General features: G+C 67.3%; 52 protein-coding genes (1 of these 52 cut by a window edge). 26 read left to right on the top strand and 26 right to left on the bottom strand.

What is annotated here, in order from left to right; all coding sequences use genetic code 11:
* Positions 1–350 carry the 3' portion of a 30S ribosomal protein S9 gene (gene rpsI / locus K2Y03_RS08205; protein ID WP_294089879.1) on the top strand. The gene continues 187 nt to the left of window position 1, outside the view, so only the last 350 of its 537 coding nucleotides appear in the window; the start codon falls outside the window, past its left edge; it ends in the stop codon at positions 348–350.
* A 70-nt stretch (positions 351–420) separates the two neighbouring features.
* On the opposite strand, the gene K2Y03_RS08200 is transcribed toward rpsI, so the two are convergent.
* Genes K2Y03_RS08200 through K2Y03_RS08175 form a run of 6 tightly spaced genes read right to left on the bottom strand, consistent with a single transcriptional unit; the run spans position 421 to position 6,609 of the window.
* Entirely contained in the window at positions 421–924 is a 504-nt protein-coding gene (locus K2Y03_RS08200; protein WP_294089878.1) for a TspO/MBR family protein, read from the bottom strand.
* Positions 908–2,083: a geranylgeranyl diphosphate reductase gene (locus K2Y03_RS08195; protein WP_294089877.1), complete on the bottom strand. Its 1,176-nt coding sequence runs from the start codon at positions 2,081–2,083 to the stop codon at positions 908–910. Before K2Y03_RS08195 ends, K2Y03_RS08200 begins: the two co-directional genes overlap by 17 nt.
* On the bottom strand, positions 2,080–3,384 hold the full coding sequence (locus K2Y03_RS08190) for a BCD family MFS transporter (RefSeq protein ID WP_294089875.1): 1,305 nt from the start codon (positions 3,382–3,384) through the stop codon (positions 2,080–2,082). Before K2Y03_RS08190 ends, K2Y03_RS08195 begins: the two co-directional genes overlap by 4 nt.
* Positions 3,381–4,289, bottom strand: coding sequence for a chlorophyll synthase ChlG (chlG, locus tag K2Y03_RS08185; RefSeq protein ID WP_294089872.1), 909 nt, complete (start codon positions 4,287–4,289; stop codon positions 3,381–3,383). The genes K2Y03_RS08190 and chlG overlap by 4 nt, the downstream gene beginning before the upstream one ends.
* A 49-nt stretch (positions 4,290–4,338) precedes the next feature.
* Positions 4,339–5,769 carry a transcriptional regulator PpsR gene (gene ppsR, locus K2Y03_RS08180; protein WP_294089869.1) on the bottom strand — a complete coding sequence of 477 codons (1,431 nt, stop codon included), beginning with the start codon at positions 5,767–5,769 and terminating at the stop codon, positions 4,339–4,341.
* Positions 5,770–5,793: 24 nt separating this feature from the next.
* A complete protein-coding gene (locus K2Y03_RS08175) occupies positions 5,794–6,609 on the bottom strand; it encodes a B12-binding domain-containing protein (protein ID WP_294089867.1) in 816 nt (271 codons plus the stop codon).
* A gap of 301 nt (positions 6,610–6,910) precedes the next feature.
* Between K2Y03_RS08175 and bchF the strand changes: the two genes are divergently transcribed.
* The 14 genes from bchF to hemA are packed head-to-tail and all read left to right on the top strand — an operon-like array spanning position 6,911 to position 22,103.
* Positions 6,911–7,435, top strand: a complete 525-nt coding sequence (gene bchF, locus K2Y03_RS08170; protein ID WP_294089865.1) for a 2-vinyl bacteriochlorophyllide hydratase — start codon at positions 6,911–6,913, stop codon at positions 7,433–7,435.
* On the top strand, positions 7,432–8,721 hold the full coding sequence (locus K2Y03_RS08165; protein WP_294089864.1) for a ferredoxin:protochlorophyllide reductase (ATP-dependent) subunit N: 1,290 nt from the start codon (positions 7,432–7,434) through the stop codon (positions 8,719–8,721). Before bchF ends, K2Y03_RS08165 begins: the two co-directional genes overlap by 4 nt.
* Positions 8,712–10,241: a ferredoxin:protochlorophyllide reductase (ATP-dependent) subunit B gene (bchB, locus tag K2Y03_RS08160; RefSeq protein WP_294089862.1), complete on the top strand. Its 1,530-nt coding sequence runs from the start codon at positions 8,712–8,714 to the stop codon at positions 10,239–10,241. The genes K2Y03_RS08165 and bchB overlap by 10 nt, the downstream gene beginning before the upstream one ends.
* The gene (locus K2Y03_RS08155; RefSeq protein ID WP_294089859.1) at positions 10,231–13,815 is read left to right on the top strand and encodes a magnesium chelatase subunit H; all 3,585 of its coding nucleotides are present in this window, start codon (positions 10,231–10,233) and stop codon (positions 13,813–13,815) included. Before bchB ends, K2Y03_RS08155 begins: the two co-directional genes overlap by 11 nt.
* A gap of 9 nt (positions 13,816–13,824) precedes the next feature.
* Complete coding sequence (bchL, locus tag K2Y03_RS08150; RefSeq protein ID WP_294089856.1) at positions 13,825–14,715, top strand: ferredoxin:protochlorophyllide reductase (ATP-dependent) iron-sulfur ATP-binding protein; 891 nt, start codon at positions 13,825–13,827, stop codon at positions 14,713–14,715.
* Complete coding sequence (gene bchM, locus K2Y03_RS08145; RefSeq protein WP_294089853.1) at positions 14,715–15,398, top strand: magnesium protoporphyrin IX methyltransferase; 684 nt, start codon at positions 14,715–14,717, stop codon at positions 15,396–15,398. The genes bchL and bchM overlap by 1 nt, the downstream gene beginning before the upstream one ends.
* The gene (locus K2Y03_RS08140; protein ID WP_294089851.1) at positions 15,395–16,813 is read left to right on the top strand and encodes a BCD family MFS transporter; all 1,419 of its coding nucleotides are present in this window, start codon (positions 15,395–15,397) and stop codon (positions 16,811–16,813) included. The genes bchM and K2Y03_RS08140 overlap by 4 nt, the downstream gene beginning before the upstream one ends.
* 25 nt (positions 16,814–16,838) lie before the next feature.
* Entirely contained in the window at positions 16,839–17,609 is a 771-nt protein-coding gene (gene puhA / locus K2Y03_RS08135) for a photosynthetic reaction center subunit H (RefSeq protein ID WP_294089849.1), read from the top strand.
* A complete protein-coding gene (puhB, locus tag K2Y03_RS08130) occupies positions 17,606–18,229 on the top strand; it encodes a photosynthetic complex putative assembly protein PuhB (protein ID WP_294089847.1) in 624 nt (207 codons plus the stop codon). Before puhA ends, puhB begins: the two co-directional genes overlap by 4 nt.
* Positions 18,226–18,702: a photosynthetic complex assembly protein PuhC gene (puhC, locus tag K2Y03_RS08125; protein ID WP_294089845.1), complete on the top strand. Its 477-nt coding sequence runs from the start codon at positions 18,226–18,228 to the stop codon at positions 18,700–18,702. Before puhB ends, puhC begins: the two co-directional genes overlap by 4 nt.
* Complete coding sequence (locus tag K2Y03_RS08120; protein WP_294089843.1) at positions 18,699–18,995, top strand: hypothetical protein; 297 nt, start codon at positions 18,699–18,701, stop codon at positions 18,993–18,995. The genes puhC and K2Y03_RS08120 overlap by 4 nt, the downstream gene beginning before the upstream one ends.
* Positions 18,992–20,059, top strand: coding sequence for a magnesium-protoporphyrin IX monomethyl ester (oxidative) cyclase (acsF, locus tag K2Y03_RS08115; RefSeq protein ID WP_294089842.1), 1,068 nt, complete (start codon positions 18,992–18,994; stop codon positions 20,057–20,059). Before K2Y03_RS08120 ends, acsF begins: the two co-directional genes overlap by 4 nt.
* Complete coding sequence (gene puhE / locus K2Y03_RS08110; protein WP_294089839.1) at positions 20,056–20,877, top strand: putative photosynthetic complex assembly protein PuhE; 822 nt, start codon at positions 20,056–20,058, stop codon at positions 20,875–20,877. The genes acsF and puhE overlap by 4 nt, the downstream gene beginning before the upstream one ends.
* Positions 20,878–20,882: 5 nt before the next feature.
* Positions 20,883–22,103 (top strand): 5-aminolevulinate synthase, encoded by a 1,221-nt coding sequence (gene hemA / locus K2Y03_RS08105; RefSeq protein ID WP_294089837.1) that lies wholly within the window; start codon positions 20,883–20,885, stop codon positions 22,101–22,103.
* Positions 22,104–22,122: 19 nt separating this feature from the next.
* Here the strand turns inward: hemA and alaS are convergent, their stop codons facing one another.
* The 3 genes from alaS to K2Y03_RS08090 all read right to left on the bottom strand — a co-directional run bounded on the left by alaS (position 22,123) and on the right by K2Y03_RS08090 (position 26,643).
* Positions 22,123–24,783: an alanine--tRNA ligase gene (gene alaS / locus K2Y03_RS08100; RefSeq protein ID WP_294089836.1), complete on the bottom strand. Its 2,661-nt coding sequence runs from the start codon at positions 24,781–24,783 to the stop codon at positions 22,123–22,125.
* Between the two features lie 46 nt (positions 24,784–24,829).
* Entirely contained in the window at positions 24,830–25,243 is a 414-nt protein-coding gene (locus K2Y03_RS08095; RefSeq protein ID WP_294089834.1) for a hypothetical protein, read from the bottom strand.
* 155 nt (positions 25,244–25,398) lie between these two features.
* The gene (locus K2Y03_RS08090) at positions 25,399–26,643 is read right to left on the bottom strand and encodes a Xaa-Pro peptidase family protein (protein WP_294089831.1); all 1,245 of its coding nucleotides are present in this window, start codon (positions 26,641–26,643) and stop codon (positions 25,399–25,401) included.
* 108 nt (positions 26,644–26,751) lie between these two features.
* Here K2Y03_RS08090 and K2Y03_RS08085 point away from each other — a divergent pair, with 108 nt between their 5' ends.
* The 3 genes from K2Y03_RS08085 to K2Y03_RS08075 all read left to right on the top strand — a co-directional run bounded on the left by K2Y03_RS08085 (position 26,752) and on the right by K2Y03_RS08075 (position 28,988).
* A complete protein-coding gene (locus K2Y03_RS08085; RefSeq protein ID WP_294089829.1) occupies positions 26,752–28,020 on the top strand; it encodes a dicarboxylate/amino acid:cation symporter in 1,269 nt (422 codons plus the stop codon).
* 82 nt (positions 28,021–28,102) lie between these two features.
* Complete coding sequence (locus K2Y03_RS08080; RefSeq protein ID WP_294089827.1) at positions 28,103–28,654, top strand: hypothetical protein; 552 nt, start codon at positions 28,103–28,105, stop codon at positions 28,652–28,654.
* A gap of 10 nt (positions 28,655–28,664) precedes the next feature.
* Positions 28,665–28,988: a hypothetical protein gene (locus K2Y03_RS08075; RefSeq protein WP_294089825.1), complete on the top strand. Its 324-nt coding sequence runs from the start codon at positions 28,665–28,667 to the stop codon at positions 28,986–28,988.
* A gap of 102 nt (positions 28,989–29,090) precedes the next feature.
* Here K2Y03_RS08075 and K2Y03_RS08070 read toward each other — a convergent pair whose 3' ends face one another.
* The 8 genes from K2Y03_RS08070 to dapA form a co-directional block, all read right to left on the bottom strand.
* Entirely contained in the window at positions 29,091–29,717 is a 627-nt protein-coding gene (locus tag K2Y03_RS08070) for a glutathione S-transferase (protein ID WP_294089824.1), read from the bottom strand.
* Between the two features lie 131 nt (positions 29,718–29,848).
* The gene (gene recA, locus K2Y03_RS08065) at positions 29,849–30,946 is read right to left on the bottom strand and encodes a recombinase RecA (protein ID WP_294089823.1); all 1,098 of its coding nucleotides are present in this window, start codon (positions 30,944–30,946) and stop codon (positions 29,849–29,851) included.
* 100 nt (positions 30,947–31,046) lie between these two features.
* Positions 31,047–31,400, bottom strand: a complete 354-nt coding sequence (locus K2Y03_RS08060; protein ID WP_294089822.1) for a response regulator — start codon at positions 31,398–31,400, stop codon at positions 31,047–31,049.
* Complete coding sequence (locus K2Y03_RS08055) at positions 31,397–33,793, bottom strand: PAS domain-containing sensor histidine kinase (RefSeq protein WP_294089821.1); 2,397 nt, start codon at positions 33,791–33,793, stop codon at positions 31,397–31,399. The genes K2Y03_RS08060 and K2Y03_RS08055 overlap by 4 nt, the downstream gene beginning before the upstream one ends.
* A 56-nt stretch (positions 33,794–33,849) precedes the next feature.
* Positions 33,850–35,889: a M13 family metallopeptidase gene (locus tag K2Y03_RS08050; protein WP_294089820.1), complete on the bottom strand. Its 2,040-nt coding sequence runs from the start codon at positions 35,887–35,889 to the stop codon at positions 33,850–33,852.
* Positions 35,890–35,939: 50 nt separating this feature from the next.
* Positions 35,940–37,985, bottom strand: coding sequence for a M13 family metallopeptidase (locus K2Y03_RS08045; RefSeq protein WP_294089819.1), 2,046 nt, complete (start codon positions 37,983–37,985; stop codon positions 35,940–35,942).
* 74 nt (positions 37,986–38,059) lie between these two features.
* A complete protein-coding gene (gene smpB / locus K2Y03_RS08040; RefSeq protein WP_294089818.1) occupies positions 38,060–38,542 on the bottom strand; it encodes an SsrA-binding protein SmpB in 483 nt (160 codons plus the stop codon).
* Between the two features lie 42 nt (positions 38,543–38,584).
* Positions 38,585–39,475, bottom strand: a complete 891-nt coding sequence (gene dapA / locus K2Y03_RS08035; protein WP_294089924.1) for a 4-hydroxy-tetrahydrodipicolinate synthase — start codon at positions 39,473–39,475, stop codon at positions 38,585–38,587.
* A gap of 98 nt (positions 39,476–39,573) precedes the next feature.
* On the opposite strand from dapA, the gene K2Y03_RS08030 reads away from it, so the two are divergent.
* Both K2Y03_RS08030 and greB read left to right on the top strand, forming a co-directional pair.
* The gene (locus tag K2Y03_RS08030; protein WP_294089817.1) at positions 39,574–41,565 is read left to right on the top strand and encodes a lytic transglycosylase domain-containing protein; all 1,992 of its coding nucleotides are present in this window, start codon (positions 39,574–39,576) and stop codon (positions 41,563–41,565) included.
* 32 nt (positions 41,566–41,597) lie between these two features.
* On the top strand, positions 41,598–42,077 hold the full coding sequence (gene greB / locus K2Y03_RS08025) for a transcription elongation factor GreB (protein ID WP_294089816.1): 480 nt from the start codon (positions 41,598–41,600) through the stop codon (positions 42,075–42,077).
* Positions 42,078–42,262: 185 nt separating this feature from the next.
* On the opposite strand, the gene K2Y03_RS08020 is transcribed toward greB, so the two are convergent.
* On the bottom strand, positions 42,263–43,777 hold the full coding sequence (locus K2Y03_RS08020; RefSeq protein ID WP_294089815.1) for a peptidase S10: 1,515 nt from the start codon (positions 43,775–43,777) through the stop codon (positions 42,263–42,265).
* A gap of 109 nt (positions 43,778–43,886) precedes the next feature.
* On the opposite strand from K2Y03_RS08020, the gene K2Y03_RS08015 reads away from it, so the two are divergent.
* The gene (locus K2Y03_RS08015) at positions 43,887–44,141 is read left to right on the top strand and encodes an acylphosphatase (protein WP_294089814.1); all 255 of its coding nucleotides are present in this window, start codon (positions 43,887–43,889) and stop codon (positions 44,139–44,141) included.
* Here K2Y03_RS08015 and K2Y03_RS08010 read toward each other — a convergent pair.
* Positions 44,131–45,096, bottom strand: coding sequence for a hypothetical protein (locus K2Y03_RS08010; protein WP_294089813.1), 966 nt, complete (start codon positions 45,094–45,096; stop codon positions 44,131–44,133). The genes K2Y03_RS08015 and K2Y03_RS08010 overlap by 11 nt on opposite strands.
* 177 nt (positions 45,097–45,273) lie before the next feature.
* Here K2Y03_RS08010 and K2Y03_RS08005 point away from each other — a divergent pair, with 177 nt between their 5' ends.
* The gene (locus tag K2Y03_RS08005) at positions 45,274–46,767 is read left to right on the top strand and encodes a M48 family metalloprotease (protein ID WP_294089812.1); all 1,494 of its coding nucleotides are present in this window, start codon (positions 45,274–45,276) and stop codon (positions 46,765–46,767) included.
* Between the two features lie 29 nt (positions 46,768–46,796).
* Here K2Y03_RS08005 and ettA read toward each other — a convergent pair whose 3' ends face one another.
* Both ettA and K2Y03_RS07995 read right to left on the bottom strand, forming a co-directional pair.
* Complete coding sequence (gene ettA / locus K2Y03_RS08000; protein ID WP_294089811.1) at positions 46,797–48,476, bottom strand: energy-dependent translational throttle protein EttA; 1,680 nt, start codon at positions 48,474–48,476, stop codon at positions 46,797–46,799.
* A 78-nt stretch (positions 48,477–48,554) separates the two neighbouring features.
* Positions 48,555–49,604, bottom strand: coding sequence for a 50S ribosomal protein L11 methyltransferase (locus tag K2Y03_RS07995; protein ID WP_294089809.1), 1,050 nt, complete (start codon positions 49,602–49,604; stop codon positions 48,555–48,557).
* 87 nt (positions 49,605–49,691) lie between these two features.
* Between K2Y03_RS07995 and K2Y03_RS07990 the strand changes: the two genes are divergently transcribed.
* On the top strand, positions 49,692–51,077 hold the full coding sequence (locus tag K2Y03_RS07990) for a M20/M25/M40 family metallo-hydrolase (RefSeq protein WP_294089808.1): 1,386 nt from the start codon (positions 49,692–49,694) through the stop codon (positions 51,075–51,077).
* The gene (locus K2Y03_RS07985; protein ID WP_294089807.1) at positions 51,074–51,313 is read left to right on the top strand and encodes a hypothetical protein; all 240 of its coding nucleotides are present in this window, start codon (positions 51,074–51,076) and stop codon (positions 51,311–51,313) included. The genes K2Y03_RS07990 and K2Y03_RS07985 overlap by 4 nt, the downstream gene beginning before the upstream one ends.
* Positions 51,314–51,325: 12 nt before the next feature.
* Here the strand turns inward: K2Y03_RS07985 and K2Y03_RS07980 are convergent, their stop codons facing one another.
* The 4 genes from K2Y03_RS07980 to K2Y03_RS07965 form a co-directional block, all read right to left on the bottom strand.
* Positions 51,326–51,724, bottom strand: a complete 399-nt coding sequence (locus K2Y03_RS07980; protein ID WP_294089805.1) for a thioesterase family protein — start codon at positions 51,722–51,724, stop codon at positions 51,326–51,328.
* A gap of 49 nt (positions 51,725–51,773) precedes the next feature.
* Entirely contained in the window at positions 51,774–53,135 is a 1,362-nt protein-coding gene (locus K2Y03_RS07975) for a HAMP domain-containing sensor histidine kinase (protein WP_294089803.1), read from the bottom strand.
* Complete coding sequence (locus tag K2Y03_RS07970; protein WP_294089801.1) at positions 53,128–53,805, bottom strand: response regulator transcription factor; 678 nt, start codon at positions 53,803–53,805, stop codon at positions 53,128–53,130. The genes K2Y03_RS07975 and K2Y03_RS07970 overlap by 8 nt, the downstream gene beginning before the upstream one ends.
* Before the next feature lie 76 nt (positions 53,806–53,881).
* Positions 53,882–54,829 (bottom strand): tartrate-resistant acid phosphatase type 5 family protein, encoded by a 948-nt coding sequence (locus tag K2Y03_RS07965; RefSeq protein ID WP_294089799.1) that lies wholly within the window; start codon positions 54,827–54,829, stop codon positions 53,882–53,884.
* A gap of 173 nt (positions 54,830–55,002) precedes the next feature.
* On the opposite strand from K2Y03_RS07965, the gene K2Y03_RS07960 reads away from it, so the two are divergent.
* Both K2Y03_RS07960 and K2Y03_RS07955 read left to right on the top strand, forming a co-directional pair.
* Complete coding sequence (locus K2Y03_RS07960; RefSeq protein ID WP_294089798.1) at positions 55,003–55,401, top strand: thioredoxin family protein; 399 nt, start codon at positions 55,003–55,005, stop codon at positions 55,399–55,401.
* A 5-nt stretch (positions 55,402–55,406) separates the two neighbouring features.
* Complete coding sequence (locus K2Y03_RS07955; protein WP_294089797.1) at positions 55,407–56,135, top strand: cytochrome c biogenesis CcdA family protein; 729 nt, start codon at positions 55,407–55,409, stop codon at positions 56,133–56,135.
* 12 nt (positions 56,136–56,147) lie between these two features.
* On the opposite strand, the gene K2Y03_RS07950 is transcribed toward K2Y03_RS07955, so the two are convergent.
* A complete protein-coding gene (locus tag K2Y03_RS07950) occupies positions 56,148–56,603 on the bottom strand; it encodes a GNAT family N-acetyltransferase (protein WP_294089796.1) in 456 nt (151 codons plus the stop codon).
* Positions 56,604–56,731: the final 128 nt, after the last annotated feature.

Genomic DNA, 56,731 nt, shown 5'->3' with positions numbered 1-56,731 from the left:
CCGTTGCCCGCGTGTGGCTGAAGCCCGGCACCGGCAAGATCACCATCAACGGCCGCGATCAGGAAACCTATTTCGCGCGCCCCACGCTGCGCCTGGTGATCAACCAGCCGTTCGGCGTGGCCGAGCGTGAAGGCCAGTATGACGTGGTCTGCACCGTGAAGGGTGGCGGCCTGTCGGGCCAGGCGGGTGCCGTGAAGCACGGCATCGCGCAGGCGCTGACCCGCTATGAGCCGGTGCTGCGCAGCCCGGTGAAGCAGGCCGGCTTCCTGACCCGCGACAGCCGCACCGTGGAGCGCAAGAAGTATGGCCGCGCCAAGGCGCGTCGCAGCTTCCAGTTCTCGAAGCGCTGATCCCGCGTCACGCGGTTACGGAAAACGGGCGGCCTGCACCTGCAGCGCCGCCCTTTTTCTTGGGCCGGCTTCAGCCGAAGGCGGGGTTCAGCTGAACGACCGCCATGTTGAACAGCGCAAGGAAGCTCAGCCAGCCCAGATAGGGCACCAGCATCACTACCGCGACCAGCGATCGCCGCGCGCAATAAGCGATCAGCAGCACCGCCATCAGGCACAGCGCGCCGATCGCATAGAGCGCCCAGTCGGGCCGGTGATAATAAAAGAACAGATGGCTCCACCCGATGGTTAGGAGCCCGGCGCCGGCGAACAGGCCCAGCAGCCCCTCCCCCTCGCCCGCCGGCATCGCCCGCCAGGCAGTCAGCAGCGCCATCGCGCCCAGGCCATAGGCCAGCGTCCAGCCCATCGCATAAAGCTGGTCCCCCGGTGCCCAGGCGGGCAATGCCAGCCGGTCATACCAACCGCCGGTGACGCTGGTGGTCGCGCCCATCGCCACCACGAGCGCGGAAAACAGCGCCGCCGCCGTGATCGGGAACAGCCACGCGCGCGGGCGGGCGAGATCAGGCCGCGAGACCAAGGAGATGCCCCATATCCTTGAAGAAGATCCGAACATGCGCGAACGGTTTGGCACGAACCAGCTCCTTGTTCATATAGGCTTGCCAGGTCAGCCGCTGGACATCCTTGTCCTCGCAGATCTTCACGAACCGCTCGCGCCGCTTGTCGCTGCGGTACCAGAAATGCTGCATCATCCCCAGCACCCAGAACACGCGGCCATGCGCGCGCATGAAGCGACGACGCGCGGTGGCAAGCTGGCGCGCGTCGCCGGTTTTCAGGAAGGCCGCCACCGCATCTGCGGCGAACCGGCCGCAGGTCATTGCGTAATAAATGCCCTCGCCCGATGCCGGGGCGACGACCCCGGCGGCATCCCCCGCCACCACCACGTCGCGGCCATTGTCCCACCGCTTCAGCGGCTTGAGCGGAATCGGTGCGCCTTCGCGGCGAACCGTCTCGCAGTCGCTCAGCCCTGAATCGTCGCGCAGGCGCCCGACCGAGTCGCGCAGGGCAAAGCCCTTGTTGGCGCTGCCCACGCCCACGCTGGTGTGCGGCCCGTGCGGGAAGACCCAGCCATAGAAATCGGGCGAGATGCGCCCCTGATAGACCACGTCGCACCGTTCCGGCCGGAAATTGGCGCCGGCGGGCGGCGACTTGATCACCTCATGATAGGCAAAGACGCAGGGCACACGCTCCGCCCCTTTCAGCGCCTGGCGCGCGACGCCCGACCGTGCGCCATCCGCGCCGATGATGGCGCGCGTCGCCACGCGCTGCTCGGCGCCGCCGCGTTCCTCGGTATAGACGACCACCGCGCCGCCATCGGCATTGCGTTCGATCCGTTCGAACGTGCCGGTGCGGCGTTCAGCGCCCGCCAGCACCGCGCGCCCACGCAGCCATTCGTCAAACACCTCGCGGTCAACCATGCCGACAAAGCCATCGCCCACCGGCATGTCCACCGAACGCTGCGACGGCGCGATCATCCGCGCGGCGGTGGCGCGGGCGACGATCAGATGGTCGGGAATGTCGAAATCCTTGATCAGCCGGGGCGGAATGGCGCCGCCGCACGGCTTGATCCGCCCGGCCCGGTCGAGCAGCAGCACGCGGAACCCCGCGCGCGCCAGATCGGTCGCCGCCGTCGCGCCCGACGGGCCGCCGCCCACCACCACTGCGTCATAGCTGGTCATGCGGGAACCTCCCTGCTTCGGGGGCTGCGGCCCATGCCCGCCGCCAGCCAGGCAGCGGCCAGGAACAGCCCCCCTTCAAAGACGAAAACGATGCTGAATGCGCCAGCGGCGAGCCCGGTCAGGCCGCGCAGCAGATCAACCGCCACCGCGCCGGACAGGCCGCCAAGGCCGAACGCAACCGCCTGTGCCGCGCCCCACACGCCCATGCGCATCCCCTCGCGCTGCGGCCCGGCGGCGCCCGCCAGCCCCATCATCGCGCCGATTGCCGCCACCGCGAACACGCCATTGGCAAAGCCCAGCAGCCAGACATTGAGCGCGAGCGGCCAGCCGCTGCCGATCCGCGCGGCGAGACTCAGCCCCAGCAGCGCCAGTGCCGAGCCCAGGCAGCCGCCAACGATCCAGCGCCGCATCGCCTGCGGCGTACCACCACCAAAGGCCGACCCGCCGACGCCGGCCAGGATCATGCCCAGCAGCACACCACCATGCTGCACGCTGGAGAGCGAGGTGGACTGGCCCGCCGTATAGCCGAAATAGAGCCCGGCAAACGGCTCCAGGATCAGGTCCTGCATCGAATAGGCAAGCATCGACAGGAACACGAAGATGGTGAACTGGCGCGCGACCGGCTCGGCCAGCATCGCCGCCAGCGCCTCGGCAAAGCCGGGTGCCCCAATGCCATTTGCTTGCGCCGCAACGGGGGCGTCGGCCGGCGCCTGCTCCACCCGCCATACGCCGATGAGCGCGGCAAGGAAGGCCGCAGCGCCCACGCCCGCCACCACCTGCGCCAGCCGCAACGGCGTGAAGGGATCGAGCAGCCGCCCGGCTACGCCAGCCGCCACCACAATGCCCAGGATCATCATCACCCAGGTGATCGCCGCTGCTGATGCACGCCGCGCGGGCGCCACCCGGGTCGCCAGCAGCGCGAGCAGCGATGTGCCCGCCGCGCCGACGCCGGCGCCGATCAGCGTGAAGCCCGCTATGGCCAGGCCCATGCCCTCGACGCCGCGCATGCCGAACCAGGCGAGCGCCGCCACCGCGCACATCAGCCCGGCATAGAGCACTGCCATGCCGCCCACGATCCAGGGCGTGCGCCGCGCGCCGCGGTCGGAGCCATGCCCCCAGGCCGGGCGCGACAGCTGCACCGCATAATGCCAGGCGACCAGCCCGGCGGGGAGCGCGGCGGGCAGCGCATATTCCACCACCATCACGCGGTTGAGCAGCGAGGTTGCCATCGCCACCATTGCGCCGATGGCGCTCTGCACCAGCGCAAGGCGGGCGATGCCGGGCCAGCCGAGCGTGCTCATATCGGCAGCGCCCCGCCGAGACCCAGCGCCGCCACCAGCATGCCCAGCACCGACAACGTGGTGCCGGTGCCGTTATACCAGGGCGCGCGCGCCACCGGATTGGCGATCAGCCGGGGCATCAGCGCCAGCTGCACCGCCAGCAGCGCGGCAATGATCAGCGCCGCCCAGCCATGCTGCCCCGCCGCCAGGATCGCGATGACGGCCAGTTGCGGCACCGCCATCACCACACAGGCAATGATCGCCGCGCGCCGCACGCCCAGCACCGCCGGCAGCGAGCGGATGCCCATCGCGCGGTCGCCCTCGATCGCCTTGAAATCATTGAGTGTCATGATCCCGTGCGCGCCCAGGCTGTAGAGCAGCAGCACTGCCAGCACCGGCGCCGGCGGCAGGCCGCCCGCCATCACGCTCGCGCCGGTGAACCAGGTCAGCCCCTCATAGCTGAGCGCGACGATGCCCGGCCCCCACAGGCCGCTGATCTTCAGCCGGAAGGGCGGCGCGCTATACGCCCAGGCACAGGCCAGCGCGAGGCAGGTCGCACCGAACACCCAGGCCCCGGCCAGGGTCGCCACCGCCAGCGACAGCGCCGAGCCGATGATGGCGATCCACAGCCCCCAATGGCCGGCGATCCGGCCCGAGGGGATCGGCCGGCCGGGCTCGTTGATCGCATCGACATGCCGGTCGAACCAGTCATTCACGGCCTGGCTGGTGCCGCACACCAGCGGGCCGGTCAGCAGCAGGCCGATCACCACCAGCCCCCAGCGCGGCCCCAGCGGCTGGCCGGCGGAGACGACACCGCACATGAACGCCCAGATCGGCGGAAACCAGGTAATGGGTTTCAACAGTTCGAGCACGTCGCGCGGCCGGGGCCACGGCTGCCGGGCGATCAGAGGAGTCGGTCGCGCCATGCCAAGCAGGCTATGCTTGACACTAAAAATCGTCAATCAGGATTGTCAGCTATTGATCGTCGCCATCGACCAGATTGCCCAGCCCGTGCCGATGCAGCTTCGAATACAGGCTCTGGCGGCTGACTCCCAATATTTCAGCGGCCGAGCCGCGATTGTCGGAGGTGTAGGTCAGCGCCGCCTCGATGCACAGCCGCTCGATCAGATCGGTCGATTCGCGCACGATTTCCTTCAGCGACATGCGGCCAACCAGCTCGGTAAGCTGTTCCACCGAGCGCGGCAGCTGGTTTTCGCCCGGCGGCAGGTCGCGCAGCCGCCGCCCGACCGAGCGGATGGTGAAGCCATAGCATTCGCCCTCGCCATGCGGCGCGGCGACGCCCGAAATCTCGATCTCTTCCTGCCCGCCATCATTGCCGCGCAGTACCGAGGCGACGTTGCGCACCGCGCCATGCTCGCGCAGCTGGCCGGCGATCAGGTCGACATCGACGCCGGGCCGCCCCACCCACTGGTCGAGCCGGGCACCGCTCGCCCGGTCGAGCGAGGGCAGCTGGGCGAGTTCGACGAACGCGGCATTCGCGGTCAGGATGTTGAGCGCGCGGTCGGTGAGCACGAAGGCATCGGGCATCCGTTCTACCACGTCGATCCACGGAGAGGTCACGCCGGCCTCGCGCGCTTCGTCGCCGGTCGCGATCCGTACCAGCAACAGCGCGGTGCGCGCCTGGCGGAACAGCCGCGCCGAAAGCTGCGCCACGCCGCGCCCGCCGCGCAGCCGCAGCTCGACGACACCGGCATCGTCCGCCGCCTCGGCCGCACCCAGATAGGCAATGAACGCCTCGCGGTCATCGGCATCGACGATCGCGCTCACCGGCTGGTCGACCAGTGCGCCCGCCTTTGCACCCAGCACCCGGTTGGCCGCCGGGTTCGCCTCGCGGATGCGGCGGGTGGCAGCGTCGATGATCAGCACCGGCTCGGTCGCCATGTCGAACAACAGGCGATAGCGCGCCTCCGCCTGGCGCAGGCGCAGATAGTCGCGCTCCAGCGATTGCTGCGCCTGCAGCAGGCGCTGCTGCAGCGCCGCCGCCTCACGCAGGTCGCGCCCGATCGCGACCAGCCGGCCACCGCCCAGACCCATGATGAGATAGCGCACCGGCAGGTCGCCGATCACCGTCGGGTGCGTCACCTGCCGCCAGCGTGCGGGGGCACCCATTGCCGCCTCGCCCAGCATTTCGATCACCTTGCCGCGCGACTCGATGGTCACCGTGTCGAGAAAGGGGTGGCCGACGCAAAGCTCGAGCGAATGCGCCGTCAGCTGCGGTTCCGACACGGCAAAGTCGATGATGACACCGCGATCGTCGATGATGAACGCCAGGTCGCCGACCGCGCCGAGCAGCCGCGCGACCGTCTGCGCCTCCAGCGGCCCCAACGACTCCGGGTCGCGGAACGCTTGCGCTTCGGTCGGCAATTCAGCTCTGTTCACGTCCACCTAGCCTCTCGTTCCGACAGAGGCTCAGGCGCCGGCCGTCACGCCCTGCGCCTTTGCACCGACGAGCTTGCTGGCCAGTTTCACGGCCTTGCGGGCGTCGGATGCTGTCCCGTCGGCGCCAACTTCGGCGGCGCGCGCGGGATCCTCCAGAAACACTCTTCCCCCCACCATCACCGCGATCCGCGCATTGGCGGAAACATTGCGGATGGCCCGAATAAGCGAAGGGAGCGCCGAAATATGAGAATCGCAACTGACCGTCAACCCGATGACATCAAACCATTCCGGGGCGATCCGCGCGAGCAGTTCGGGCGTGGTCGGCTCGGTCAGCCAGCCTTCGCGCATGAAGATGTCATCCAGCACCACCGCACCGAAACTATGCTGCTCGCCGGGCACCGCACAGAAGGGCGCGCGGCGCTTGTTGCTGGGCCGCTTCACCGCCGGCACCCGGCCAGACAGCTCGTGCACCACTTCCTGCAGCCGCCAAAGGCCCATCGTCACATCGACAAAGTCGCAGCGATCATCTTCCCAGAAATCGCCCAGCCGGCGCGCCGCCGGCGCTAGCAGTTCCACCAGCACGGTTTCCACCGGCACCCCGCGCCCGATCAGCCGTTCGACGAAATCGAGCAGCACATCGGCCTCAGCCGTTACCGTCAGCGGCGTGAAGGCGGCAATGTCTTCAGCAGTAATCTGCTTAGGCGGTTCAACAAGCGTGACCACCGAGTCGTGCGGGTGCGCCGCCACCAGGCGCGGAATGATCTCGCGTTCCACCAGCGCGGACAGATTGCCCTGCCGGACCGCAGTGTCGCCCGCGCGATTGTCCGCGCCCCAAGGCCAGATCACGCGGCTCAACCCCCGGCGGCGCCCACCTGCGCCCGGATTGGAACGTGGAAAAGAGAACAACGAAGCCATGCTCGGCTCTCCCCGGCTGGATCGGTTTTTCGGACGGAACACAGGTGGTGTTCCAAGCAGCCGGACCCGACCCAGCACCTAGAGGCGAAACTACGCCAATCGCCCGGGCGTGACAATGGCCGAAATGTGACACAAGGCCCCTTTCGTCAATTTTGTTGGACGTAACGCCTTATTGACACATTGCGGGTCGATCCATACTCTCGGCATCAGTCAGTCCAGCAGGGACTCTCCGATGCGTGAGTGGTTACCGAGTACGGACACATCATCACCGCGTCGAACGGCGCCACTTTACTCGCCCGAGGAACGCCGCCGCCGCGACGAAAGCGTGTGGACTCTGGTGCAGGGCATCCTGGCCCCGCTGCAGTTTCTGGTGTTCCTGGTCAGCCTGGGTCTGGTGCTTCGCTATCTCGCAACCGGTGAAGGGGCTGCTGCTGCCACTATCTCGGTCGTGGTGAAGACCGCCGTTCTCTACCTCATCATGATCACCGGCTCGGTGTGGGAAAAGGTGGTGTTCGGCCATTGGCTGTTCGTGCCGGCCTTCTTCTGGGAAGATGTCTTCTCCATGCTCGTGCTGGCGCTGCACACGGCCTATCTGGTCGCGCTGGGCTGGCATCTGCTCGACGCGCGCGGCCTGATGCTGCTCGCGCTCGCCGCCTATGCGACCTATGTCATCAATGCCGGACAGTTTGTGCTGAAGCTGCGCGCGGCCCGGCTGCAGGCGGCGGATGAGCGCACCACCGGGGCGGTGGCGGCATGAGCGGGCAGTTGATCCTCGACCCCGTCCCCAAGAGCGTCGATTGCGCCCCGGTGCTGCGCGAACGCGGCCAGCGCGAGGTGTTCTGCGGCCTGACCGGCATCATCTGGCTGCATCGCAAGCTGCAGGATGCATTCTTCCTGGTGGTCGGCTCGCGCACCTGTGCGCACCTGCTGCAATCGGCCGCCGGGGTGATGATCTTTGCCGAACCGCGCTTTGCCACTGCGATCGTCGAGGAGCGCGATCTGGCCGGCATGGCCGATGCGCAGGAAGAGCTGGATCAGGTGGTCGACAAGCTGCTGGCGCGGCGGCCCGACATCAGGCTGCTGTTCCTGGTCGGCTCGTGCCCGTCCGAAGTCATCAAGCTCGATCTGGCCAAGGCGGCCAGCCGGCTGTCGGCCAAGCACGCGCCGGCGGTGCGCATTTTGAACTATTCGGGCAGCGGGATCGAGACGACCTTTACCGAGGGCGAGGATGCCTGCCTGGCCGCGCTGGTGCCCGAACTGCCGCGGGCGGACAGCGCCACGCAGCTGCTCGTCGTCGGCACCCTGCCCGACATTGTCGAGGATCAGTTCACCCGCCTCTTTGCCGCGCTCGGCATCGCGCCGGTGCGCTGGCTGCCGGCGCGCCGCGCGGACGACCTGCCCCCAGTCGGCCCGGGTACGCGCTATCTGCTTGCCCAGCCCTTTCTGGGGGAGACCGCGCGCGCGCTGGAGGATCGCGGCGCGACGCGGATCGACGCGTTGTTCCCGTTCGGCGCGGAAGGCACAGCGGACTGGCTCCACGCCGCCGCCCAAGCCTTTGGCGTGGACGAGATGCATTTCCGCGCGGTGATCGCGCCGATGCGCGAACGCGCCAAGCGCGCGCTCGCCGGCCTGCGCGAGCAGCTGGCCGGCAAAAGCGTGTTCTTCCTGCCCGACTCGCAGCTGGAAGTGCCGCTTGCGCGCTTTCTGGCGACCGAGCTTGGCATGGTGCCGATCGAGGTGGGCACGCCTTACCTCCACCGCCGCCATCTGGCGCGCGAACTGGCGCTGCTGCCGCCGGCGACGGTGCTGAGCGAGGGCCAGGATGTGGAGCGTCAGCTGGACCGGGTGCGCGCCGCGCGGCCCGACCTCACCATCTGTGGCCTGGGGCTTGCCAACCCGCTGGAGGCGGAAGGCTTCACCACCAAATGGGCGATCGAGCTGGTGTTCTCGCCCATCCACGGCTTTGAACAGGCCGGCGATCTGGCCGGGCTGTTCGCCCGCCCTTTGCGCCGGCGCGACGTGCTGAGGGTGCCATGCAGCTGACGGTGTGGACCTATGAAGGCCCGCCGCATGTCGGCGCGATGCGGGTGGCGACCGCGATGGAGGGCGTGCATTATGTCCTCCACGCGCCGCAGGGCGACACCTATGCCGACCTGCTGTTCACCATGATCGAGCGCGCGCGGCGGCGGCCGCCGGTGACCTATACGACGTTTCAGGCGCGCGATCTTGGCAAAGACACCGCCGAGCTTTTCCAACAGGCCGCGCGCGACGCCTATGCCCGCTTCCAGCCGCAAGCGATGCTGGTCGGCGCGTCGTGCACCGCCGAACTGATCCAGGACGATCCCGGCGGCCTCGTCAGCGCGCTCGATCTGCCGGTGCCGGTTGTGGCACTCGACCTGCCAAGTTACACCCGGAAAGAGAATTGGGGTGTATGCGAGACGTTCTACCAAATCGTCCGCCAGCTTGCCGACCGCGATATCCGCCCCGCCCCACGCGAGGGGCGCCGCCCCCGCGCCAACCTGCTGGGGCCGACGGCTTTGGGCTTCCGCCACCGCGACGACGTGACCGAGGTCAGCCGGATTCTGGCGGCGATGGGGATCGACGTTCACCTGGTCGCCCCGCGCGGCGCGACACCGGCCGACATTGCCGGCATTGGTGCGGCCGATTTCAACATCCTGCTCTACCCCGAAGCGGGGGACAGCGCGGCACGCTGGCTGGAGCGGACCTTTGGTCAGAAGACAGTGCGCACCGTCCCCATCGGCCATGGCGCGACGCTCGACTTCATCAACGAAGTGGCGGCGATCGCCGGAGTCGACCCTACGCCCGCCCTGCCCAGCAACCTGCCCTGGTGGAGCCGCTCGGTCGACTCGACCTATCTCACCGGCAAGCGCGTCTTCATCTTTGGCGACGCGACCCACGCGATTGCCGCCGCCCGCGTCGCCCGCGACGAGCTGGGCTTCGAGGTGGTGGGCCTGGGCTGCTACAACCGCGAATTCGCCCGCGAACTGAAGGCGGCCGCCCGAGCCCATGGGCTGGAGCCGCTCGTCACCGACGATTATCTGGCGGTGGAAGCGGCGATCCAGGCTGCCCAGCCCGAACTGGTGCTGGGCACGCAGATGGAGCGCCACATCGCCAAGCGGCTGCGCATTCCGTGCGCGGTGATCTCCGCCCCGGTCCATGTGCAGGACTTCCCGGCCCGCTACAGCCCGCAAATGGGGTTTGAGGGCGCCAATGTGCTGTTCGACACCTGGGTCCACCCGCTGGTGATGGGGCTGGAGGAACATCTGCTGACGATGTTCCGCGACGATTTCGAGTTTTCAGACGCGGCCGGCGCCAGCCATCTGGGCGCCGGGCTCGCCGAACCGGCGCTGGCCCCAGAGCAAAGCGCGGCAGAGGCCGCGATCCACAGCTGGACGCAGGAAGCCGAGCGCGAACTGAAGAAGATCCCGTTCTTCGTGCGCGGCAAGGCGCGCCGCAACACCGAGGCGTTCGCCACCGCGCAGGGCCTGTCGCTGATCACCATCGACACGCTGTACGAGGCAAAGGCGCATTATGCCCGCTAGCGCCCCCCATACCCGCGTGGTCATCGTCACGCTCGACAACCATCTGGCCGGTGCCGTGGAACGGGCCGGCGCGCGGCTGGCGGCGCAAGGCACCGGCATCAGCATCGGCCTGCATGCCGCCGCCGACTGGGGCGATGGCGGCGAGCCGCTCGCCCGGTGCCTGGCAGACATTGCCCGCGCCGACATCATCATCGCGACGATGCTGTTCGTCGAAGACCATATCCGCGCGGTGCTGCCGGCAATCGAGGCGCGGCGCGAGGCGTGCGACGCGGTGGTCGCGCTGATGTCTGCCGCCGATGTGGTGAAGCTCACCCGGATGGGCGGCTATCGCATGGATGCGCCCGCCAAGGGGCCGCTCGCGCTGCTGAAGAAGCTGCGCGGCTCGTCGCGCAACAGTGCGGCCGGCGCTGGGCAGATGCGGATGCTGCGCCGCCTGCCGAAGATCCTGCGCTTCATCCCCGGCACCGCGCAGGATGTGCGCGCCTATTTCGTCACGCTGCAATATTGGCTGGCGGGATCGGACGACAATGTCGTCAACATGGTCCGCGCGCTGGTGGACCGTTATGCGAGCAACGGCCTGAAGGGGCGCTGCCCGGCCGAGCCGCCGCGCGATTATCCCGAGATCGGCGTCTATCATCCGCGGCTGCCCACCCGGCTGGTGGAGGATGCGCGCGCACTGCCCGCGCCGAAGCCGGTGCAGGGCACGGTCGGCCTGTTGCTGCTGCGCTCCTATCTGCTCGGCCGCGACACCGCGCATTATGACGGCGTGATCGCGGCGCTGGAGGCGCGCGGGCTGCGGGTGATCCCGGCCTTTGCCAGCGGGCTCGACTCGCGCCCGGCGATCGAGCGCTATTTCCTGAACGACGGCGCGCCGGTGGTGGATGCGGTCGTCTCGCTGACCGGCTTCTCGCTGGTCGGCGGCCCGGCCTATAATGACGCCGAGGCGGCCGAGGCGATGCTGGCGCGGCTCGACGTGCCCTATATCGCCGCCCACCCGATCGAGTTCCAGACGCTGCAGCAATGGGGCGCCGGGGCGCAGGGGCTGCTGCCGCTGGAAGCGACGATGATGGTCGCCATTCCCGAGCTGGACGGCGCGATCCAGCCCAGCGTGTTCGGCGGCCGCGCGGGCGCCGGGGGCGATTGCTGCGACGGCTGCGACCGGCATTGCAGCTTCCCCGATGACGGGCTTGCCCGCCAGATGCTGAGCTGCCCCGAGCGGGCCGAAGCGCTCGCCGAGCGCGTGGCGCGCCTTACCCGCCTGCGCCACAAGCCGCGCGCCGAACGCAATCTGGCGATCGTGCTGTTCAACTTCCCGCCCAATGCCGGCGCGACCGGCACGGCGGCGCATCTGGCCGTGTTCGAATCGCTTCACGAGACGATCACGCGGCTGGCGCGCGAGGGTTATGATGTCACGCCACCGGCCAGTGTCGACGCGCTGCGCGACGCTTTGCTGCACGGCAATGCTGCGCAGCATGGTGCCGATGCCAATGTCGCCGCGCGCATCTTGGCCGACGACCATGTCCGCCGCGAACGCCATCTGCGCGCGATCGAGGATGTGTGGGGGCCCGCCCCCGGCAAGCAGCAGAGCGACGGTGCCGCGATCCAGATTCTGGGCGCGCGCTTCGGCAAGCTGTTCGTCGGCATCCAGCCCGCCTTTGGCTATGAAGGCGATCCGATGCGCCTGCTGTTCGAGCGCCGCTTTGCGCCGACGCACGCATTCAGTGCCTTTTACCGTTGGATTGCCGAGGATTTCGGCGCGGACGCGGTGCTGCATTTCGGCACGCATGGCGCGCTGGAATTCATGCCCGGCAAGCAGACCGGCATGAGTGCGGCCTGCTGGCCCGAGCGGCTGATCGGCGCGCTGCCCAATTTCTATCTCTACGCCGCCAACAATCCCTCCGAGGGGTTGATCGCCAAGCGCCGCTCGGGCGCGACGCTGATCAGCTATCTGACGCCGCCGCTTGCCGAAAGCGGGCTGTATAAAGGGCTTTCCGAGCTGAAGGCGCTGCTCGAACGCTGGCGTGCCTCGGCGCAGGAAGAGGAGCGCGCACGGCTGGAGCCGATGATCCGCGCCGCTGCCGCCGCTGTCGATCTGGAGGAGGACGATCTGGGCGCGCTGTCGGCCCGGCTCTATGAGGTCGAGCGCGAACTGATCCCGCACGGCCTCCACGTGCTGGGCCGCGCGCCAGATGCCGATACGGGTGCAGCCTGGGCCGGTGCGATTGCCGCCGCCAGCCCCGAGCGCGATTCCGCAGCGCTTGCCGCCGCGCTTGCCCATAATGACGAGCTGGGCGCGCTGGTCCATGCGCTGGACGGCGGCTTTGTGCGGCCGGCACCGGGTGGCGACCTGATCCGCACGCCGGACATTCTGCCGACGGGGCGCAACCTGCACGGGTTCGACCCGTTCCGCATCCCCGGCAGCTTTGCGCTGGCGGAAGGCAGGCGCCAGGCCGAGGCACTGATCGCGCGCCACACCGAAAGCGGCGCCCCGCTGCCCAAGAGCCTCGCCATGATCCTGTGGGGCACGGACAATCTGAAGAGCGAAGGCAGCCAGATCGCGCAGGTGCTGGCGCTGATCGGCGCGCGGCCGCATTTTGACAGCTATGGCCGTCTGTCGGGCGCCGAGCTCATTCCGCTCGAAGAGCTGGGCCGCGCCCGGATCGACGTGGTGGTGACGCTGTCCGGCATTTTCCGCGACCTGCTGCCCTTGCAGACGCGGGTGCTGGCCGAGGCGGCCCTGCTCGCCGCCAGCGCCGACGAGCCGCTGGAGCTGAACCCGGTGCGCGCCCATGCACTGGCCTATCAGCAAGCGCATGGCTGCGATCTGGAAACCGCATCGCTGCGCGTCTTTTCCAATGCGGAAGGGTCTTATGGCGCCAACGTCAACCTGCTGATCGACAATGGCGCCTGGACCGACCCGGACGAGATTGCCGATGTGTTCGAGCGGCAAAAGGGCTTTGCCTATCGCGCATCGGGCAAGGCGGAACGCCAGGCCGAGCTGCTGCAGTCAGCACTCGCCGATGTCGAGCTGACCTATCAGAATCTCGACTCGGCCGAACTCGGGGTGACCGATATCGATCATTATGTCGATGCGCTGGGCGGGGTGAGCCGGTCGGTCGCACGCGCTCGCGGCGGCGCGGCGGCGCCGACCTATATCGTCGATGCAACGCAAGGCGCAGCAAAGGTCCGCACGCTTGGCGAACAGGTGGCGCTGGAAACCCGCACCCGGCTGCTCAACCCCGTCTGGCACGAGGGCATGTTGCGCCACGGTTATGAAGGCGTGCGCGCCATCGAAACGCATGTGACGACGACGATGGGCTGGTCCGCCACCACCGGCGATGTCGCGCCGTGGATCTATCAGCGCACGGCGGAAACCTTCGTGCTCGACGCGGAGATGCGCGAGCGGCTGGCGTCGCTCAATCCAAAATCGGCGGCGCGCGTCGCCCAGCGTCTGCTGGAGGCCCACGACCGTAACTACTGGCAACCGGACGAGGCAACACTGACGGCGCTGCAGGCCGCCAGCGATGCCCTGGAAGATGCACTCGAAGGCGTAACCGCGCGTGCCGCGGCATGAGGAGATAGTATGGCGTTGCTCGATCCCCCCACCCGCCGCGAAGATGGCGAAGGCAGCGTTCAGGTCCGGCTCGACCCGAGCGACCGCATCAGCACGGCCAAGGTATTTGCGATCTATGGCAAGGGCGGCATCGGCAAGTCGACGACCTCGTCGAACCTCTCCGCTGCCTTCTCGCTGCTCGGCAAGCGCGTGCTGCAGATCGGCTGCGACCCCAAGCATGACAGCACCTTCACGCTCACCAAGAAGCTGATGCCGACGGTGATCGACGTGCTCGAACAGGTCGAGTTCCACCATGAGGAACTCCGCCCCGAGGACTATATGTTCGAAGGGTTTAACGGTGTGATGTGCGTGGAGGCGGGCGGCCCGCCGGCGGGCACCGGCTGTGGCGGCTATGTGGTGGGGCAGACGGTCAAGCTCCTGAAGCAGCACCATCTGCTGGAGGATACCGACGTCGTCCTGTTCGACGTGCTGGGCGATGTGGTGTGCGGCGGCTTTGCGGCCCCACTGCAGCATGCCGAACGCGCGGTGGTCGTCACTGCGAACGACTTTGACAGCATCTTCGCGATGAACCGCATCATGGCGGCGATCGGGGCGAAGGCGAAGAATTACGAAGTACGGCTGGCCGGCTGCATCGCCAATCGCTCCGCCGGCACCAACGAGATCGACCGATTCTGCGACGCGACCGGCATTTCGCGGCTTGCCCATCTGCCCGATCTGGACGCGATCCGCCGTAGCCGGCTGAAGAAATGCACCATCTTCGAAATGGAGGACACGCCCGAGATCGAGGCGGCACGCAACGAGTATAAGCGGCTGGCCGCCCTGCTCTGGGCCGGCGTCGAGCCGTGCCAAGCGAACCCGATGAAGGATCGCGACATCTTCGAATTTCTGGGGTTCGAGTGATGGTGAGCACCACCTACTCCCAGCATCGCGGCCGGCTCGAAACCTATTTCGACAAGACGGCGGCGAAGACGTGGGAGACGCTGACCTCCGACGCGCCGGTTTCGGGCATCCGGGCCACCGTGCGCGCCGGGCGCGACGCGATGCGCGACACGCTGCTCTCCTGGCTGCCGCAGGACATGCACGGCATGCGGTTGCTGGATGCCGGTTGCGGCACGGGCGCGCTGGCGGTGGCAGCGGCCGAACGTGGCGCCGACGTGGTGGCGGTGGACGTGGCCGGCAGCCTGGTCGACATCGCCCGCCGCCGGGCACCCGAAGGGCTGGCCATCGACTGGCGCGTGGGTGACATGCTGAGCCACGAGCTGGGCCGGTTCGACCATGTCGTCGCGATGGACTCGCTCATTCATTATCCCGCGCGCGACATTGTGCGCGTGGTCGAGCTGCTCGCGGCGCGGACGGAGCGGTCGATTGCCTTCACCATCGCGCCGCGCACGCCGGCACTTTCCGCGATGCACGCGATCGGTGGCCTGTTCCCGCGCGCCGACCGGGCACCGGCGATTGCGCCGGTCAGCCCGGCAAAGCTCGAACGGATGCTGGGCGACAGCCTGCCCGGTGGCCATGTCGGCCGGCGCGCTCGGATCTCGAAGGGTTTCTACATCAGTCAGGCGGTGGAGGTGCTGCCGTGAAAGGCACCGCCCTTCCCCTCTGGGCAAGGCTCGGCACGCGCTTCCTTCCCTTTGCGGATGCGGCGAGCACCGATCTGCCCTTGGGGCGGCTGTTGCGGCTGGGGCTGTTCCAGGTGTCAGTGGGAATGGCGTTCGTGCTGATCAACTTCACCCTCAACCGGGTGATGATCGTGGAGATCGGCGTCTCGGCCAGCCTGGTGGGGGCAATGGTGGCGCTGCCGCTGCTGTTCGCGCCGGCGCGGGCGCTGATTGGCTACAAGTCCGACAATCACGTGTCGGTGCTGGGCTGGCGCCGGGTGCCCTATATCTGGTTCGGCACGGTGATGCAGTTCAGCGGCCTGTCGATCATGCCGTTCGCGCTGCTGCTGATGACCGGTCACGGCGCGCTGGGCGGTGCCTGGATCGGCGTTGCCGGTGCCTGTCTCGCCTTCCTGCTGGTGGGGGCGGGAATGGCGACCGCGCAGACGGCCGGCCTCGCGCTTGCCACCGATCTGGCGCCGGAGGCAAAGCGCCCGCGCGTGGTGGCGCTGCTCTATGTCATGCTGCTGATCGGCATGTTCTTTTCGTCGCTCCTCTTCGGGCGGCTGCTGGGCGCGTTCAACCCGACCCGGCTGGTCGAGGTGATCCAGGGCACTGCACTTGCCACGATGGTGCTCAACGTCATCGCGCTGTGGAAGCAGGAAGCCCGCGTGGTCGGTGGCACCAGCCGCGTCGATACGGTCGACTTTTCCAGCCAGTGGCGCGATTTCGTGAAGGTGCGCCGCACCCGCCGGCTGCTGATCTCGCTGGCGCTGGGCGCGGCCGGCTTTTCGATGCAGGACATCCTGCTGGAGCCCTATGCCGGTCATGTGCTGGGGCTGAATGTGGGGCAGACGACGGCGCTGTCGGCGCTGTGGTCGGCCGGGATGATCGCCGGCTTTGCCTATGCCGCGCGCGCACTGGGCCGGCAGATGGACCCCAACCGGCTGGCCGGGATGGGCGCACTGATCGGGGTCGCCGCCTTTGCAGTGGTGGTGCTGTCGGCGCCGCTCGTCTCCGTCAGCATGCTGTGCCTGGGCGCCTTTGGCATCGGCCTGGGCGGCGGGCTGTTCGCGGTGTGCACGCTCATTGCCATGATGGATCAGGCCGAGCCCGGCAAATCCGGCCTCGCGCTCGGCGCCTGGGGCGCGGTGCAGGCCTCGGCGGCGGGCGTTGCCATTCTGGTGTCGGGCGCTTTGCGCGACGGCTTTGGCGCGCTTGCCATGTCGGGCGCGCTGGGTGCCGGCCTGGTCGATCCGGCCAGCGGCTACAGCTTTGTCTGGCACATCGAAATTGCCCTGTTGTTCGCGACCCTGGTCGCCATCGGTCCGCTGGCGCGGCGCCCCGATGTTTTGCCCGAGCGCCCCGTTACAGATTTCGGCCGAGGACTGGTCTGACGAGACTACCGAGAAGGATAGGGTTATGAACTTGCAGCTCACCCAACACATCGACGTCGCACTGTTGGTGCTCGACGCCTTTTTCCTCTTCTTCCTTGGGTTGATCATCTATCTGCGCCGCGAGGACCGGCGCGAAGGCTATCCGCTGGAAGACAATGTGTCTGGCGCGCCCGAAAGCTATGGCTCGGCGTTCCTGATGGCGCCGCCCAAGAGCTTCAAGCTGCCCTTCGGCCATGGCACCGTGACCACACCGACCAAGGACCGCGAACCGGTGGCCATCGCCGCGCGGCGCTGGGATGCATCGCCGGGCTCTGGCCTGGTGCCGACCGGGGATCCGCTGGTCGATGGCATCGGCCCGGCTGCCTATGCTCAGCGTGCCAAGCGGCCTGACGTCGACTGGGAAGGCCATCCGCGCATCGTGCCGATCAGCACCGCCGGCGACTTCACCGTCGAGCGGCGCGATGCCGACCCGCGCGGCTATGCCGTGGTCGCCGCAGACGGCCGCAAGGCCGGCGTGGTGACCGACCTGTGGATCGACAAGGCCGACCGGCTGATCCGCTATCTGGAGGTGGAGATTGATGGCGGTCGCCGCGTGCTGACGCCGATGTTCATGGCCAGCATCAGTCGGTCGCGCAGCCAGGTGACGGTGACCGCGGTCACGGCGGCCCAATTCGCCAATGTCCCCGCGATCGAGGGCAGCGGCGTCATCACGCTGTACGAGGAAGAACGCGTCCAGGCCTATTATGGCGGCGGCTTCCTCTACGCGACACCGGAACGGGCGGAGCCGCTGATATGATCACTGAGTATGAGAATGAGCCGATCCCCGGCCTGCCGGGGCTGCTGCCGCCAGGGGAGCGCATCCTGTGGCAGGGGCGCCCCGACTGGCAGGTGCTGGCGCGCACCGCGTTCCACACCGGCGCCGTCGCCGTCTACTTCGCGGTGCTGACGCTGTGGGCGGCGATTGCCGGCACCGCGCAGGGCGCGCTGATGACGGCGACCGCGGGAGTGGCAGGGGTCGGGATCCTGTATCTGCTGGCCTGGGTCTGCGCGCGCACGACCTATTACACGCTGACCAACAAGCGGATTGTGCTGCGCATCGGCATGGCGCTGCCCAAGTGCATCAACCTGCCGCTCGGCGCGATTGGCTCGGTCGATCTGCGCCGCCGCGCGCGGGGCACTGGTGACCTGATCGTGAAGCTCACCGGGCGCCAGCGGCTGGGCTATGCCGCGCTCTGGCCGCATGCCCGTGCGTGGCACTATGCGACGCCGCAGCCGATGCTGCGCGCACTGCCCGAGGTTGAGCGGGCCGGCGCCCTTATCGCGCGGACGATCCAGGCGGCGCAGGGCGGCGGCGTGGTGCCCGCCGGCGCGACGGCGGGGCCGGTGCTGGTCGGCGGACAGGCGGTGGCGGCATGAGCCACAGCCACGCCGAACAGCTGCCCCGGGGCGCGCTGATCATCTCGGCGGCGCTGGTCATTACCGCGCTGACGGCGACCAGCATCGCCCGGCTGATCGGCCTGCCGCCCGCCGCCCAACCGGCGGCCGTGCGCGAAGCCGATCATGCCGGGCTCGTCAGCCAGCGCAGCCTGACCTTCGTTGATCGCGCCGATGGCGCGGTGGTGATTGCCGACCGCAGCACCGGTGCGATTGCGCAGACGATCGCCCCCGGCACGAATAGCGGCTTCATCCGCGGCGTACTGCGCGGCTTTGCCCGCGACCGGCGGCTGCGCGGCCTGGGCGGCGACCAGCCCTTCACGCTGTCGCTGTGGCAGGACGGGCAGCTGACGCTGACCGACAGCGCCACCGGCCGCACGGTGGAGCTGGGCGCCTTTGGCGTCACCAACCGCGATGCCTTCATCAACTTGCTGAACAGGCAGGAGAACAAATGACCTTGCTGCGCCGCACCCGGTTCGAAACGCCGTGCCGGATCGAGATCGACAATAGCGACACTGCATGCCACGCCCATGTCGAGCTGGCCGGCAATGTGCCGATTACTGCCGGCGACCGGGTCTGCGTGCAGGGTGAGCCGATCACCGTCCGCTTCGGCCAGCGCGCGGTCATCGAGCGGATGGCCGTGGTCGAACGCGCCGGCCTGATCGAGCGGCTGTGGACCAAGTTCACCGCCCATTTCGAAATGAGTGAATTGTACGAAGTCAGCTTTACGCCCGGGAGGATTGCATGAGCACCACGGCACCCGTTATCGAAACCGGCGAAGACGCGCTGAAGGTTGCGCAGCAGGACACGATGCTGACGCCGCGCTTCTACACCACCGATTTCGACGCGCTGGACCGGATCGACGTGTCGAGCGTGCGCCGCGAATGGGACGCGCTGATCGCCGAAATGGAAGCCGACCCGAACAAGCGCCACTTCCGCCGCACCGAGAAGTTCGACGGCGTCATTGAAAGCCTGCCCGACAATCTGCGCGCCGAGTTTGTCGACTTTCTGGTGAGTTCGATGACGGCCGAATTTTCCGGCTGCATCCTCTATGCCGAAATCGCCAAGCGGGTGAAGAACCCGGACATCAAGCAGCTGTTCAGGCTGATGAGCCGCGACGAAAGCCGCCATGCCGGCTTCATCAACGACACGCTGAAAGATGCCGGGATCGGCGTGAACCTAGCCTTCCTCACCAAGACCAAGAAATACACTTATTTCCAGCCGAAATTCATCTTCTACGCGGTCTATCTGTCTGAAAAGATAGGGTATTCGCGCTACATCACCATCTATCGCCATCTGGCGCGCCACCCGGAGCTGCGCTTCCACCCGATCTTCGAATGGTTCGAGGAATGGTGCAATGACGAGTTCCGCCATGGCGAGGCGTTCGCGCTGCTGATGCGCAACCAGCCCGAGCTGCTGAAGGGCCATAACCGGCTGTGGATCAAGTTCTTCCTGCTCTCGGTCTATGCGACCATGTATGTGCGCGACCACAACCGGCCGTCCTTCCACGCCGCACTCGGCATGGCACCGACCGATTATGACTATCGCGTGTTCAACACCTGCTCGCAGATTAGCCGGCAGGTCTTCCCGCTGACGCTGGATATCGACAACCCCGCCTTCCGGCGCGGGATGGAGCGGCTGCGGCGCATTTGCGAGGCGATGGACGCGGCCAAGGCGCAGGGCGGCGTGATCGGCTGGGCGAAGAAGAACGCGCTGGCAGTGGCGGCCGGGGTCAGCTTCCTGCGGCTGATGTTCGTGCCGTCCGAAAGCAATGCGCTTCCCGCAACCGTTCGTCTGCAACCCGCATGGTGAGCATCGCGGTCCCGCCGCTGCTGTTCGCGCTGGCCTGCTGGTTCTTCGGCACGGCGGCAATCGTGTGGCTCGACAGTCGGCCGCGCGCGACCTTTGCGACCAGTTTCCGCCTGGCCGGGCTGGTCGCGCTGGCGGCGCTGGTGGCGATCGTCGCGCTGCGCGGCGACGGCAGCACGGCGGCGGCCTATGCCAGCTTTGCCGGCGCGATCGCGCTGTGGGGCTGGCATGAAATGGGGTTCCTGATGGGCTTTGTCGCCGGCCCGCGCCGCACCCCCTGCCCGCCCGGGCTTTCCGGCTGGACGCGGTTCCGCGCGGCGAGCGAGACGGTGATCCACCATGAAATCGCGCTGGCCGCGACCGCGCTGGCGCTGTTCGCCTTGTGCTGGGGTGCGGCCAATCAGGCCGGGCCGCTCGCCTTTGCGCTGCTGTTCGTGCTGCGGCTCTCGGCCAAGCTGAACCTGTTCCTGGGCGTGCCGAGCCTGTCGGACGAGGTGTTTCCGCCCCATCTCGACTATCTGAAAAGCTATTTCCGCAAGGCGCGGTGCAACTGGCTGTTCCCGCTGTCGATCCTGGGCGGCGGCGCGGTCACCTGGCTGGCGTGGAATGCCGCGGCGACCGCGGCGACCCCCGGCACCGCTGCCGCTGCGATGATGCTCGCCGGCCTCGCCTTCCTCGGCGTGGTCGAACATCTGTTGCTCGTCCTGCCGCTTCGCGATGCCGCGCTGTGGCTGTGGGCGGGCGATCCGCGCCGCGTAACACCTCAGGCGATTCCTGCCCCATCCCCCGCGGCGAAGACCGCCCCGAAGAGCGAAAGGTGAGCTCGATGAACTACGATGCATATTTTGCCGACCAGCTGGATGCACTGAAGGCCGATGGCCGCTATCGCATCTTTGCCGAGCTGGAACGCAAGGCGGGCGCCTTTCCCCAGGCTGCGCATTATCGGGGCGACGGGGTCGGCGAAGTCACCGTGTGGTGCTCCAACGACTATCTCGGCATGGGCCAGCACCCGGTGGTGACGACTGCGATGCACGACGTGATCGACCAGTGCGGCGCCGGGGCCGGCGGCACGCGCAACATCTCCGGCACCTGCCACGCGCATGTCGAGCTGGAGCGCGAGCTTGCCGACCTGCACCAGAAGGAAGCGGCGCTGCTGTTCACCAGCGGCTATGTCTCCAACTGGGCGGCGCTCTCCACGCTCGCGGCCAGGCTGCCCGATTGCGTGGTGCTGTCCGACGCGCTGAACCATGCCTCGATGATCGAGGGCATTCGCCACAGCCGCGCCGAATGCCAGCGCTTCGCCCATAACGACCCAGAGGATCTGGACCGGCGGCTGGCGGCGATCGCGCCGGGCCGGGCCAAACTGGTCGCGTTCGAAAGCGTTTACTCGATGGACGGCGACATCGCCCCGATCGAGGAAATCATCGAGGTGTGCGAGAAGCACGGCGCGCTGTCATACATCGACGAGGTGCACGCGGTCGGCCTCTACGGCCCGCGCGGCGGCGGCGTGGCCGAGGCGCGCGGCCTGATGGACCGGATCGACGTGATCGAGGGCACGCTGGGCAAGGCGTTCGGCGTGATGGGCGGTTACATTACCGGGTCGGCGGCGCTCGTCGATTTCGTGCGCAGCTTTGCCAGCGGGTTCATCTTCACCACCGCGCTGCCGCCCGCGCTCGCGGCCGGCGCCACCGCCAGCATCCGCCATCTGAAGACCAGCCAGATGGAACGCGCCCGCCATCAGGAGCGCGTGGCAACGGTGCGGCGGCGGCTGCACGCGATCGGCATTCCGACGCTGGAGAACCCCAGCCACATCATCCCGGTGATGGTTGGCGATGCCAAGAAGTGCAAGATGATCAGCGACTGGCTGCTCGACCATCACGGCATCTATGTGCAGCCGATCAACTACCCCACGGTGCCGGTGGGGACGGAGCGGCTGCGCATCACCCCCTCGCCCGTCCATTCCGACGCCGATATCGACCGGTTGGTGACGGCGCTCAGCGAAATCTGGTCGATGTGCGAACTCGCCCGGGGATCGATGGCGGCTTGACCTTGGCGGGCCGGGGCCGTCAGGCCCCGACCGTCTCGCCGGCGAGCACTGCCTTGACGGCGGCAATCGCTTCGGCGCCCTTTGCCCCGTCCGGCCCGCCGCCCTGCGCCATGTCGGGCCGGCCACCGCCGCCCTGGCCGCCGAGCGCTGCGACCGCTGCCTTGAGCAGGGTCACCGCGTTGTGCGCGGCCGTCAGATCGTCGGTCACGCCGACCGCGACCGAGGCGCGGCCGTCATTGACCGCCACGATCATGGCGATGCCCGATCCCAGCCGCGCCTTCATCTCATCCACCGCACCGCGCAGGCCCTTGGGGTCCAGCCCGTCGACCACCTGGCCCAGAAAGGCGATGCCCGCCACCTGATCCGGCCCGGCGGGCGCCGCGCCCGCGCCGCCGCCCAGCGCCAGCGCCTTTTTCGCCTCGGCCAGCTCGCGCTCCAGCCGGCGGCGCTCCTCCACCAGCGCGGCAACGCGGGCGGGCACCTCATCGGGTGCTGCGCGCAGTACGCCGGCCGCCTCGCGCAGCCGCTCGTCGCGATCGGCAAGCCACAGCCGCGCCGCCTCTCCGGTCAGCGCCTCGATCCGCCGGATGCCGCTCGAAACCGCGCCCTCGGCAATGATCTTGAACAGCGCGATATCGCCCAGCGCGCCCACATGCGTGCCGCCGCACAGTTCCACCGAATAGGCATGGTCATCCTCATGCCCCATGCTCAGCACGCGCACCTCATCGCCATATTTCTCGCCGAACAGCGCCATCGCGCCGGCGGCAATCGCGTCGTCGGGCGTCATCAGCCGGGTGGAAACCGCCGCATTGCCCCGGATCTGGCGATTGACGTCTGCCTCAATGAGCGCGATTTCCTCGGGCGCCACCGGCTTGGGATGCGAAAAGTCGAAGCGCAGCCGGTCGGGCGCGACGAGGCTCCCTTTCTGCGTCACATGGGTGCCCAGCCGGGTCCGCAGGGCGGCATGCAGCAGGTGCGTCGCCGAATGGTTGGCCCGCACCTGCGCGCGGCGCGCGGTGTCGATCGCCAGATGCACCGTGTCACCCAGCTTCACGCCGCCCGCCTCGACCACAGCATGATGGACGTGCAACCGGCCGAGTGCCTTGGCGGTATCGTCAACCCGCGCGGCAAGGCCCGCATCGCCGCCGATCCGGCCGGCATCGCCCATCTGGCCGCCGCTTTCGGCATAAAAGGGCGTCTGGTTGGTTAGGATCGCCACCGTATCGCCGGCCGCTGCCGCATCGACGCGCGCACCGCCCTTGACGAGGGCAACCACCTGCCCCTCGCCCGCATCGGCGGTATAGCCGGTGAATTCGGTGCCGCCGAACTCCTCGGCAATGTCGAACCACACATCGTCCGACGCCTTTTCGCCCGACCCTTTCCATGCGGCCCGCGCGGCGCGCTTCTGCTCGGCCATCGCGGCGTCGAACCCGGCGCGGTCCACGGCAAAACCCTGCGCGCGCAGCGCATCCTCGGTCAGGTCATAGGGAAAGCCATAGGTGTCGTAGAGCTTGAACGCGGTCGCCCCGGGCAGCGTGCCGCCGGCCGCCAGCGTCGCGGTCGCCTCGTCGAGCAGCTTCAGCCCCTTGTCCAGCGTCTGGCGGAAGCGGGTTTCCTCCTGCTCCAGCGTCGCCTCGATCAGCGGCTGCGCGCGCACCAGTTCGGGATAGGCAGCGCCCATTTCGGCGACCAGCGCCGGCACCAGCCGGTGCATCAGCGGGTCCTTCGCGCCCAGCAGATGGGCGTGGCGCATTGCCCGCCGCATGATCCGCCGCAGCACATAGCCGCGCCCTTCATTCGCCGGCAGCACGCCATCCGCCACCAGCATAGAGGTGGAGCGCAGATGGTCGGCAATCACCCGGTGGCTGGCGCGCGCCGCACCATCGGCGGGCGTCGCAGTGAGCGCGGTGGAGGCGGCGATCAGCGCCTTGAACGTGTCGGTATCATAATTGTCGTGCACGCCCTGCAGCACGGCGGCCACGCGCTCGATCCCCATGCCGGTATCGATCGAGGGGCTGGGCAGCGGGGTGCGTACGCCCCCGGCCGCCTGCTCAAACTGCATGAACACCAGGTTCCAGATTTCAACGAAACGGTCGCCATCCTCATCCGGGCTGCCGGGCGGGCCGCCGGGAATATGGTCGCCATGGTCATAGAAGATTTCCGAGCACGGCCCGCATGGGCCGGTATCGCCCATCGACCAGAAATTGTCGCTGGTCGGGATGCGGATGATACGCGCCTCGGGCAGGCCGGCAATCCGGCGCCACAGGTCGAAGGCTTCGTCGTCGGTGTGATAGACCGTTACCGTCAGCCGGTTGGGGTCGATGCCCCATTCGCGGGTGACGAGGTTCCACGCCAGGCTGATCGCGCGTTCCTTGAAATAATCGCCGAACGAAAAATTGCCCAGCATTTCAAAGAAAGTGTGGTGCCGCGCGGTATAACCCACATTGTCCAGGTCGTTGTGTTTGCCGCCCGCGCGCACGCATTTCTGCGCGCTGGCCGCCGTCACATAGGGCCGCGTTTCCAGGCCGGTGAACACGTTCTTGAACGGCACCATGCCGGCGTTGACGAACATCAGCGTCGGGTCGTTGTGCGGCACCAGCGGGGCGGAGGCGACGCGGGCATGGCCCTGGCTTTCGAAATAGCCCAGGAACGAGCGGCGAATGTCGTTGGTCGAGGTCATGCGCGCTGATCTAGGGCGCGTCGCCGCCGCGCTCAAGCAAAAGCGCTCACTGCGCTCCCTGTTCCATCAGTAGCGGCACCAGCACTTGCTGCTCCTGGTCGGTCATTGCCGCCAGCCGCGCGCGCTTGTCAGCAAAGGCGGCGCGATATCCCGCCCAGTCAGCCTGCATCGCTTCGGGCGACCATTTCCAGACATAGTCACGCAGATAGGCCTCGGTATCGCGGCGCTGCTGGGCAAGCGCGTCGACCGCTCCCGCCGGGTCAGGCGGCAGCGCCTCGATCACTGCGTCAACGATCGCGCGGCGTTTGCGCTCGATCCGGCTCAACTGCCAGCGATTGCGTATGGTAAGATCGAGCGCAGGGCTCGATTCACTTAGCGCCAGCTCGACCATTTCGATCGCCTCGCGCATCCATTGGTGGCTCTGGGTCAGATCGACCAGCAACGACTGCGCGCGGGCCACGGCCTGCGGCTGCCTCGATGCCGGCGTCGACCGCTTTGCGTTAGCTTCATCCACAGTGCTGACCGTTATGCCCCGCCTCTATTGCCGTTCAACAATAATGTATCGTTTCGTGCCAAGCGCTTAATCGGGATGGCGGTAATTATACCGGCCGCGACTCAGCCGATCGGGCTGTCGAGCGTCGCGGGCGGCGTGCTGAACCAGCGGGGGCCAGCCGCCGTCATGTAGAAGCAATCTTCCAGCCGCACGCCGAACTTGCCCGGCAGGTAAAGCCCGGGTTCGTTCGAAAAACACATGCCGGGGGCAAGCGGCGTTGCCTCGCCATGGACCAGATTGACCGGTTCATGCCCGTCCAGCCCGATGCCATGGCCGGTGCGGTGCGAGAGGCCCGGCAGGCGATAGCCAGGGCCATAGCCCCAATCCTGATAGGCGCGGCGCACCGCATCATCCACGCTGCCCGCCGCCGCGCCGGGTTGGGCCGCGCGCATCGCGATGTGCTGGCCGTCGCGCACCTGGTTCCACACGCGGCGCTGCTCGGCGCTCGCGGCACCGAAGACGAAGGTGCGCGAAATGTCGGACTGATAGCCCTCCACGGTGCAGCCACAGTCCATCAGCACGATCTCGCCCGGCGCTACCCGCTGCGGCGCGCGGCTGCCATGCGGATAGGCGGCTGCCTCGCCGATCAGCACCAGCGCAAAGCCCGGGCGGCCGCCCAGTTTCGCGGTCGCGGCATTCATCAGCGCGCCGATCTGCGCCGGCGTCATGCCCGGCTCGATGCGCGGATGCGTCCAGCGATAGGCCGCCATGGTGATGTCGGCGGCCTTCTGCATCAGCGCGATCTCGGCCGCGCTCTTGATCATCCGGCAGCCGCGCACCACCGGATTGGCGGAGACCACCGGCATATCGGGCACCAGCCGCGCGACGCCATCCGCCGCAAAGAAGCGCGCGGTTTCCTCGATCGCCAGCTTGCCCTTCAGCCGGCGCTCCTTCAGCCAGTCGGCGATCAGCTTCAGCGGGCTTTCATCCTCCTGCCACACCCGCACCTCAGCGGGCACCGCCAGCGTCTGACGGACGGAGGGTTCTTCAAAGAATGGCGTCACCACCAGCGGCTCGCCCTCCACCGGCAGCACGGCGGCGGTGATCCGCTCGCTACGGCTCCATTCGACGCCGGTGAAGTAGATCAGGCTCGCCCCGGGTTCGATCAGCACCGCGCCGATGCCGGCCGCGCGCATCAGCGCCTGCGCGCGTGCGATCCGGCCCGCGCGCTCGGCCGGGGTGATCGGCACCACGTCACCCGTCATCGGCGCCAGCGTCGCCAGATCCGGCTCGGCGGCGCGCACCACCGCATGCCACAGCGGAAGCGTGAGCGCCCCGGCAATCACGGCGCGGCGGTGCATCTTCATTTCTGCCCCTTTCGTAGCTGCTGTCGCGCGCCAAGCGATAGGGTGCTTGACCCGGGCGCGGCAATCCCCTTGGACTGGCCGCCGGCAAACAAAGGAAAACAAGGCGCGATGGGCCGCAAGCTGACTTTCTACATCATGATCGGTCTGGGGCTTGGCCTGGTGACCGGCTGGGCACTGCATGCGGCGATCCTAGCGGCCGATCCGGCGACCGCGGAAACGCTGAAAGGGGTGGCACAGGTTTTTCCGATCATCACCACGCTGTTCCTGCGGCTGATCAAGATGATCATCGCGCCGCTGGTGCTCTCCACTCTCGTCGTCGGCATCGCCCATATGGGCGATACCAGCGCGCTGGGGCGCATCGGCCTGCGCGCGCTGGGCTGGTTCGTGTGCGCCAGCCTGCTGTCGCTGACGCTTGGCATGGTGCTGGTGCATGTGCTGCAGCCCGGCGTCGGGCTGGGCCTCGCTTTGCCGGCGGCAGCCGAGGCGAGCGGCATCGACAAGGCGGCCTTCAACCTGAAGGACTTCATCACCCACGTCGTGCCCTCCTCGATCATCGACGCGATGGCGAAGAACGAGATCATCCAGATCGTCGTCTTTTCGATCTTTGCCGGCGTCGCCATCACCGCCATCGGCAAGCAGGCGCAGCCGCTGGTCGATGCGGCCGAAGCGCTGGCGGCGGTGATGCTGCGGATCACCAATTATGTGATGCTGTTCGCGCCCGTCGCGGTGTTTGCCGCCGTTGCCAACAGCCTGGCCGAACGCGGGCCGGAAGTGATTGGCGACCTGGGCTATTTCATGCTCAGCTTCTATCTGGCGCTGATCATCCTGTGGGCGCTGCTGGCCGGCATCGGCTTTGTGTTTCTGGGCAGCCGCATCGTGCCGCTGGTGCGGGTGGTGCGCGATCCGCTGATCCTGGCCTTTTCGACCGCATCGTCGGAGGCCGCCTATCCGCGCACGCTGGAAGCGCTGGAGAAGTTCGGCGTGCCGCCCAAGATCGCCAGCTTCATGCTGCCACTCGGCTATTCGTTCAATCTCGACGGGTCGATGATGTACATGACCTTTGCCTCGCTGTTCGTGGCGCAGGCCTATGGCATCCATCTGTCGCTCAGCGCCCAGATCACCATGCTGCTGGTGCTGATGGTGACGTCGAAGGGCATTGCCGGCGTGCCGCGCGCCAGCCTTGTGGTGGTGGCGGCCACACTGCCGCTGTTCAAGATTCCCGAGGCCGGGCTGCTGCTGATCCTGGCGGTTGACCATTTCCTCGATATGGGGCGCTCTGCAACGAACGTGGTGGGCAATGCGGTTGCCACCGCGATCATCGCCAAATGGGAGGGCACGCTGGAAACGCCGGGCGAGGAAGCACCAAGGCCAGCCTAAAGCCGCGATGCGACGAACGGCGCGGCATGCCGGTGGACGCCGGCGGCCGGCAAGCGCATGATACCGGGCAGGAGGCGATGCGATGGCCTGGCTTCTGTCTCTCTGCCGCGCGACGATGTTGCTGCTCGCAGCCGCATTGCTGGCGAGTTGTGCTTCCATCCGCCTGGTGCCCGCTTATGACGAGCAGATCGATGCCGGGCTGACCACGCTCTATGGCGACACCAGCGCCTTCGTCGAGCGGATGATCGAAAGCGCGGGCACGCCGGTTGGAAGCTATGACGCGAATCGCAGTTTTTACGATAGCGCCGATGCCCGCGTTGCCGCGCTGGTGGTGCGCGCCGAGGCGCACCGGGTGCTGAAGGACTGCCCGTCGCCCGCGATCATCACCCGCGCACTGGACAATGCGCAGATCCCGGCCGAAGTGCGCGGCGCGATCGGCAGCCTGCCGCGCGACGATTGCCAGGTGGTGCTGATGCGGCTGATCGGCACCGGCTTTCAGACGATGCGCAAGATCCACGAGCTGCGCGGGGCGCGCGGGCTGCCGCCGGAAGCGCGTGACCAGTTTCTGACCGGCGGCGTTGGCGCCCAGTTGCGCGCGGCAATCACCGTCGAGATCGCCAAACGCGCGCGATAGGAGAAGGGCAATGGGCATCGATCTCGACGGGCTCGTCGGCCAGATGGTGGACGCCGGCCGCACCGCCGCCAGCGACATCTGGGGTCAGATTCAGGGGTTCGCGATTCCCGAGCTGAAGAAGATCGCCGTCCAGATCGAGGCGCTGGCCGACCCTGACAGCCCCTGGAGCAAGGCCGAGAAGAAGCTGCTGTTCAAAATGCAGTGCGACGCCGCGATCAGCGTGATCGTCGCAATGACCAGCCTGACGATGCTGGCGGTGGAACGCGCGATCAATGCGATCCTGGCGGCGGTGCGCGGCGTCATCAACGGCGCGGTCGGCTTCGCGCTGGTGTAAGTGCGTGGGCATCGTGATTGCTGCGGCACTCGGCGCCGAGGTCAAGATTGCCGCAGCTGACCGCGAGGCCGACGCGACATGCGTCAGCCGTGCGGCGCCTCCTCAGGCATAGGCATAGGGCCCGCCCTTTTCGAGCGCGGTGCGATAGGCGGGGCGAGCATGGATGCGCGCGAGCCATGCCAGCGTCGCCGGGCGCGCGCCATTATCGAGCCCCGCGCGGCTGTGCGCGGCCTCCAGCGGGAAGCTCATCATGATGTCGGCGGCTGTCATCTCGTCGCCGGCAAACCAGGGCCGGCTGGCAAGTTCCGCCTCGATGAAATCGAGATGCGTGTCGATCATCGGCTGGATACGCTTCTGCGCGGACTTGCCGAACAGCGGCACGCGGCTGAGCACCAGCTTCACCAGCAGCGGCGGCATCACCGACCCTTCGGCATAATGCAGGAAATAGCGATAGCGCAGCACCGCAGCCCGGTGCGCGGGCGGGCCGAGCCGGCCATCGGCCTTGTCCACCAGATACTCGACGATCGCGCCGGTCTCCGCGACGACGCAGCCCTCATCCTCGATCACCGGCGACTTGCCGAGCGGATGAACCTTGCGCAGCTCCGGCGGTGCCAACATCGTGGCCTTGTTCCGCTCATAGCGGCGGATTTCATAGGGCAGCGCCAGTTCCTCCAGCATCCATAGCACGCGCTGGGACCGGGAATTTTCAAGATGATGGACAATGACCATGATGTCTCGCTGCTGCTAATGGGCCGTTCAGCCGCCATCCTATCGCTTGGCCGGGCGATGTCGAGCGGCACCGGCCGCCCGACATGCTTTCACCGGAACAGCATGGGTCACCCCAGCGACGCCGAGCCGCCTCACAGCGCGGCGTCGGCGTCCTCATCCTCGGCATCGGGGCCGACCATCATTTCCTCGGCGACCCGGTCCATGCTCGCGCGGATCGCCTTTTCGAGCTTTGCCGCCAGCTCGGGATTTTCGAGCAGATAGGTTTTCGCATTCTCGCGGCCCTGGCCGATGCGAATGCTGTCATAGGAGAACCACGCGCCGGATTTCTCGACCAGCCCGGCCTTCACGCCCAGATCGAGAATCTCGCCGATCTTGGAAATGCCCTGGCCATACATGATGTCGAACTCGACCTGCTTGAACGGCGGCGACACCTTGTTCTTCACCACTTTCACGCGGGTGGTGTTGCCGATAATGTCGTCGCGGTCCTTGATCTGGCCGGTGCGCCGGATGTCGAGGCGGACGCTGGCATAGAATTTCAGCGCATTGCCGCCCGTCGTGGTTTCCGGGTTGCCATACATCACGCCGATCTTCTGGCGCAGCTGGTTGATGAAGATCACCATGCAGCGCGAGCGGCTGATCGACCCGGTCAGCTTGCGCAGGGATTGCGACATCAGCCGGGCCTGAAGGCCGACATGGCTGTCGCCCATTTCGCCCTCGATTTCCGCGCGCGGTACCAGCGCGGCGACCGAGTCGACCACCAGCACGTCGATCGCGTTTGAGCGCACCAGCGTGTCGGTGATTTCGAGCGCCTGCTCGCCGGTGTCGGGCTGCGACACGATCAGCTGGTCGATATCGACCCCGAGCTTCTTGGCATAAACCGGGTCGAGCGCATGTTCGGCATCGACAAAGGCCGCCGTGCCGCCGCTGCGCTGGGCTTCGGCGATCACATGCAGCGCGAGCGTGGTCTTGCCCGAGCTTTCGGGGCCGTAAATCTCGATCACGCGGCCGCGCGGCAGGCCGCCCACGCCCAGCGCGATGTCGAGGCCGAGCGAGCCGGTCGAGATCGTCTCGACCTGCATCGTCGCCTTGTCGCCCAGCCGCATCGCGGAGCCCTTACCGAACGCGCGATCGATCTGCGCGAGTGCTGCCTCCAGCGCTTTCTGCCGGTCGCCGGCCATCTTGTCGGTCGTTGCCATCTCGTTCTCGATCACCTTCAGCTTTGCCGTCATGGCCGTCTCCCTCGATCGCTATACCGAAGCTTGCCGCACTTCAACGACTCGCTTCGTATCGCATTTGTTCCGTGAGAACAAGATGGGAACTTGAGTTTGCTCAGACGAGTGCGTCGAGCGCCTCGGCAACCGCGTCGATGGTGAAGGGTTTGCCCAGCATCGGGTATTCGGCATAGTCGGGCGCGACATTTTCGATGCCGCCGCCACTGGCGAAGACGAAGGGGATGCCCGCCTCCTCCAGCGCCTGCGCTACGGCAATGCTCGTTTCGCCGCCGCGCAGCCGCAGGTCGAGGATCGCCGCATCAATGCCGCCCGCCGCGACCAGCGCCAGCCCCTCGGCCACGCTGTCGGCCGGGCCGACCATGGTCTTGCCGATGCTGTCGAGCACGTCGCCCAGCAGCAGCACGATCAGCGGCTCATCCTCCACCACCAGAATGCGGCGCGGCCCGGTCATTTCGTCGTCACTTGTGCCGCGAGCGCGGCCTGCGCCGCCTCGGTCAATTGCTGCACCGAAAAGGGTTTGGGAAGGAAGGACACATTGTCCAGATCGATCGACTTGCGCAATTGTTCCTCAGCATAGCCCGACATGAACAAAATCGGCAGGTCGGGATAACGGTTGCGCACCTGCCGCACCATGGTGGGCCCGTCCATGGTCGGCATCACCACATCGGTAATCAACAGGTCCGGCCGCTCCATCTGCGCCAGCAGTTCGAGCGCCGCCTCACCATGTTCGGCGGTGCGCACGCCATAGCCCTGGCGCGACAGCGCACGCTCGGCAACGGCGCGGACCATGTCCTCATCCTCCACCAGCAAGATGGTGCCGCTGCCCCAGCTGGGTGCGGGCTCGGCGCGTTTCGGCTTAGGCGCCGCGCGGCCCGGCGCGCCGGCGCGGTGGACGGGCAGATAGATGGTGAACTCTGCCCCCTGCCCCGGCTTTGAATCGGCAAAGATATAGCCGCCCGACTGTTTGACGATGCCATAGACGGTGGAGAGCCCCAGCCCCGTTCCCTTGCCCACTTCCTTGGTGGTGAAGAACGGCTCGAAAATCTTGGGCAGTATATCGGGCGGAATGCCGGTGCCGGTGTCGCTGACGCGCAGCGCCGTATAATCGGCAACCGGCAGGATTTCGGACTCCATCCGCCGCACATCGGCGGCAGTTACCGACAGCGTCTGGATGGTCAGTGTGCCGCCGCCGCGCGGGCTCTTCGCCACCATCGCGTCGCGCGCGTTGACGGCCAGGTTCATCACCACCTGCTCCAGCTGCCCCGGATCGGCGCGCACCGGGCCCAGATTGCGGCCGTGCTTCACCTCCAGCATCACCGTCTCGCCCAGCAGGCGCTTGAGCAGGTTGGACACTTCGGAAATCACGTCGGGCAGCTGCAGCACCTGCGGGCGCAGCGTCTGCTGGCGGGAGAAAGCGAGCAGCTGGCGGGTCAGGCTGGCGGCGCGGTTCGAATTGGCGCGGATCTGCTGGATATCGTCATAATCACTGTCACCGGGCGCGTGGCGCATCAGCATCAGGTCGCAATGGCCCAGAATGGCGGTCAGGATGTTGTTGAAATCATGCGCCACGCCCCCGGCGAGCTGGCCCACCGCCTGCATCTTGGTGGCCTGCGCTACCTCGCGCTTCAGCCGGCTTTCCTCGCCGCTGTCCTTCACCGCGATCAGCACCGCCGCCTCGCCCAGCCCGCGCGCGCCGGTGATGCTGAGCGCGACCGGCTCGTCGGGGCGGGCGGAGAGGCGCACGGCAATCTCGGCCGCCTGCGCCGCACCGCCCGTGAAGCGGCGCACCGCGTCGGCAATCGCGGTCTTGTCCTCGCGCACCACCAGATCGCCGGGGTAAAGCGGGGGCGCGGCCGGATCGGCACCGGCAACGCGGCCGAACGCCTCGTTGAAGTGCAGCAGCCGCCCTTCGCGGTCGATCAGCGCAACGCCGAACGGCATCAGCGCGACCAGCGCGCGCGCAGCCTCTGCCCCGCCGGGGTTGAGCGCCGGCGCGGGTGCCGCCTCGTCGAGCAGCGCGACCAGCAGCGGCGCGCCGTCACCCTCCAGATGCGGCACCGGCACCAGCCGCAGCGGCGTGCCGCCCACGCCTTCGCGCGCGAAGCGGAGTGCACCGTCCGCGCCGGTATGGAACAGTGCGGCAAAGTCGCGGCCGGCAAGCACCGCTTCCTCATGCCCGCCGGCGCGCAACCGCAAGCCGCGATTGGCGCTCAGCACCCGGCCATCGGGCGCCACGATCGCCGCCATGATGCCGGCCGTGGTCAGCCGGTTGCCGAGCGTATCGGCCAGCGCCGCCTCCAGCGGCTGGCCGGCACCCAGCGCCCCCGGCCTCCCGAATCGCCAGATCAGCAGATTCTGCGCTGCGCCCGCGCGGGTAACGGTTACGTCCACGCTGCCTTCGGCCAGCGACAGCGCCGGCACCTGCGCCGCACCATCGCGCCACGCCGCGCGGCCGGCGGCGGCCAGCGCCTCCACACCGCCCACCGCGCAGGGCAGGTTGGGCGGGGTCGGCAGCCCGGCAAACGCCTCCTCATAGGCGCGGTTGGCGCAGACCAGCTTGCCGCCATGGTCGGTGATTGCCACCGCTTCCACCGCCGCATCAGCCAGCGCCCGGGCGATCGACCAGTCTACATCCGCCTCGGGCGCGCTGGCGGCAGGCGCCATCCGGCGCACCAGCATCACCGCGGCCACCGCCAGCACGCCCGCCGCCAGAAAGCCCGCCGCCAGCCGCAGATCGGCGACCGCCCACAGCACCAGCCCCCCCGCCACCGCGCAGGCGACAAGCGCGATGAACGCCGCACCGCTGCGGTCGGCAGCGGCGATGGGGGGTGAGCGACTGGCCATAAAGCTAGTCATGGCGCGGCGGCGCGGCGCGTCAAGCCGGCAACGGGCGGTTCAGCTTACCAGATGCGCACCCGGTCCTGCGGCGCCAGATACAGCGTCTCGCCGGGCTTTGCGCCGAATGCCGCATACCAGGCGTCGATGTTGCGCAGCGTCCAGATGCGCTGTTCGGCCGGCGCGTGCGGATCGGTGAGCAGCCGGTTGCGCAGATCGCCCTCGCGGTGCCGCCGCCGCCATACCTGCGCAAAGGCCAGATAGAAGCGCTGGTCGCCGGTAAAGCCGTCGATCACCGGCGCCGGCCGCCCTTTGAGCGACAGGTGATAGGCGTCATAGGCGGCCGCCAGCCCGGCCAGATCGGCGGTGTTCTCGCCCAGCGTCAGCGCGCCCTTCACATGAAAGCCGGGCAGCGGCTCGTAGGCATCATATTGCGCGACCAGCCTGGCGGTGCGCGCCTTGAAGGCGGCCACGTCCTGCGGCGTCCACCAGGTCGCCAGCCGCCCCTGCGCGTCGAACTTCGATCCCTGATCGTCGAAATGGTGGCTGATCTCGTGGCCGATCACCGCGCCGATCGCGCCGTAATTCACGGCCGGATCGGCCTTGGGGTCGAAAAAGGGCGGCTGCAGGATGGCGGCCGGGAAGGTGATGGCAACGAGGGTCGGGTTGGCCTGTGCATTCACCGTCATCGGGGCCAGCCCCCATTCCCAGCGATAAACGGGCTTGCCGAGCTTGGCGATGTTATACTCATGCGCCCATTGGTTGGCGCGCAGCGCATTGCCGAACGCGTCGCCCGGCTTGATGACCAGCGCCGAATAATCGCGCCACTTGCTGGGATAGCCGATGCGCGGGGTGAAGGCGGCAAGCTTGGCGTGCGTCTTCGCCTTGGTTTCGGGCGTCATCCAGTCGAGCCGGTCGATGCGCCGGTCCATCGCCGCCAGAATATTCTTCACCAGCTGGTCGACCGCTGCCTTGGTCGCCGGCGGGAAATAGCGCGCGACATAGATTTTGGAGACTTCGTCGGTAATCGCGCCCGAGGTCCAGTTGACCGCGCGCTTCCAGCGTTCGGCCTGTTGCGGCGTGCCGCGCAGCGCGGTACCGAAAAAGGCGAAATTCTCCTGATCGAACGCGCTCGGCAGGACGGCGGCGAACTCGTCGAGCGAGCGGATCAGCAGCTGGTCCTTGAGCACCTCCAGTGGCGCCGCGTCGATCAGCCTGGCGATGCCCGCCACCGCGCTTGGCTGGCCCACCACCAGATTCTGCGGATTGAGGCCGACCCCGTTCAGATAGGCGGCAAAGTCAAAACCCGGCGCCATCGCCTGCAATTCAGCGACAGTCATCTTGTTATAGGTCTTGTCGGCGTCGCGGCTCTGCACATTGTCCCAGTGCGCCTGCGCGATCTGGGTTTCGAAGGCGACCACGGCCTTGGCGCGGGCGGCGGCATTGTCCTCGCCCGCCAGCGTGAACATGCGCGCGATATGCGCCTCATACGCGCCGCGCAGCGCGGTGAGCTTGGTGTCGTTGCTCAAATAATAATCGCGGTTGGGCATGCCGAGCCCGGCCTGCCGCATTGCCACGACATAGTTGTTCGGGTCCTTCGCGTCGGTGGAGACACCCACCGCAAAGGGCACGCCCACGCCGTTGCGATCGGCCGCCGCCGCCAGCGCGACATAATCGGCCTTGGCGGTCAGCCCCTTGATCTTGGCCAGCCACGGCTGAATGGGGGCAAGCCCGGCGGCATTGATGCGCGCGACATCGAGATAGGCGGCATAGGCCGCGCCGATCTTCGACCCCGGCTGTTTGGCGGCCGCCTCCAGCAGGCCGCGCGTGCGCTTCTGCGACAGGTCCTGCAGCGTGTCGAACGCGCCGAAGCTGGGCTTGTCGGCGGGGATTTCGGTGCGCTTGGTCCAGCCGCCATTGGCGAAATCGCCAAAATTGTCGCCGGGCTTCGCGGCGCGGTCCATGCCGCTTTCGTCAAAGCCGAAGCGGCCGATGCTCGCCTTTGCCGCCGGGCCGGCGCGCTTGGCCGGCGCCGCCAGCGCGATGCTCCCGGCAATTCCCGCAAGCGCCACGCCGGCGGCCAGCAAAGTCTTCACATCACGCATCGAAATCCCCCCATATCATTTTGTTTTTGGATTTATTTTCGGCGGCGCAGTTACCAGATGCGCACCCGGTCCCCATCGGCCAGATACAGCTTCTGCCCCGGCTGCGCGCCGAACGCACCGTACCATGCGTCCAGATTGCGGACGACGGCGGTGCGCTGCTCGCCAGGCGAATGCGGGTCGGTCAGCAGCTGCTGGCGCAGTGCCGCTTCGCGATATTTGCTGCGCCACACCTGCGCCCAGCCCAGGTAGAAGCGCTGGTCGCCAGTATAGCCGCCGATCACCGGCGCCGGCTTGCCACCCAGCGAGCGGTGATAGGCATCCAGCGCCACCGAAAGCCCGGCAAGGTCGGCAATATTCTCGCCCAGCGTCAGCGCGCCCTGCACATGCTGGCCGGGCAGCGGCTCATAAGCATCATATTGCTTCACCAATTGCCCGGTCAGCTTGTCGAACGCGGCGACGTCCGCTGCGGTCCACCAGTCGGTCAGCTTGCCGGTCTGGTCATATTTGCGGCCCTGGTCGTCGAAATGGTGGCTGATCTCGTGCCCGATCACCGCACCGATGCCGCCATAATTCACGGCCGGGTCCGCCTTGGCATCAAAGAAGGGCGGCTGCAGGATCGCGGCGGGGAAGACGATCTCGTTCAGCACCGGATTGGCATAGGCGTTGATCGTCATCGGCGTCATGAACCATTCGCCGCGGTCGATCGGCTTGCCCAGCTTGGCGAGGCCCCGGTCATATTCGAACGCATTGGCCCTGGCGACATTGCCGACCAGATCGCCGCGCACGATGCTGAGCGTCGAATAATCGCGCCACTGGCTGGGATAGCCGATCTTGGGCGTGAACGACGCGAGCTTGGCCAGCGCCTTCTGCTTGGTCTCGGGCGTCATCCAGCTCAGGTTGCGGATGCGTTCGCCCATCGCGGCGATGACATTCTGCACCAGCGCATCGGCCGCCTTCTTCGTGGCCGGCGGGAAATAGCGCGCGACATAAACCTTGCCGATTTCCTCGCCCATTGCCGCGGAAACCACGTTCACCGCGCGCTTCCAGCGGTCGCGCTGCTGCGGCTGGCCGGTCAGCACCTTGCCGTAAAAGTCGAAATTCGCGTCATCGATCGGCTTGGCGAGATAGGCGGCAAAGCTGCGCACCGACCGCAGCATGGCATAGTCGCGCAGCACCTCGACCGGGGTTTCGCTGAACACCTTGGCTTCACCGGTAATCGCGCTGGGCTGGGCAACGATGAATTCCTGCTCGCCGGCCACGCCCAGCGCCGCGCGCAGCTTTTCCCACGGCATGCCGGGCGCCTTGGCGGCGAAGTCGGCAGCGGTCCATTTGTTATAGGTCTTGTCCGAATCGCGCGATTCGATCCGTGTCCAGTGGACGGCGGCCAGCTTCTTCTCGAACTCGAACACCGCCTGCACCCGCGCCTGGGCATTGGCGCCCTCGCCGATCAGGTTGAGCATCTGCGCCGAATTGGCGAGATAGGCCTCGCGCACCTTGGCGAGCTTGGCATCGTCCTTCAGATAATAATCGCGGTCGGGCAGGCCCAGGCCGCTCTGGGTGATGTTGGTGATGTAGCGGTCGGGCTGCTTGTCATCCTGGCCGACATAGACGCCGATCAGGCCGTTCACGCCCTGGCGCTGCAACCCGGCCAGCACGACGGCCAGCGCGTCGCGGTCGCCCGCGCCCTTGATCTGCGCAAACCACGGGGCAAGCGGCGTCGCGCCCTTGGCATCGATCGCGGCCTGGTCGAGATAGCTGGCATAGAAATCGCCGATCTTGCTGCCGCGCTGCTTGGTCGCTTCGTCAAGGATGGTGCGAGTCTGCGCCAGCGAACGCTCCTGCAGCACATGGAACATGCCGAAGCTCGACCGGTCGAGCGGGATTTCGGTGGTCTTCGCCCAGGTGCCGCCGGCGAACTGCGCGAAATTGTCGCCGGCGGCGACGGTGCGGTCCATGCCGGCCTCGTCAAAGCCGAAGCTGCCGATCTCCGGCTTGCCGGCAGCGGGGGCGGCGGGACGGGCAGCGTCCTTGGCGATGGCCACCCCGGCCAGCGCGGCGCCGGCCAGCAATGCGGAAACAAAAATCGAGTTGCGCATGGAACATCCTTAAAGGCTGACGGAGTGAGCGTGTTCTATCCAAACGACACGCGCCGTCAAACCCGGATTGCGCGTCAGCCTCGCTCGCGCAGGATGCGGGCGGCGTCACGCTTCCACTCGCGCTCCTTGATATGCTCGCGCTTGTCGTGCGCCTTGCGCCCCTTGGCGAGCGCCAGCTCCACCTTGGCCCGCCCGCGCCCGTTGAAATAAATGGCAAGCGGCACCAGCGTCATCCCCTCGCGCGCGACGGCACCGTGCAGCTTGTTGATCTCGCGCTCGTGCAGCAGCAGCTTGCGCGCGCGCTTGGGCTCGTGGTTGAAGCGGTTGCCATGGCTGAATTCGGGGATGTTCGAATTGACCAGCCACACCTGCCCGTCGCTGACCTCGGCATAGCTTTCGCTGATCGAGCCTTCACCGAAGCGCAGCGACTTCACCTCGGTGCCGGTCAGCGCGATGCCCGCCTCATACACCGTCTCGATCGCATAATCGAAGCGCGCGCGCCGGTTCTCGGCGACGATCTTCTTCTTGTCGAAGGTGGCAGGCTTGGGGCGCGACATAAGGGTGCGGCATGTAGGCGCTGGGCGCCACAAAGAAAAGCGTCAGCCAGCGCCCGCCAGCGCCACCGCCAGTGCCGCATCCACCGCCGCCTGGCTCGCCGCACCTGGCCAGGTCATCGGCAGGCGCAGGCCGGTGGGGAAATCAGGGCGAACCTTGCTCAGCGCATATTTCACCGGGCCGGGAGACGCATCGGTGAACATCGCCAGATGCAGCGGGAACAGCCGGTCGTGCAGCGCGCGCGCGCCCACATAATCGCCCGCCGCGCACGCCGCCTGAAAATCGGCGCACAGCCGCGGCGCGACATTGGCGCTGACCGAGATGCACCCCACCCCGCCCGTCGCATTGAAGGCGAGCGCGGTTTCGTCATTGCCGGACAGCTGGATGAAACCCGCGCCACAGGCCAGCCGCTGCTGCGTCACCCGCTGCAGCGCGCCGGTTGCATCCTTCAGCGCGACGAAGCTCTGCGGGTAGGCCGCCACGAGCCGCGCCATCGTCTCCACCGCGATATCGGTCACCGTGCGGCCGGGCACGTTATAGAGCATCACCGGCAGGTCACAGCTTTCGGCAACGGCGCGGAAATGCTGGAAAATGCCTTCCTGCGACGGGCGGTTATAATAAGGCGGCACCATCAGCGCGGCGTCCGCGCCAGCCGCCTTTGCCGCCTGAATATTGGTGATCGCCACCCGGGTGTCGTTCGATCCCGCCCCCGCGATCACCGGCACGCGGCCCGCCGCCTGCTCCACGCACACGCGCACGATGGCGAAATGCTCATCTGCGGCCAGTGTCGCTGCCTCGCCGGTCGTGCCGCAGGGCACCAGCGCCGACGATCCCTCCGCGATCTGCCACTCGATCAGATCACGATAGGCGGCCTCCACGAAGCGGCCATCGGCGTCGAACGGCGTCACCAGGGCGGGGATCGATCCGGAAAACATGCTGGCTTCCCTCATGGAGACAGAAATTTGCGCCAGATGGTGGCGACAGAGTGATAATGCAGCGCGACAGATAGAGCGGAATCGCTTATCCTGTCCACATGATCGCCAGTTTGTACAAAGCGGTTCTGTTGATTACCGGCGCGCTGGGCGCGGTGCTGACGACCGGCGCCGCGCAGGACCAGCTGGGCGATGTCCGCCAGCAGATGAAGGCGATGCCGGCCGATCCCGCGAAGATCAACGCGATGTCGGCCGCGATCGCCGAATGGAAACAGCTGCAACAGTCGGACAGCTATTCTTTCGATACCTATGCCCGCTTCCTGCTCGCGCACCCCGGCTGGCCGGGCGAGGCCGGGCGGCGCCGCGCCGCCGAACGCGCGCTCGACACCAGCAGCTGGTCACCGGGCGCGGCCGTCTCTTTCTTCCGCCGCTTTCCGCCGCTGACCGGCACCGGCCAGCTGCGTTATGCGCAGGCGCTGCTGGCCACCGGCGTGACTGGCGACGCGAACGCCGCCGCGCGCGCCGCCTGGCGCCAGGGTACCCTGCCCCCCAGCGACGAAGCAGCGTTGCTCGCAAGCTTTGCCGGCGCGCTCTCCCCGGCTGACCATGACGCCCGGATGGAGGCGCTGCTGTGGGCGGGCGCGACCAGCTCGGCCCAGCGCCAGTTGCCGCTGGTCTCGGCCGAGCGGCGCGAGGGGTTCGAGATCCGTCTGGCGCTACGCACCAATGCCCCCGGCGCGGGCGATCTGGCGACGGCCGCGGCGGCGCGCTTTGCCGGCGATCCCGGCTTTCTCGCCGATCGCGCCGCCTGGCTGAAGAACAACACCCGCTGGGTGGAGGCGCGCAGCCTGCTGGCCCAGTCGCACGCCTTCACCACCCGCCCGGCCGACGCCGAAAGCTGGTTTGAACTGCTCTATGCCAATGCCCGGGCAGCGGCGGCCGATGCGCAATATCAGACGGCGTTCGACATCGCGCGGCAGGTCGATGATGCCTATGCGCCCGGCACCGACGTGTCACAGCGCCCCTATGGCGAGCGCGACGAATACACCAATCTCGTCTGGCTGGCCGGCCGCACCGCGCTGCAGACGCTGGGCCGCCCGGGCGACGCGATGGGCCTGTTCGAGCGTTATGCGCGCGCAACCGTCTCTCCGCAGAGCCGCGCCAAGGGCCTCTACTGGGCGGGCCGCGCCGCGCTGGCCGCCGGGCGCGCCGACCAGGCCGGCAGCTATTTCGACCAGGCCGCGCGCTTTGGCGGGCAATTCTATGGCCAGTTGGCGACCGAAAAGCTGGGCCGCGCCATGGCACCCCCGCCGGATGCTGCGGCGCGCCCGGTCGATCCGGCCACGCGCGACGCCTTCTACGCCCGCGAAACAGTGGCGGTGGCGCGTTATCTCGGCACAGTCGGCGCGTATCAGGACCAGACCGCCTTTGTCCGCCAGATCGCGCTCGACGCGAAGAGCGATGCCGATCATGTGCTGGCGACCGAATTGTCGCGCACGCTCAGCCGGCCCGATCTGGGCGTGATGGTGGGGCGCAGCGCGCTGCAGAACGGCCTGGCTGACTATGCCGCAACCGGCTATCCCAGCGTGCGCGTGCCGGAGGGGCAGGCCGACCGGTGGACGATGATCCACGCCATTGCCCGGCAGGAAAGCCAGTTTGACCGTGCCGCCGTCAGCCGCGCCGGTGCGCGCGGGCTGATGCAGCTGATGCCCGCCACCGCGCGCCAGATTTCCGGCAGACTGGGGCTGGCCTATAGCGGCGACGCGCTGACCACCGATACCGACTATAACATCCAGCTCGGCTCGGCCTATTTCGACCTGCTGTTCAACCAATATGGCAGCTATCCGCTCGCCGTCGCCGCCTATAATGCCGGCGGCGGCAATGTGAACAAATGGCTCGCCGCCAATGGCGACCCCCGCACCGGCCAGATCGACATGATCGACTGGATCGAGGCGATCCCGTTTTCCGAAACGCGCAACTATGTGCAGCGCGTGCTGGAAAATGCCGTGGTCTATGACCTGATCAATCCGCAGCGCGCCCGCTCGCAGGGCAAGGCGCGGCTGAGCTGGTATCTGGGCCGTCGGCCGGACTGACTTTTTTCCGCGCGCCGCGCTATCACCGCGCGATGGATCGGCCCAACTACATCACGCCCGAAGGCTTTGCCGCGCTGCGCCGCGAATATGACCAGCTGCTGGGGGAGGAGCGGCCCCGGCTGGTCGATGTCATCGCCTGGGCCGCCGGCAATGGCGACCGGTCCGAAAATGGCGACTATATCTATGGCCGCAAACGCCTGCGCGAGATTGACCGGCGGCTGGGCTGGCTCGCCCGGCGGATGAAGGCGGCGAAGGTAGTGGACCCGGCCCAGGCGCCCGACAAGGCGCGCATCTGGTTTGGCGCCAGCGTCACCATCGTCGATGAGGACGACAATGAGCGCACGCTGACGCTGGTGGGCGATGACGAGACCGACGCGGCAAAGGGCCGGATCGGCTGGAGCGCGCCCATTGCCCGCGCCCTGCGCGGCGCGGGCGTGGGCGATGTCCGCCGGGTCACGCTGCCCGCCGGCGAGCGCGACTATGAAGTGCTGTCGATCCGCTACCCCGACTAGAGTTTGTACAATTCAACCTCAATCCGTTCGTCCCGAGCGCAGTCGAGGGACGTAATGGCGGGCGTAGCGCCAGACCATGTGTCTCGACTTCGGCCCATCAGGCCGAAGCCTGTCCTGAGCGGCTGGCTTGCCAGCCAGCCTAAGGGCTCGACACGAACGGGGGTTCAATCAAATCAGGACGGACTCTAGCGGCTCTTGATGAACGCACGGATATCGGCGGCCAGCTGGCCCAGATCCGCCTCGCGCACATACATCATGTGGCCGGCGCCATAATAATGGAACTGCAGCCGGTCGGCCGGAATGCCGGTTCGGCTGAGCGAATATTCGGCGCCGAAAAAGGGCGTGGCGAAATCATAATAGCCCTGCCCCACGAACACGCGCAGCCCCGAATTCTCGCGCAGCGCCCGCCCCAGATAGGGCGCCACGTTGAAATAGAATTCGTCGCCGCGGTCACCGCCATCCAGCTTCCACTCCCAGCCGCTGACGCCGCCGATGGTCACATATTCACGGTCGGGCGAGAATTTCAGCGTGTCGCGCAGATAGCTGTTGATCGCGGCGGTATAGCTTGCGTCGATGCCATAGAAGCTGGGGTCGTTGTCGGGCGTCTCACCCGCGCGGTCATAATCGCGGCCGGTGTAGCGCGCGTCGAGCCGGCCGATGGTCAGCCCCCGGTCGCGCAGCAATTCCTTGTAAAAGCGCCCCGGCAGCACGCGCAGATCGGCATTTTCCAGATAGGTTTCGGATAGGCCCGTAAAGCGCGCCAGCTGGCGGCGGATCGCGGCGCGCTCTTCGCCCTGCAGCCTGTTACCCTTGACCAGCGCGCTCAGATAGGCGCCCGACGCGAATTGCCGCGCCTGCTCCACCCAGGTGGCGATATCGGGGGCGTCGGCAACCTTGCCATGGAAATGCGCCGCCGCCGCCATCGACGGCAGGTTGACGACATAGGCCATCTCGTTGCCCGGCACTTCCGCCTGCAACCCGAAGTCTAGAATGGTGGAGATCAGGATGACGCCGTTCAGCGCGACATCGTTGTAGCGCCCTTCCAGCTCGTTCACGACCGCTGCCGACCGGGTGGTGCCATAGCTTTCGCCGCCCAGGAATTTGGGGCTGTTCCAGCGGCCATTGTCGCGCAGCCAGGTGCGGATGAACGCGGCAATCGCGCGCGCATCCTTGGCGACGCCGTAAAAATCCTTCGGATCGGTCTTGCCCAGCGCGCGGCTGAAGCCGGTGCCGACGGGGTCGATGAAGACGACGTCGGTCGCGTCGAGCAGGCTCGCCGGATTGTCGACGATCCGATAGGGCGGCGCGCCATCGTCGCGCGCGTCGGACGGGATCGCCACCCGCTTCGGCCCGAACGCGCCCATGTGCAGCCACAGCGAGCCGGAGCCGGGGCCGCCGTTGAACAGGAACGTCACCGGCCGGCTGGTCGGGTCGGTCACCCCTTCCTTCAGATAGGCGATCGAGAAGATCGCCGCCGTCGGCTTGCCGTCCTTGTCCTTCAGATGGGTCTCGCCGGCCACCGCGCGATAGGACACCGCCTGGCCGCCAAAGGTGCCGCTGGCGCGCGTGGTGGACACGACGGGCGCAGGTGTCGCAGGCTCGGCCGCTTCCTTGGCGTCTGGCTTTTTATCCTGTGCCGCGCTCGGCAGCGCCGTCAGTGCTGCCGCCAGTGCCAGACTCCATCCCCAACCGCGCGCCATAGTGTCTCCCCTCATTTCCCGCTTTGCTGCCACATCGGCAGTGTCAACGAAAGTGTCCACGGAACGCGCGTTACGCCGGCGCGTTGAAGGCGGCATGCGGCGCATATTGGTGAGCGGGAAGGTTCAGAAGGTTGGCTACCGCGATTTCATCGTCCGGTGCGCGCGCGATCTGCGCGTGGCGGGCTGGGTGCGCAACCTGAGCGACGGGCGGGTCGAGCTGCTGGTCGCCGGCGAAGGCGATGCGCCCGACGCGCTGATCGAGGCGGCACGCGAGGGGCCGCTGCAGGCGCAGGTCACGCATGTCGAGGTGCTGCCCGCCACCGGCCAGCAGCCCAAGGGCTTCACCAAGCGCTTTACGGTTTAGCGGCCGGCGCAGCGCACGGCCCGTAACCGTCGATCGCCGCCAGCAGCAGCGGCTTCACCGCTGCCGGCCGCAATTTGGCGAGCCTTTGCAACGGGATTTTCTCGCCCAGCTTCTGAGCCAGCACATAGCCGACATAATAGCCATAGCGCGGCGGAAACGGTCCGTTGCCGCCAAAGCTGAACAGCGGCGCATAATCACCGGGCGCGGTTGAGTAGAATTTTGCGCGCACCGCGCACATCGCTTCCGCCAGGCGCGGCTCCACTGCGGGGCGGATCGGGCGCGGAACGGTGAGCAGCAACGCGCGGTCGCTCACGCCCGGATTCAGCCGGCTGGCGGCATAGGTCGCCAGCCCCTCCTGCCACAGCGAGCACCAGATTTGCGGGCAATCGCCAAAGGCGCGCTGGTGATAGACGTGGAAAAGCTCATGATCGAGGAACGCGCCGATCGTCGTTTCGTCGTGCAGGGTGGCGATCATGTCGGCCCCGAACATCAGCACCGTCCGCCCCGCGATCGTCCGCGTGCCGCCATCCTGCTGGCTCATCGAATGGACGAGATAGACCGGCACGGTCAGCCGGTAATCGGGAAAGGTGGCACGGAAATGCTGCTGCCCGCGCGCAAAGGCCGCAGCAAAGCTGGTGGCCGTTGTCGAGAATTTCGCGCGGATGGCGGGAAAGCTTTTCAGGCCAAAGGCAATCATCGTGTCGAACCGGGCCTGGGACGCACCCTTGTCATTATAATAGCCCGGCAGCAGCGGATCGAAGCGGTCATGGAACGCGGTCACGCGCGCCGCATCGGGCATGGCGGCGGTCTCGTCGGCAAAGGCGATGAACGCCGGCGTCAGGTCGGTCAGCGTGCCGGGCTTGGCCGCGTTCGCTGCCAGCTCTGCTGCGGCTGGAGCCGGTGTTGCCCCGGCAATGGCGGTGATCAGCGCCCCCGCGAACAACGACAGGATCATGCGGCTCTCTCCCCACCCCACCTGTATTATCCTTACTATACAGCGCCGAGTGCAGGCAATTGTCTACAGGGTCCGGCGCGGGCGATAGGGGCTTGCGCTGAACGCCCGCTTTGCCACACCATATCGCCCTGAAATTCCGACGCTTGACGTCGCCAGTTGAGACGCAAAGAGGCCTTTATGCGCACGTCCCTCGCCCCGCTTTGCCTGTTCGTCGCGATCGCCGCCGGCGCGCCTGTGCCCGCTATCGCCCAGCAGGGCGCACCCGCCCCCACCGCCGCCGCCGCCGCGCAGCCGATTACACCCGAGGAGCGGCAACAAGGAGCGGCGGCGAACAAGGACATCATCAACGAATATGGCGGCGCCTATCAGGGGCCGCAGGTGCCCTATGTCGAACGGATCGGGCGGCGCATTGCACTCCAATCGGGTCTGTCGGCCGATCCGGGCGCGTTCACCGTCACCGTGCTCGACAGCCCGATCGAAAACGCCTTCGCCATCCCTGGTGGCTATATCTATGTCACGCGCGGGCTGCTGGCGCTGATGAACGACGAGGCGGAACTGGCCGGGGTGCTGGGGCACGAAGTCGGCCATGTCGCCGCGCGCCACAGCCGCAGCCGCCAGCGCGTGGCGCAGCGCAACGCCATATTGGGCATGCTGGGCCAGGTGCTGGTGGGTGCCGCCACCAACAATAGCGGCCTTGGGCAATTGCTCGGCCAGGGCCTCAACACGGGCTCGCAGCTGCTGACGCTGGGCTATTCGCGCGGGCAGGAAACCGAGGCCGACAATCTGGGCATCCGCTATCTGAACAGCGCGCGGTATGACACCGACGCGCTCAGCTCGATGCTGGCCGATCTGGCGGCCTCGACCCGCCTTAGCCAGCAGCTGAGCGGGCAGACGCGATCGGTACCGGCCTGGGCCAGCACTCACCCCGACCCCGACAAGCGCGTGCGCGCCGCCCTCACCCAGGCGCAGGCGACCGGCGGCACCGACTTTCCCCGCAACCGCGATGCCTATCTGAACGCGATCAACGGCATGATCTATGGCGACAATCCCGAGCAGGGGGTGGTCGACGGGCAGAATTTCCTGCATCCCGGCTTCCGCTTGGCGTTCACCGCGCCGCCGGGTTTCCGCATGACCAATGGCGCGCGGGCGGTGTCGATCACCGGCCAGGGCGGACAGGCGGAATTCTCGACCGCCGCCTATTCGGGCAGCCTGCCAGCCTATATCGACACGGTGCTGCGCCAGCTGGCCGGAGACGGCAACAGCGGCCTGCCCCCCGGCGACGTGGTGCGTGGCACCGTCAATGGCTTCCAGACGGCCAGCCGCACGGTGCGCGCCAATACCAGCCAGGGCCAGGTGGACATCACCGTCATCGCCTATGCCACCGCGCCGGACCGGGCGTTTCACTTCACGATCATCACCGCGCCGGGGCAGGGGCTGGGGCCGTTTGGCGGCATGGTGCAGTCGCTGCGTCCGCTGACCGCCGCCCAGGCCGCCGCCGTCAAGCCGCGCTATCTGCGCGTCGTCACCGTCCGCGCCGGCGACACGGTGCAGAGCCTCAGCCAGCGCATGGCGTTCAGCGATTTCCAGCTCGACCGGTTCATGACCATCAACGGGCTGGAACCCGGCGCCACGGTGAAGCCCGGCGACCGGGTGAAGATCGTGACCTATTGAGGGGGGCGGGGCGGCAGCCGCCCACCCACTCACCGCGTCAGCTTCTTGTAAGCCAGTCGCGTAGGCCGGTCCGCCGCGTCGCCTAGGCGGCGCCTTTTGTCTTCCTCATAGCTTTCGAAGTTCCCCTCGAACCACTCCACGTGGCTGTTCCCCTCGAACGCAAGGATATGAGTCGCCAAGCGATCGAGGAAGAAGCGGTCGTGGCTGATCACCACCGCGCAGCCGGCGAAGCTTTCCAGTGCTTCTTCCAGCGCGCGCAGGGTTTCCACGTCAAGATCGTTGGTCGGTTCGTCGAGCAGCAGCACATTGCCGCCCTCTTTCAGCATCTTGGCCATGTGGACGCGGTTGCGTTCGCCGCCCGATAGCTGGCCGACCTTTTTCTGCTGGTCCTGCCCCTTGAAGTTGAACGCGCCGACATAGGCGCGCGTGCCCAGTTCCTGCTTGCCGAAGCGGAACACATCGAGCCCGTCCGAAATTTCTTCCCAGACATTCTTGTTCGGGTCGAGATCGTCGCGCGACTGGTCGACATAGCCCAGCTTCACCGTCTGGCCGATCTCGATGGTGCCGGCATCGGGCTGTTCCTGGCCGGTGATGAGCTTGAACAAGGTCGATTTGCCGGCGCCATTGGGGCCGATCACGCCCACGATGCCGCCCGGCGGCAGAGTGAAGTTCAGATCTTCGAACAGCAGCTTGTCGCCATAGGATTTGGTCAGGCCCTTGGCCTCGATCACGCGGCCGCCCAGCCGTTCGGGCAGCTGGATGAGGATCTGCGCCTTGCCGACGGTGCGGTTTTCCTGCGCCGCGACGAGTTCATCGAACGCCTTGATGCGCGCCTTGGACTTGGTCTGGCGGGCCTTGGGCGTCTGGCGGATCCAGGCCAGTTCGTCCTGAATCGCCTTTTGCCGGCCGGCTTCCTCGCGCTCTTCCTGCTCCAGCCGCTTGGCCTTCTTTTCAAGATAGCCCGAATAATTCGATTCATAGGTGTAGTAACGGCCGCGGTCGAGCTCCAGCACCCAGTTGACGACATTGTCCAGGAAGTAACGGTCGTGCGTCACCAGAATGACGTTGCCGGTATATTCCTTCAGATAATTTTCCAGCCAGGCCACGCTTTCGGCGTCCAGGTGGTTGGTGGGTTCGTCGAGCAGCAGGATGTCGGGCTTTTCGAGCAGCAGCTTGCACAAAGCGACGCGGCGCTTTTCACCGCCGGACAGATTTTCGACCGACGCATCGCCCGGCGGGCAGCGCAGCGCTTCCATCGCCTGTTCGAGTTGGCTGTCGAGCGCCCAGCCATCGACCGCGTCGATCTTGGTCTGAAGCTCGCCCATTTCCTCCATCAGCGCGTCGAAATCGGTGTCTTCCTGCGGATCGCCCATTTCGGCCGAAATCGCGTTGAACCGCTCGACCATCGCGGCGACCGGGCCGGCGCCGTCGCGCACATTGCCCATCACGTCCTTGGTCGGGTCCAGCTGCGGCTCCTGCGGCAGATAGCCCACCTTGATGCCGTCCGCCGCCCACGCCTCGCCGGTGAAATCCTTGTCGATGCCGCCCATGATCTTCATCAGCGTCGACTTGCCCGAGCCGTTGGGGCCGATGATCGCGATCTTCGCGCTGGGCAGGAACTGCAGGTGGATGTTGTTCAGCACCGGCTTGGCGGCGCCGGGGAAGGTCTTGGTCAGGCCCTTCATCACATAGGTGTATTGGACGGCCATCGCCGGTGAACTCCGTTGGCAACAGGGAAAGCGCGCTGCGCATAGCCGCGCCGCCCGCCCTTGGCAACGAGAACGGGTTCAGTCCGTCCAGACGGTGATGCGGCTGCGATCGTGCATGCCGTGCACGCGAACCGGCTGGCCCGGCCGGGTGTTGATGGGCGCAGCGAAGCGGTGATGAATTGCCGCCCAGTTCGACGGGGCGTGCCCAGGAAGGTTCTCATAGACCACCCCGCCGCCCAGATCGAGCTGCAGCCATTGCAGCACCCCGGTCGCGCGGCCGCCAGACGCGGTCAGCGTCACTGTTGCCCGGCCGGGTGCGGCATAGTTTGCGCTGGCCAGGTCGAAGCAGAACAAGTCGGCCACGTCGCTCCGCTGCATCAGCATGTCACTGTCCACACGCAGGCGGCGCTGCCAGGGCACGAAACGGTTGAAGGCGGACAGGTCAAATCCGTCGACATGGCCAAGCGACGAGCGGTCCCTGCTTGTGTCCTCAACCAGCGCAACCCGCGCCACGCCGGCAACCGGAATGACGATCGCATCATCGGCAACCAGCGCGCCCATCGCATGTTCGTGCGCGGGCAGCACCTGTTCGGACAGCAGATCGTTGGCGATGATCTCGGAAACCAGAATATCCGCCCGCCAGCCCATGTCGCGCGCGGCATCAAGTTTGGTCGAATGCTCAGCGATCACCCGCACCTTGTGCGACCAGCCATTCGCCGCAATCACCTCTGCGGCGGCGCGCGCGATCAGCGGGTTCGCCTCGCACGTTACCACTTCCACTGCACCTGCCTCTGCCGCGTAGAGCGCGAGCAGGCCGGTGCCGGTGCCGATTTCCAGCACGCGCGCGCCCGGGCGCCGGGTAAGCGCGGCCTTGATCGCCGCGCGATAGGCCGCATTGCGGGGCCGGTCGCGCACCAGCAGAAAATGCCACGCCGGCACCTGTGCCGCGATCAGATCATGCAGCCGGCATGCCGTGGGCGCATCGGCCAGCGGCAATGCCTGCTCGGCGAGCGCGGCAGCCTCCTCCTTGCGGCCGGCGTCCACCATCATCTCGGCGATGCGCAGCATGGCGGCTGGATTGCCCATTGCCTGGGGCAGCAGTGCGTCGATCGCAGCTTTCGTGTTCAACGCCATGGGCTCGTGCTAGCCTGCCCGGACGGCCAGCGCCAGCGCGGCAATTGTTGCATCTTCGTGCCGGTCGGTTAGGCAGGGGGAATGATCACCCGCTCTGCTCTTGCCGCCGCCCTTCTGCCCTTGCTCGCGGCACCCGCCCTCGCCCAGACCGCGCCCGATGTGGCCCAGGCACGCGACGCCGCGCTGAACGACACGCTGGGCTATGAGATTGTGTCTGGCCTCACCACCGAAGTCGGCCCTCGCCCGGCCGGCAGCGCGGCGGAAGCGCGCGCGCGCGACTGGGCCAAGGCGCGGCTGACGGCGCTGGGCTTCAAGAATGTGCGCATCGAAACCTATCAGATGGCGGTGTGGGAACGCGGCGCGGAAACGGCCGAAGTCATCGCCCCCTTCCCGCAGAAGCTGCGGGTAACGGCGCTGGGCCAATCGGGCGCGACGCCCGCTGAGGGCATCACCGCGCCCGTCGTGCTGTTCAGGAGCATGGCAGAGCTGAACGCGGCGCCGGCGGGCAGCCTGGCCGGCAAGATCGCCTTCGTCACCCACGCGATGGCGCGGGCGCAGGACGGGTCGGGCTATCGCCAGTTCGGCGCGGTGCGGTTCGTCGGCCCCGGCATTGCGGCAAAAAAGGGCGCGATCGCCATCGTCATCAAGTCGGTCGGCACCGATCAGGGGCGCGGACCCCATACCGGGCAGACCAATTTCGGAAAGGATGTGACCCCCATCCCGGCGGGCGCGCTCTCCGTCTCCGACGCGGCCAATCTGGAGCGGATGCTGGCGCGCGGCGCGGTAACGCTGAAGCTGGTGCTGACGCCGCGCCAGATCGGCATGCGCGAATCGGGCAATGTGATTGCAGAGGTGCCCGGCACCGACCCGGCCGCCGGCATCGTGCTGATCGGCGGCCATCTGGACAGCTGGGACCTGGGCACCGGTGCGATTGACGATGGCGCCGGGCTGGCGATCACTACGGCGGCGGCCAAGCGCCTGCTCGACGGCCCGGCGCCGCGCCGCACCATCCGCGTCGTGTGGTTCGGGGCGGAGGAAGTGGGCGGCCCCGGCGCCGCCGATTATTTCAAGCGCCATGGCGGTGAGCGGCACGCGCTGGTGGCGGAAAGCGATACCGGCGCCGACCGCGTCTGGCGCTGGCAGGCAACGCTGCCCGACGAAGCAAAGCCGATCGCGGCACGGCTGACCGATGCGCTTGCCCCGCTCGGCATCACGCGGGGCGATGGCGCAGCCGGTGGCGGGGCGGATGTCGGCCCGGTTGCGCGCGCGGGGGCAGCGGTGATCGACCTCAATCAGGATGCGAGCCGCTATTTCGACTATCACCACACGCCCGAGGACACGCTGGAGCGGATCGACCCGGCCCAGCTGCGCCAGAACATCGCCGCGTGGACGGCAATGCTGACGATCGTCGCCAATGCGCCCGAGGATATCGGCCCGGTGCCACCAGCCAAGCGGGGCGCCGAGTGACGCGGCGCGCCTTTGCCCCGCTGCTGCTGGCGGCGCTGCTTGCCGGATGTGGCGGGGCGCGCGATGCCGGCAAGGGCGCCAATGCCGAGGCGGCCATCGAAAACCAGGCCGCGGCAATGGAAGCCAGCGTCGAACGGTCGAGCAACCAAACCATGCACGACATGATCGGGGCTGGTGAAAATTCGATGGTCGACCCGGTGCCGGACAACACCACCGCGCCCGCCAACAGCCAGTAACGGGGCGGCGGTTTACCGGCCGAAAAAGGCGTCGATCACCGAGGCCGCCAGCCGCGCCGGGCGCAGCGTAACCGCATCGACGCAGCACCAGCTCGATCGCACCTCGGCCAGCACTTCCTCGCCGCGCTTGATCACCGTCTGATAGAAAGCGCGGGTGCCGTGGAAATGCTCCAGCAGCACGGTGGCGACCACGTCATCGGCCAGAAAGGCCGGCTTGCGATAGGTGATCTCGTGCTTCAGCGCGACCCACAGATGTTTGGTGATCGCATCGGCCGGCGCCAGTTGCCGCCAGTGCGACAGCACCGCTTCCTGCACCCATTTCAGATAGCTGGCATTGTTCACATGCCCCATGAAGTCGATATCCTGGGGATCGATGGCAATGCGATAGCTATGTGGTTGGGTGGCCTCCATGCGCACAGCCTAGCCGCGAAGCCTTAACGAAGCGACCCCAATCTGCGTGTCATCCGTGAATCTGCGTACCCGGTGCAGGCAGGCGCAGCGTCGCGGCAAGGCCCGGTGCATTGTCCCCGATGATCAGTTTGCCGCCATGGACATGGGCAATGGCGGAAACGAGGTTCAGCCCCAGCCCATGCCCGCCCTCCCCCCGGCTGGGGTCGAGCCGGACGAAGCGGCGCACCACGCGCTCGCGGTCCTTCTCGGGCACGCCCGGGCCATTGTCCGCCACCACCAGCTCGACATCGCCGTTGCGGCCGCGCGTGGCGCTGAGCGCGATATGCGTGCCCAGCGGGGTGTGGCGCTGGGCATTGTCGAGCAGGTTGATCAGTGCCTGGGCGATCAGCTCGCGGTCGCCCACCACGATCAGGTCGTCGGCGACCTGGCTTTCCATGCTGCGCCCCTCGTCAGTGACGGCAGGGGCATAGGCGTCGTAGAGATCGGCGACTAGGCTGCTGACATCGACATTGGTGAAGCTGCGCTTCAGCGCGCCGCCCTCAACTTCCGATATCCGCAGAATGGCGGCGAACAGCCGCAGCAGATCGTCGCTCTGGCGAAGCGCACGTTCAAGCGCGGCGCGCTGCACCACGGGGTCAGCCGGCCCCTCCCCCGTGCCGAGCGCCAGCTCAACCTCGCCGCGCAGCCGGGCAAGCGGCGTGCGCAGATCATGCGCGACATCGCTCGACACCTGGCGCAGATTCTCCAGCAATTGCGCAATGCGGTCGAGCATTGCGTTCAGGCCGCGCCCCAGCCGGTCAAACTCGTCGCCGCGCGACGACACCGGGATGCGCCGCGTCAGGTCACCGCTCGCAATCGCCTGCGCGGTCTCGCCCACCGTCTCCAGCCGGGCGCGCAGATAGCCCCCCAGGAAGATCGCGCCCGCAATCCCCACGATCAGCGCGATGCCGATTGCCGCCAGCGTCAACTCCAGGATGATCTGCTGGATTTCGGCCACGGCATCGCCGTCCACCGCAACCGCCAGCCGCCACCCTTTGCCGATGTCGCTCACCAGCAGCCGGGTCTGGCCGGTCGGCAGCATGATCCAGCGCCAGCCGAGCGGCGGCGACGGCGCGGGCAAGGTGCCGGCGCGGCGGCTGCCGCCGGGCGCGTAAATACCATAGAGAAACGCGTTCAACCCGCCCATATTCTGCCGCGCCGTGATCGTGGTCAGCAGCTCGTTCAGGCTCTTGCGATGGATTTCGTCCATCAGTTCGGCGGTTTCGATGCGGATATTCTCGTCCTGCTGGCGGCCGATCTCGCGGTCGGCGGCCAGATAGACCGCCGCCCCCAGCACCGAAATCGTCAGTGCAAAGATGGCGGCATAAACAAAGGCGATTCGATAGGCGGCGCTCGCGAACAGCCTAGTCATCCGACCTCATGCGATAGCCGACGCCGCGCAGGGTCTGGATCGGATCGCTGTCGAACCCCTCATTGATCTTGGACCGCAGCCGGCTCAGATGGCTCTCGACGATGTTGGTCTGCGGGTCGAAGTGAAAGCCCCAGACCAGCTCAAGGAACATCGTGCGCGTCACCACCTTGCCGGCGTGGCGCATCAGCTGTTCCAGCAGCGAGAATTCGCGCGGCTGCAGGTGGATTTCCCGGCCCTCGCGCCGCACCTCGCGCTTGATCAGATCCATCTCGATCCCGGCAACCGCAAGCCGTGTCAGCGATTCGCTGATCGGCGGGCGGCGCATCAGCGCGGAAAGCCGCGCGGTCAGCTCGGGAAAGGCGAAGGGCTTGACCAGATAATCATCGGCGCCCGCCTCCAGCCCGGAAACCCGGTCCATAATGCCGCCCAGCGCGGTCAGCATCAGCACCGGGGTGGACATGCCAGCGGCGCGCCAGCGGGTGAGCACTTCGACGCCATCGATGCCCGGCAGCATCCGGTCGAGCACCACCACGTCATAGCTTTCGGTGCCGCCTGATTTCAGCGCATCGTCGCCGGTGCCGACCCGCGTTACCTGATGGCCCAGATCGACCAGCCCCTGCTCCACCAGCCGGGCGGTGACTTCATCATCTTCAGCCAGAAGCACTCGCATGGTGCTTGTCTAGCATAGCGTACGAAAATCGCCCGCTAAATTGCCCCAATGTAGATGAACGAACACGCCCAAGCGCTCAGGCCGCCTTGGCCCGCACCTCGCGCGCGATCTGCGCCTGATAGACACTGGCACCCAGATAATCGCGGAATTCCAGCGCCAGTGTGTCACGCGTCAGGCTGAACGCGCCAAAGCCCGAGCGGGCGAGCGCAAACCGCGTGCCCGCCACCTGCGCCACCGGCCGCACTTCGGACCCGGCGCCGCACAGCACATAATCGACGCCATTGTCGACGATGTGCTGCAGGTCATGGTCGTGCCCGGCGATATAGGCCTGCACGCCGTGGCGCTCCAATATCGGCTTCACCATCGCCACCATTTCCGGCGTATCGCCATGGCCGCTGCCGCCGGAGCGGATGGTGTGATGGCCCATCACGATCTTCCAGGCCGCGCGCGACTTGCTGAGCGCGGCATCGAGCCAGGCGAGCTGGTGGCGGACATCCTGCTGCGCGACATTCTGCGCGATGCGGCTTTTCACATTGTCGCGATATTTGTTCACCATCGGCGAGGTGTCGATGAAGAAAAAGTCCGCCTCGGGCAGCCCCAGGCTGGCGCCCGGCACCGTGTAATAGCGTGCCGGCAGCCGCCAGCGCTTGCTGACTCGCGCATAATCGAGCTGCGCCTGCGGATTGCCGCGATAGTCATGATTACCGAGCGTCACAAACCACGGCACCTGCAGCGACGGGTCGGTATAGACGCGCTCGAACGAGCTGGCCCATTGCGGATCGGTGATCGAATCGACCCCGTCATCGTAGAAATTGTCGCCCACCGAGGCGACGAAGCGCGCGCGGCTGGCGCTGGCGGTCTTGCCCATCTGCACGGCCACATCGCGCTGATGCTCGGCGCCGTCACGCCCCCAATCGCCCACCACCAGGAAATTCAGCGGCTTGCCCGCCGCCTGCGCCGGCACTAGCGGCGCGACCGCCCCAGCCGCCAGCCCGCCCATCACTGCCCGACGATCGATCCGCATCCTTGGCGCTCCCCAATTCTTGATGCCAACCCCTGACACGCAATTTGTTGCGCGGCAATGACGGTGATCCCCCGCCCACCGTCGCCGATGCACGGCCAATAAAGTGCGCGGCCTGTAACCGCCGCACCCGCGCCACCGTATCCGCCGCGAACCAACAAGCGGAGTTTACCATCATGCGCCATTCCCACCTTCTTGCCGCCATCGCCGCCATCGCCGCACCCATTGCCATTGTCGCCCCGGCGCAGGCAGGCACGGTGCGCAGCTACAACGCCGCTGAATTCAACGCGTTGCAGGCGCAGGGCAAGCCCGTGCTGATCTTCGTCCACGCCCCCTGGTGCCCGGTGTGCCGCGCCCAGACCAAGACCATCGACGAAGTGCTGCAGGACCCGGCCTATCGCGACCTGACCGTGATGAAGATCGACTTCGACACCGGCAAGGCCGACTGGCAGCGTTTCGGCGCGACGCAGCAATCGACGCTGATCGGCTTTCATGGCCGCCGCGAGACCAGCCGGCTGGCGCATGATACCGACCCGGCCAAGGTGAAGGCAGTGCTCGCCTCGACGCTGCGCTGATCGACATGGCCGCCGACGTTCTCAATCCGGCGCTGGGCTTTGGCGCCGGCGTCTTGACCATCCTGTCGCCGTGCGTGCTGCCGCTGGTGCCCGTCGTGCTGAGCGCGGCGGCCCAGCGCCACCGCTATGGCCCGCTGGCGCTCGCGGCGGGGCTGGTGACCAGCTTCACGCTGATCGGCTTCCTCGTCGCCGTGTTCGGCGCCAGCATCGGGCTGGATACGGGCACACTGCGGCTGGCCGGTGCCGGCATTCTGGTGCTGGCGGGTCTGTTGCTGGTGATGCCCCAGGCACAGACCGCGCTGGCCAGCGCCGCCGGGCCGCTCGCCAACTGGGCAAGCCAGCGCCAGGATGCGCTGGAACGTTATGGCTTGCTCGGCCAGGCCGGGATTGGCGCGCTGCTCGGCCTGGTGTGGAGCCCGTGCGTCGGCCCCACGCTGGGCGCGGCCACGGCGCTGGCGGCACAGGGGCAGCAGCTGCCGCAGGTGGCGCTGACCATGGCGGCCTTTGGCGCCGGCATTGCCAGCGTGCTGCTGGTGCTGGGCTTTGCCGGCCGCAGCCTGATCGCGCGCTGGCGCGGCCGGCTGATGAACACCGGCAAGAACGGCAAGCTGGTGCTGGGTGCTATGCTGCTCGTCATCGGCGCGGCCATCCTAACCGGGATCGACCGCCAGGTCGAAGGCGTGCTCGTCGCCGCCTCGCCCGACTGGCTGGTGGAATGGTCGACCAAGCTGTAACCGTGCCCCCGCCTAGGTGGGGCCGGCCAGCCGCTTGCGCTGGGTGACGACGGGATTGCCGGCCGCATCAATCTCGAAGCCGCGCACCTCGAACCCCGAGCGCAGGTTGAGGATGATCATCGCGTTGTTGTTAGCGCGCGTTCGCGTTTCGACGGTGGCATAGCCCAGCGCCATCAGCCGGTCGTGCTGGATTATGGTCAATTGCTCGGCAATGCCGCGCCGGCGCCAGTCGGGGTCGACCCCGCCCAGCCAGCTGTAGAACAGCGTCGCACCGCGCCGATAGCCGAGCTTGAAGCCGATCGGCGCGTCGCCGTGCAGCGCCTGCACCAGAACGGGGTCAACCACGCTCGCCAGCCGGTCGAGATAGCCAGGATCGAAGGCGCCGAACACCCGGCCGCACAAGGTCGCCAGCGGCGCCTGATCCCGCGCCGCGTCATCCACTATGATGCGATAGCTGATATCGTCCACCACCATGTCCCTGATCCGGCATGGCCATAAGCGGGAAAGCGGCGCGGCGGCAATGGTCGGGGAGACAGGATTCGAACCTGCGACCCTCTGCTCCCAAAGCAGATGCGCTACCAGGCTGCGCTACTCCC

It is taken from the genome of Sphingomonas sp., from assembly GCF_019746015.1.
Classification (GTDB): Bacteria; Pseudomonadota; Alphaproteobacteria; order Sphingomonadales; family Sphingomonadaceae; genus Sphingomonas.
This window is presented reverse-complemented; position numbering and strand designations above follow the sequence as displayed.

Bases quoted from the DNA above. Each gene is read 5' to 3' on its own strand.
- K2Y03_RS08030 (WP_294089817.1), top strand. From the start codon at position 39,574: ATGATCGCCAGTTTGTACAAAGCGGTTCTGTTGATTACCGGCGCGCTG.
- K2Y03_RS08060 (WP_294089822.1), bottom strand. From the start codon at position 31,400: ATGACCGGGCCGCGCCGCATTCTGGTGGTGGAGGATGAGCCGCTGATC.
- greB (WP_294089816.1), top strand. From the start codon at position 41,598: ATGGATCGGCCCAACTACATCACGCCCGAAGGCTTTGCCGCGCTGCGC.
- bchL (WP_294089856.1), top strand. From the start codon at position 13,825: ATGGCGTTGCTCGATCCCCCCACCCGCCGCGAAGATGGCGAAGGCAGC.
- K2Y03_RS07970 (WP_294089801.1), bottom strand. From the start codon at position 53,805: ATGCGAGTGCTTCTGGCTGAAGATGATGAAGTCACCGCCCGGCTGGTG.
- puhA (WP_294089849.1), top strand. From the start codon at position 16,839: ATGAACTTGCAGCTCACCCAACACATCGACGTCGCACTGTTGGTGCTC.
- smpB (WP_294089818.1), bottom strand. From the start codon at position 38,542: ATGTCGCGCCCCAAGCCTGCCACCTTCGACAAGAAGAAGATCGTCGCC.
- K2Y03_RS08090 (WP_294089831.1), bottom strand. From the start codon at position 26,643: ATGAAGATGCACCGCCGCGCCGTGATTGCCGGGGCGCTCACGCTTCCG.
- K2Y03_RS07990 (WP_294089808.1), top strand. From the start codon at position 49,692: ATGATCACCCGCTCTGCTCTTGCCGCCGCCCTTCTGCCCTTGCTCGCG.
- K2Y03_RS08005 (WP_294089812.1), top strand. From the start codon at position 45,274: ATGCGCACGTCCCTCGCCCCGCTTTGCCTGTTCGTCGCGATCGCCGCC.
- K2Y03_RS08010 (WP_294089813.1), bottom strand. From the start codon at position 45,096: ATGATCCTGTCGTTGTTCGCGGGGGCGCTGATCACCGCCATTGCCGGG.
- dapA (WP_294089924.1), bottom strand. From the start codon at position 39,475: ATGTTTTCCGGATCGATCCCCGCCCTGGTGACGCCGTTCGACGCCGAT.
- K2Y03_RS08050 (WP_294089820.1), bottom strand. From the start codon at position 35,889: ATGCGTGATGTGAAGACTTTGCTGGCCGCCGGCGTGGCGCTTGCGGGA.
- bchB (WP_294089862.1), top strand. From the start codon at position 8,712: ATGCAGCTGACGGTGTGGACCTATGAAGGCCCGCCGCATGTCGGCGCG.
- K2Y03_RS08190 (WP_294089875.1), bottom strand. From the start codon at position 3,384: ATGAGCACGCTCGGCTGGCCCGGCATCGCCCGCCTTGCGCTGGTGCAG.
- K2Y03_RS08155 (WP_294089859.1), top strand. From the start codon at position 10,231: ATGCCCGCTAGCGCCCCCCATACCCGCGTGGTCATCGTCACGCTCGAC.
- K2Y03_RS08080 (WP_294089827.1), top strand. From the start codon at position 28,103: ATGGCCTGGCTTCTGTCTCTCTGCCGCGCGACGATGTTGCTGCTCGCA.
- K2Y03_RS08085 (WP_294089829.1), top strand. From the start codon at position 26,752: ATGGGCCGCAAGCTGACTTTCTACATCATGATCGGTCTGGGGCTTGGC.
- K2Y03_RS07965 (WP_294089799.1), bottom strand. From the start codon at position 54,829: ATGCGGATCGATCGTCGGGCAGTGATGGGCGGGCTGGCGGCTGGGGCG.
- alaS (WP_294089836.1), bottom strand. From the start codon at position 24,783: ATGACCTCGACCAACGACATTCGCCGCTCGTTCCTGGGCTATTTCGAA.
- recA (WP_294089823.1), bottom strand. From the start codon at position 30,946: ATGACGGCAAAGCTGAAGGTGATCGAGAACGAGATGGCAACGACCGAC.
- K2Y03_RS08020 (WP_294089815.1), bottom strand. From the start codon at position 43,777: ATGGCGCGCGGTTGGGGATGGAGTCTGGCACTGGCGGCAGCACTGACG.
- chlG (WP_294089872.1), bottom strand. From the start codon at position 4,289: ATGGCGCGACCGACTCCTCTGATCGCCCGGCAGCCGTGGCCCCGGCCG.
- K2Y03_RS08075 (WP_294089825.1), top strand. From the start codon at position 28,665: ATGGGCATCGATCTCGACGGGCTCGTCGGCCAGATGGTGGACGCCGGC.
- K2Y03_RS08165 (WP_294089864.1), top strand. From the start codon at position 7,432: ATGAGCGGGCAGTTGATCCTCGACCCCGTCCCCAAGAGCGTCGATTGC.
- K2Y03_RS07960 (WP_294089798.1), top strand. From the start codon at position 55,003: ATGCGCCATTCCCACCTTCTTGCCGCCATCGCCGCCATCGCCGCACCC.
- K2Y03_RS08195 (WP_294089877.1), bottom strand. From the start codon at position 2,083: ATGACCAGCTATGACGCAGTGGTGGTGGGCGGCGGCCCGTCGGGCGCG.
- K2Y03_RS08055 (WP_294089821.1), bottom strand. From the start codon at position 33,793: ATGGCCAGTCGCTCACCCCCCATCGCCGCTGCCGACCGCAGCGGTGCG.
- K2Y03_RS07955 (WP_294089797.1), top strand. From the start codon at position 55,407: ATGGCCGCCGACGTTCTCAATCCGGCGCTGGGCTTTGGCGCCGGCGTC.
- hemA (WP_294089837.1), top strand. From the start codon at position 20,883: ATGAACTACGATGCATATTTTGCCGACCAGCTGGATGCACTGAAGGCC.
- puhC (WP_294089845.1), top strand. From the start codon at position 18,226: ATGAGCCACAGCCACGCCGAACAGCTGCCCCGGGGCGCGCTGATCATC.
- bchM (WP_294089853.1), top strand. From the start codon at position 14,715: ATGGTGAGCACCACCTACTCCCAGCATCGCGGCCGGCTCGAAACCTAT.
- puhB (WP_294089847.1), top strand. From the start codon at position 17,606: ATGATCACTGAGTATGAGAATGAGCCGATCCCCGGCCTGCCGGGGCTG.
- K2Y03_RS08120 (WP_294089843.1), top strand. From the start codon at position 18,699: ATGACCTTGCTGCGCCGCACCCGGTTCGAAACGCCGTGCCGGATCGAG.
- K2Y03_RS08070 (WP_294089824.1), bottom strand. From the start codon at position 29,717: ATGGTCATTGTCCATCATCTTGAAAATTCCCGGTCCCAGCGCGTGCTA.
- K2Y03_RS08045 (WP_294089819.1), bottom strand. From the start codon at position 37,985: ATGCGCAACTCGATTTTTGTTTCCGCATTGCTGGCCGGCGCCGCGCTG.
- bchF (WP_294089865.1), top strand. From the start codon at position 6,911: ATGCGTGAGTGGTTACCGAGTACGGACACATCATCACCGCGTCGAACG.
- K2Y03_RS07975 (WP_294089803.1), bottom strand. From the start codon at position 53,135: ATGACTAGGCTGTTCGCGAGCGCCGCCTATCGAATCGCCTTTGTTTAT.
- ettA (WP_294089811.1), bottom strand. From the start codon at position 48,476: ATGGCCGTCCAATACACCTATGTGATGAAGGGCCTGACCAAGACCTTC.
- acsF (WP_294089842.1), top strand. From the start codon at position 18,992: ATGAGCACCACGGCACCCGTTATCGAAACCGGCGAAGACGCGCTGAAG.
- K2Y03_RS07980 (WP_294089805.1), bottom strand. From the start codon at position 51,724: ATGGAGGCCACCCAACCACATAGCTATCGCATTGCCATCGATCCCCAG.